Source organism: Marinagarivorans cellulosilyticus (assembly GCF_021655555.1).
Lineage (GTDB): Bacteria > Pseudomonadota > Gammaproteobacteria > Pseudomonadales > Cellvibrionaceae > Marinagarivorans > Marinagarivorans cellulosilyticus.
This window is the reverse complement of sequence record NZ_AP023086.1, coordinates 1,826,714-1,884,384: the sequence shown is the minus strand read 5'-3', so window position 1 is coordinate 1,884,384 and position 57,671 is coordinate 1,826,714. Positions and strand designations below refer to the sequence as shown.

General features: G+C 46.7%; 45 protein-coding genes, 2 tRNA genes and 2 rRNA genes (2 of these 49 running past the window's edge). 29 read left to right on the top strand and 20 right to left on the bottom strand.

Translation table 11 applies throughout. The features are described from left to right. A protein-coding gene (locus MARGE09_RS07485; protein WP_236986714.1) for a PEP/pyruvate-binding domain-containing protein crosses the window boundary here: on the bottom strand, window positions 1–2,117 show its 5' portion. Its footprint begins 892 nt before the window's first position; only the first 2,117 of its 3,009 coding nucleotides appear in the window; it begins with the start codon at window positions 2,115–2,117; the stop codon falls past the left edge of the window. A gap of 443 nt (window positions 2,118–2,560) precedes the next feature. On the opposite strand from MARGE09_RS07485, the gene MARGE09_RS07480 reads away from it, so the two are divergent. Further along, complete coding sequence (locus MARGE09_RS07480; protein ID WP_236986713.1) at window positions 2,561–2,893, top strand: glutaredoxin family protein; 333 nt, start codon at window positions 2,561–2,563, stop codon at window positions 2,891–2,893. Between the two features lie 243 nt (window positions 2,894–3,136). Here MARGE09_RS07480 and MARGE09_RS07475 read toward each other — a convergent pair whose 3' ends face one another. Together MARGE09_RS07475 and MARGE09_RS07470 are read right to left on the bottom strand one after the other, a co-directional pair. Further along, window positions 3,137–4,210 carry an AI-2E family transporter gene (locus tag MARGE09_RS07475; RefSeq protein ID WP_236986712.1) on the bottom strand — a complete coding sequence of 358 codons (1,074 nt, stop codon included), beginning with the start codon at window positions 4,208–4,210 and terminating at the stop codon, window positions 3,137–3,139. 49 nt (window positions 4,211–4,259) lie between these two features. Next, window positions 4,260–4,721, bottom strand: coding sequence for a hemerythrin domain-containing protein (locus MARGE09_RS07470; protein ID WP_236986711.1), 462 nt, complete (start codon window positions 4,719–4,721; stop codon window positions 4,260–4,262). A 241-nt stretch (window positions 4,722–4,962) separates the two neighbouring features. On the opposite strand from MARGE09_RS07470, the gene MARGE09_RS07465 reads away from it, so the two are divergent. Genes MARGE09_RS07465 through MARGE09_RS07455 form a run of 3 tightly spaced genes read left to right on the top strand, consistent with a single transcriptional unit; the run spans window position 4,963 to window position 8,245 of the window. Beyond that, window positions 4,963–6,531 carry a TonB family protein gene (locus tag MARGE09_RS07465; protein WP_236986710.1) on the top strand — a complete coding sequence of 523 codons (1,569 nt, stop codon included), beginning with the start codon at window positions 4,963–4,965 and terminating at the stop codon, window positions 6,529–6,531. Between the two features lie 22 nt (window positions 6,532–6,553). Further along, window positions 6,554–7,795, top strand: coding sequence for a porin (locus MARGE09_RS07460; protein ID WP_236986709.1), 1,242 nt, complete (start codon window positions 6,554–6,556; stop codon window positions 7,793–7,795). Between the two features lie 9 nt (window positions 7,796–7,804). Next, window positions 7,805–8,245, top strand: a complete 441-nt coding sequence (locus MARGE09_RS07455) for a hypothetical protein (RefSeq protein WP_236986708.1) — start codon at window positions 7,805–7,807, stop codon at window positions 8,243–8,245. A gap of 68 nt (window positions 8,246–8,313) precedes the next feature. On the opposite strand, the gene MARGE09_RS07450 is transcribed toward MARGE09_RS07455, so the two are convergent. The 3 genes from MARGE09_RS07450 to MARGE09_RS07440 form a co-directional block, all read right to left on the bottom strand. Beyond that, window positions 8,314–8,946, bottom strand: coding sequence for a hypothetical protein (locus MARGE09_RS07450; RefSeq protein WP_236986707.1), 633 nt, complete (start codon window positions 8,944–8,946; stop codon window positions 8,314–8,316). A 126-nt stretch (window positions 8,947–9,072) separates the two neighbouring features. Further along, complete coding sequence (locus MARGE09_RS07445; RefSeq protein ID WP_236986706.1) at window positions 9,073–10,617, bottom strand: mechanosensitive ion channel family protein; 1,545 nt, start codon at window positions 10,615–10,617, stop codon at window positions 9,073–9,075. A gap of 61 nt (window positions 10,618–10,678) precedes the next feature. After that, window positions 10,679–10,921, bottom strand: coding sequence for a DUF1328 domain-containing protein (locus MARGE09_RS07440; protein WP_476703465.1), 243 nt, complete (start codon window positions 10,919–10,921; stop codon window positions 10,679–10,681). 509 nt (window positions 10,922–11,430) lie between these two features. Between MARGE09_RS07440 and MARGE09_RS07435 the strand changes: the two genes are divergently transcribed. The 12 genes from MARGE09_RS07435 to MARGE09_RS07380 all read left to right on the top strand — a co-directional run bounded on the left by MARGE09_RS07435 (window position 11,431) and on the right by MARGE09_RS07380 (window position 20,827). Then, on the top strand, window positions 11,431–11,733 hold the full coding sequence (locus MARGE09_RS07435; RefSeq protein ID WP_236986705.1) for a hypothetical protein: 303 nt from the start codon (window positions 11,431–11,433) through the stop codon (window positions 11,731–11,733). 4 nt (window positions 11,734–11,737) lie between these two features. After that, complete coding sequence (locus tag MARGE09_RS07430; protein ID WP_236986704.1) at window positions 11,738–12,205, top strand: hypothetical protein; 468 nt, start codon at window positions 11,738–11,740, stop codon at window positions 12,203–12,205. Next, window positions 12,192–12,473: a hypothetical protein gene (locus tag MARGE09_RS07425; protein WP_236986703.1), complete on the top strand. Its 282-nt coding sequence runs from the start codon at window positions 12,192–12,194 to the stop codon at window positions 12,471–12,473. Before MARGE09_RS07430 ends, MARGE09_RS07425 begins: the two co-directional genes overlap by 14 nt. A gap of 105 nt (window positions 12,474–12,578) precedes the next feature. Next, window positions 12,579–13,700, top strand: a complete 1,122-nt coding sequence (locus MARGE09_RS07420) for an AI-2E family transporter (RefSeq protein WP_236986702.1) — start codon at window positions 12,579–12,581, stop codon at window positions 13,698–13,700. 158 nt (window positions 13,701–13,858) lie between these two features. Beyond that, entirely contained in the window at window positions 13,859–14,053 is a 195-nt protein-coding gene (locus tag MARGE09_RS07415) for a hypothetical protein (RefSeq protein WP_236986701.1), read from the top strand. A gap of 62 nt (window positions 14,054–14,115) precedes the next feature. Continuing rightward, the gene (locus MARGE09_RS07410; RefSeq protein ID WP_236986700.1) at window positions 14,116–14,616 is read left to right on the top strand and encodes an MgtC/SapB family protein; all 501 of its coding nucleotides are present in this window, start codon (window positions 14,116–14,118) and stop codon (window positions 14,614–14,616) included. Between the two features lie 108 nt (window positions 14,617–14,724). After that, window positions 14,725–16,080 carry a sigma-54-dependent transcriptional regulator gene (locus tag MARGE09_RS07405; RefSeq protein WP_255711900.1) on the top strand — a complete coding sequence of 452 codons (1,356 nt, stop codon included), beginning with the start codon at window positions 14,725–14,727 and terminating at the stop codon, window positions 16,078–16,080. Between the two features lie 57 nt (window positions 16,081–16,137). Beyond that, window positions 16,138–16,353 (top strand): histidine kinase, encoded by a 216-nt coding sequence (locus MARGE09_RS07400; RefSeq protein WP_236986699.1) that lies wholly within the window; start codon window positions 16,138–16,140, stop codon window positions 16,351–16,353. A 78-nt stretch (window positions 16,354–16,431) separates the two neighbouring features. Next, complete coding sequence (locus tag MARGE09_RS07395) at window positions 16,432–17,925, top strand: sensor histidine kinase (protein WP_236986698.1); 1,494 nt, start codon at window positions 16,432–16,434, stop codon at window positions 17,923–17,925. A 23-nt stretch (window positions 17,926–17,948) separates the two neighbouring features. Continuing rightward, window positions 17,949–18,407: a response regulator gene (locus MARGE09_RS07390; RefSeq protein WP_236986697.1), complete on the top strand. Its 459-nt coding sequence runs from the start codon at window positions 17,949–17,951 to the stop codon at window positions 18,405–18,407. Between the two features lie 12 nt (window positions 18,408–18,419). Continuing rightward, window positions 18,420–20,354 carry a response regulator gene (locus MARGE09_RS07385; protein ID WP_236986696.1) on the top strand — a complete coding sequence of 645 codons (1,935 nt, stop codon included), beginning with the start codon at window positions 18,420–18,422 and terminating at the stop codon, window positions 20,352–20,354. Between the two features lie 251 nt (window positions 20,355–20,605). After that, window positions 20,606–20,827: a hypothetical protein gene (locus MARGE09_RS07380; protein WP_236986695.1), complete on the top strand. Its 222-nt coding sequence runs from the start codon at window positions 20,606–20,608 to the stop codon at window positions 20,825–20,827. Window positions 20,828–20,879: 52 nt separating this feature from the next. Here the strand turns inward: MARGE09_RS07380 and MARGE09_RS07375 are convergent, their stop codons facing one another. Both MARGE09_RS07375 and ppc read right to left on the bottom strand, forming a co-directional pair. Then, entirely contained in the window at window positions 20,880–22,175 is a 1,296-nt protein-coding gene (locus MARGE09_RS07375; RefSeq protein ID WP_236986694.1) for a hypothetical protein, read from the bottom strand. Window positions 22,176–22,492: 317 nt separating this feature from the next. After that, window positions 22,493–25,129: a phosphoenolpyruvate carboxylase gene (gene ppc / locus MARGE09_RS07370; protein ID WP_236986693.1), complete on the bottom strand. Its 2,637-nt coding sequence runs from the start codon at window positions 25,127–25,129 to the stop codon at window positions 22,493–22,495. 175 nt (window positions 25,130–25,304) lie between these two features. On the opposite strand from ppc, the gene MARGE09_RS07365 reads away from it, so the two are divergent. From MARGE09_RS07365 to MARGE09_RS07345, 5 genes are all read left to right on the top strand, one after another. After that, complete coding sequence (locus tag MARGE09_RS07365) at window positions 25,305–26,531, top strand: GAF domain-containing sensor histidine kinase (RefSeq protein ID WP_236986692.1); 1,227 nt, start codon at window positions 25,305–25,307, stop codon at window positions 26,529–26,531. 387 nt (window positions 26,532–26,918) lie between these two features. After that, the gene (locus tag MARGE09_RS07360; RefSeq protein ID WP_236986691.1) at window positions 26,919–28,922 is read left to right on the top strand and encodes a hybrid sensor histidine kinase/response regulator; all 2,004 of its coding nucleotides are present in this window, start codon (window positions 26,919–26,921) and stop codon (window positions 28,920–28,922) included. Window positions 28,923–28,989: 67 nt separating this feature from the next. Further along, entirely contained in the window at window positions 28,990–29,592 is a 603-nt protein-coding gene (locus MARGE09_RS07355) for an alpha-ketoglutarate-dependent dioxygenase AlkB family protein (protein ID WP_236986690.1), read from the top strand. Window positions 29,593–29,786: 194 nt separating this feature from the next. After that, a complete protein-coding gene (locus MARGE09_RS07350; protein ID WP_236986689.1) occupies window positions 29,787–33,944 on the top strand; it encodes a two-component regulator propeller domain-containing protein in 4,158 nt (1,385 codons plus the stop codon). 187 nt (window positions 33,945–34,131) lie between these two features. Further along, a complete protein-coding gene (locus tag MARGE09_RS07345) occupies window positions 34,132–34,743 on the top strand; it encodes a porin family protein (protein WP_236986688.1) in 612 nt (203 codons plus the stop codon). Window positions 34,744–34,891: 148 nt separating this feature from the next. On the opposite strand, the gene xrtE is transcribed toward MARGE09_RS07345, so the two are convergent. Together xrtE and MARGE09_RS07335 are read right to left on the bottom strand one after the other, a co-directional pair. Then, a complete protein-coding gene (gene xrtE / locus MARGE09_RS07340) occupies window positions 34,892–36,532 on the bottom strand; it encodes an exosortase E/protease, VPEID-CTERM system (RefSeq protein ID WP_236986687.1) in 1,641 nt (546 codons plus the stop codon). 145 nt (window positions 36,533–36,677) lie between these two features. After that, window positions 36,678–37,118 (bottom strand): hypothetical protein, encoded by a 441-nt coding sequence (locus MARGE09_RS07335; RefSeq protein ID WP_236986686.1) that lies wholly within the window; start codon window positions 37,116–37,118, stop codon window positions 36,678–36,680. 259 nt (window positions 37,119–37,377) lie between these two features. Here MARGE09_RS07335 and hslV point away from each other — a divergent pair, with 259 nt between their 5' ends. From hslV to MARGE09_RS07300, 7 genes are all read left to right on the top strand, one after another. After that, entirely contained in the window at window positions 37,378–37,902 is a 525-nt protein-coding gene (hslV, locus tag MARGE09_RS07330; RefSeq protein ID WP_236986685.1) for an ATP-dependent protease subunit HslV, read from the top strand. 11 nt (window positions 37,903–37,913) lie between these two features. Next, on the top strand, window positions 37,914–39,242 hold the full coding sequence (gene hslU, locus MARGE09_RS07325) for an ATP-dependent protease ATPase subunit HslU (RefSeq protein WP_236986684.1): 1,329 nt from the start codon (window positions 37,914–37,916) through the stop codon (window positions 39,240–39,242). A gap of 153 nt (window positions 39,243–39,395) precedes the next feature. After that, entirely contained in the window at window positions 39,396–40,724 is a 1,329-nt protein-coding gene (locus MARGE09_RS07320) for a GGDEF domain-containing protein (protein ID WP_236986683.1), read from the top strand. Window positions 40,725–40,916: 192 nt separating this feature from the next. Then, complete coding sequence (locus tag MARGE09_RS07315; protein WP_236986682.1) at window positions 40,917–41,459, top strand: DUF4124 domain-containing protein; 543 nt, start codon at window positions 40,917–40,919, stop codon at window positions 41,457–41,459. Between the two features lie 217 nt (window positions 41,460–41,676). Further along, complete coding sequence (gene glnL, locus MARGE09_RS07310; protein ID WP_236986681.1) at window positions 41,677–42,765, top strand: nitrogen regulation protein NR(II); 1,089 nt, start codon at window positions 41,677–41,679, stop codon at window positions 42,763–42,765. Continuing rightward, window positions 42,752–44,188 (top strand): nitrogen regulation protein NR(I), encoded by a 1,437-nt coding sequence (glnG, locus tag MARGE09_RS07305; RefSeq protein ID WP_236986680.1) that lies wholly within the window; start codon window positions 42,752–42,754, stop codon window positions 44,186–44,188. Before glnL ends, glnG begins: the two co-directional genes overlap by 14 nt. A 311-nt stretch (window positions 44,189–44,499) precedes the next feature. Beyond that, window positions 44,500–44,844, top strand: a complete 345-nt coding sequence (locus MARGE09_RS07300) for a hypothetical protein (protein ID WP_236986679.1) — start codon at window positions 44,500–44,502, stop codon at window positions 44,842–44,844. 153 nt (window positions 44,845–44,997) lie between these two features. Here the strand turns inward: MARGE09_RS07300 and MARGE09_RS07295 are convergent, their stop codons facing one another. From MARGE09_RS07295 to MARGE09_RS07285, 3 genes are all read right to left on the bottom strand, one after another. Beyond that, on the bottom strand, window positions 44,998–46,302 hold the full coding sequence (locus tag MARGE09_RS07295) for a sensor histidine kinase (RefSeq protein WP_236986678.1): 1,305 nt from the start codon (window positions 46,300–46,302) through the stop codon (window positions 44,998–45,000). Between the two features lie 125 nt (window positions 46,303–46,427). Next, on the bottom strand, window positions 46,428–46,937 hold the full coding sequence (locus MARGE09_RS07290; RefSeq protein WP_236986677.1) for a hypothetical protein: 510 nt from the start codon (window positions 46,935–46,937) through the stop codon (window positions 46,428–46,430). A 47-nt stretch (window positions 46,938–46,984) separates the two neighbouring features. Next, window positions 46,985–48,409 carry a capsule assembly Wzi family protein gene (locus tag MARGE09_RS07285; protein ID WP_236986676.1) on the bottom strand — a complete coding sequence of 475 codons (1,425 nt, stop codon included), beginning with the start codon at window positions 48,407–48,409 and terminating at the stop codon, window positions 46,985–46,987. A 108-nt stretch (window positions 48,410–48,517) separates the two neighbouring features. On the opposite strand from MARGE09_RS07285, the gene MARGE09_RS07280 reads away from it, so the two are divergent. Continuing rightward, complete coding sequence (locus MARGE09_RS07280; RefSeq protein ID WP_236986675.1) at window positions 48,518–49,807, top strand: 3-deoxy-D-manno-octulosonic acid transferase; 1,290 nt, start codon at window positions 48,518–48,520, stop codon at window positions 49,805–49,807. A gap of 309 nt (window positions 49,808–50,116) precedes the next feature. Here the strand turns inward: MARGE09_RS07280 and MARGE09_RS07275 are convergent. The 7 genes from MARGE09_RS07275 to trmD all read right to left on the bottom strand — a co-directional run. Then, a 23S ribosomal RNA gene (locus tag MARGE09_RS07275) occupies window positions 50,117–52,993 on the bottom strand. 462 nt (window positions 52,994–53,455) lie between these two features. Then, window positions 53,456–53,531, bottom strand: a tRNA-Ala gene (locus MARGE09_RS07270). 88 nt (window positions 53,532–53,619) lie between these two features. Next, window positions 53,620–53,696: transfer RNA gene (locus tag MARGE09_RS07265), tRNA-Ile, on the bottom strand. Window positions 53,697–53,785: 89 nt separating this feature from the next. Beyond that, a 16S ribosomal RNA gene (locus tag MARGE09_RS07260) occupies window positions 53,786–55,319 on the bottom strand. The 16S and 23S rRNA genes sit together here with 2 tRNA genes alongside, the layout of an rRNA operon. 706 nt (window positions 55,320–56,025) lie before the next feature. Beyond that, entirely contained in the window at window positions 56,026–56,802 is a 777-nt protein-coding gene (locus MARGE09_RS07255) for a DsbC family protein (RefSeq protein WP_236986674.1), read from the bottom strand. Between the two features lie 223 nt (window positions 56,803–57,025). Next, window positions 57,026–57,385, bottom strand: a complete 360-nt coding sequence (gene rplS / locus MARGE09_RS07250) for a 50S ribosomal protein L19 (protein WP_236986673.1) — start codon at window positions 57,383–57,385, stop codon at window positions 57,026–57,028. Between the two features lie 50 nt (window positions 57,386–57,435). Then, window positions 57,436–57,671, bottom strand: partial view of a tRNA (guanosine(37)-N1)-methyltransferase TrmD gene (gene trmD / locus MARGE09_RS07245; RefSeq protein ID WP_236987334.1) — the 3' end only. It continues 520 nt past the right edge of the window; 236 of the gene's 756 nt are visible here — the last part of the coding sequence; its start codon lies beyond the right edge, outside the window; the stop codon is at window positions 57,436–57,438.

Sequence of the window (57,671 nt, the reverse complement as noted above, 5' to 3'; positions counted from 1 at the left end):
GCACCCTCAGCGCATCGAGTCGCCAAAGGCGCCAGATTAAATAGCTCTGCTAACTGGGCCGCTTTAGCGCCAATTGTGGGTAATGCATCGATACCGCTAACGCTTAAATCGATAAGGTGCTTGGTGACATCATCTAAGCGAGGTACTAACACTTCCGTATTGGGGTTGTGTTGCGCCCAAAATACTTCAGCTTCTTCAAGGGCTGCTGCTCTTATTGAATAACCACTCGCAGACACCTCAAAACGCACCAGTTTATTTAATAAGGCCATTATCTCAGGGGTTAAGCGAGCATTTGGCAAAGCCAAATTCGGTGTGCCACGCCCTTGGCTTAAAATATTAACGTGCGCTAAAGGCGTTTGAAATGCCTCGGTAATTAGGCCTCCAACAAAACCAATATCGTTAGGAACATCATTTGTAATCACAATGGTTTTTGGCCCTAAAAATGCCGAGTCCAACTCGCTGGTTTCTATAAACTCTAATGTTCCGTAGGCCACTCCTGAGGCCAGCGCCTGTAATGTTAAATTTTGAAAAGGGGCGTTGGGTCCAACAATAGGTAGCTCGCCCTCAATAAGTCTAGCCCGCGCGATTTGGCTTTCGTTTTGCGGCCGGTACACCCAGCGTGTGGGCTCTGGCATGGCTGCTGTTGCAGTATAAAAAACATCGATTATTTGTGGCGCAGTAATGGCATCGCCAAAAGTGAATTCTACCGCGCGTATATCCGCATTCGCATGGTGCGATAGAGTCCCCAAGTGGTAGGAGCGGGTTACGCTGTTGGCATAGTTTTGTTGTGAAAACTGTGCCCAGCCTCGATTAAATTCTTGCGCCTGTACACTATCGCACCGGTTAAGCTCTGGTAGGTTATTAATCACTTCACGCACAAACGTATAATGTAACGGCCAGCGCTCCGAGCTTAAATAATGCACCGTATTGCCATTATTAATATCGATAACAAATTTTACCGATGCAATATTGGCTTTCCCCATTCCCTTTTCGAGCGCATTAAAATCGTTCGGGGTATACAAACCCCGCGCGCGATTACCTAGCTCACGCGATGGCAATACCGTACATTGGTTATCGGCATTTTCGCTTGCGCCTTGGCAAAAATTAAAATTGTAAGGTGTCGTAGTTTTTCGCGCTAATACCGCTTGCTCGGGCCAATACATAAAAGGTACTGCATCCACTTTTGTCGCATTATTGGTACCTACGCGGTATAGCACTACGCCGCCTTCAAAAAAGGGCTGCAAGACCAATGCTTCAACATCACTAGCCGTTAACCCTACACTGGTTACTTCACCTGGGGCCAACATTTGGTTAGGTAGAATAATTGCCAAATCGCGATTCCATACCGGCAAGGGCGAGTTTGCATCCATAGCACCCAGCGTTAGTTGGTAATTATTAAGGTCAACGGGCTCGCTGCTAAAATTTTTTAACTCAATAAAACGGGCTGGGTTTAATGCCAACTCGTTAATCGCAAGGCCTGTAGGCACCATCGACGATGGCCAACCAGATACATCGTAATTGTCAAACTTAATCGTATCCTCTACCGTTGGCGCGGCAATGGCTTGGCAGCTAGCACCATTGCTTTTTTGCGGGCTGGTATATCGGCACTGGCTAAAATTGCCACTAATTGAAGGAAAGCGAGCATAAGCTTGGTTATCATCGAGTTTAGGCACAGCCACTTCATCAACAATAATATTTTCACTATTAAATAATTTCAGTGTTTCGCCACTACTGCTAATTTTGAACGGTAAATGCTTCTCGCCTTCTTCTGGCGCATCATCAGCCCAAAGTACAATCACTTCTTGCGGTTGCAATAAAATGCTTGGCAACCCTATAACTGGCGAGCCGCCATCAGCAATGGAAAAGTCACTAAGGTCCAACGGGCCATCACTCGCGTTGGCAATTTCAACCCAATCATCGAGTTCACCATTTTCGTCGATATAAACGCCTTCGTTATTCGATATAATTTCGTTAAAAACTAAGCTTGGCTCCAACTCTGGCTCAGGTTCTGGCTCGGCCATACAGGAGGCCAGCAGTACCGAGGCCATGGCGATAAACAACCGCGTGGAAAAAGCAGAAGCACTTAGTTTTAATGTATTTTGTTTTAGGCGAATCACCTGGTAACCTCTTTTATCATGTCAACAGTAGCGCACTTATTTTTAAAGATAAAACAGTGATAGTGAACGAACAAAGGGCTTTAAGGCAAATACAATAATGTAAGAGTTTGTGAAAGTGTGACAACGCATGCTTATACACTCGCTTTACAGGGCACAACACATCAATGGGCGCCGCCACAGCGCTATATCGCCCTTTGGCCCTGAAGTGCTACAATCCAATATCTTTACTATGCGCATAAAAAACCTATGGGCACCTCTAAAAATAGTAATTTTTGTGTGAGAGCAAGGAAGCACCGCCCGGAGAGCCGCAGTTTACGTGGTGTAAATGAGGACTCGAGGACGGAGCTGACGCTGCTATCGCGGAAAAAGTGCATTTTTAGAGATGCCCCTATTTCCATATTCTATTTTAGTAGGATGCAGCAGCAAAAAACGGAGGTTTACCGGTGTTTCGAAAGTTTTTATTGATTGTTGCCGCTGGCGCTATTTTTCAATACTGGGGCGACATTAAACAGTTTATTAACCCGCCACCCGACTTTTCTCAAGATCACGACGGTAAAGTTATTCTTTACGCTACGGCATGGTGCGGCTATTGCGCCAAGGCACGCAAGCTTTTAGACGATCACAATATTGATTACTACGAATACGATATCGAAAAATCCGTTGAGGGGCACGAGCAATATAAAGCCTTAGGTGGCCGCGGTGTTCCGGTTTTACTGATTAAAGGCCAAGTCATTAAGGGCTATAGCCGCGAGAAAATGTTAGCGCTGATTCAATAAATTTCAGCATATGCTCACATGGATCTTGCACTGCGTATTCTTTGTGATAACGCGGCAAAAAATCAAGGCAACTTTTTTGCAAAGCCGGCAATTGGGTTGTTAATGCTTGCTGTATTACAGGAAACCATTGCTCCCATGTGCTTGCCGGCGGAATACCCACCCCCGGCGCGGCAGCCTGCTCGGCTGTTTGTTGCTGCTAGCTTGTATACTTTTTGAGTACTACTTTTCGAGGACAGCCTTCAATTAAGAGGCATTTTGGGGTTTTCGATTATCGTCGTTCTGATATTCGCGAATGAATATGCCCCACACAGCAATAAACAATGCCGCAATTAAAGGCCCCACAACAAAGCCGTTAACGCCAAATAAAGCCAACCCGCCTAATGTTGAAAGCAAAACGATATAGTCGGGGATTTTTGTATCTCGGCCAACCAGCACAGGCCGTAACAGGTTGTCGACCAAGCCAATAACCAACACACCTACCAACACTAAAATGATGGCTTGTGGATAACTGCCCATAATGGCAAGGTAAATTGCCACAGGCACCCAAATAATAGCCGCGCCAACCGCAGGAATTAACGAGCAACAAGCCATTAGCACCCCGCAAACAAACGCGGCGGGTATCCCCAGTAACGCAAAAGTAATCCCGCCCAGCGTGCCTTGCACAATAGATACAACCATATTGCCTTTAACTGTCGCGCGCGTTACTTCGGCTATTTTTTTGAATAATAAATATTCACGGTCATCGCCTAAAGGCAGTGCTTTATAAAGCAAAGCCAATATATTTTCACCGTCGCGCAAGAGGAAGAATGTAACATACAGCATCACGCCCACATCAAGCGCTAAAGTAAATGTGTTTTGACCAATTGCCCACGAATTCTTGGCAACCACTTTACCCGCAGACATGGCGCTGTCCGATAGCTTTTTTTGTGCGCCATCGAGATCCATACCCATGCGATCTAGCCATTGCTGCAGTACCGGTACCGCCTCTTCTACTTTTGTAATGTAGCGTTCGAGATCAAGCTCGCCTTGCTCAAATTTTTGATACAGCGCCGTTAATTGATCCACCACCGAAGACACGGTAACAATAATTGGCACCACGACAATAAAAAAGCACAACATGAGCGTAAGAAAAGCATTTACATTAGGCTGCCGAGGCCAGCGCTTAAAAAACCATTGCTGTACGGGGAAAAAGACAATAGTTACAGCAACCGCCCAAAAGATAGGCGCAAAGAAGGGCTTTAAAAGCCATAAAAAAGCCACTGAAACAGCGGCCAATAAAACGAAGAAAAACTGCCTTTCTATGCGCTTTTGTATCATTTTAACCACCGCCCAAGTATTGCACTTTTACAGCATGTATAAGATGCCGTCACTTAACCGCTTTATAGCTTACCGAGTCTTGCGCCTCGTCACGCTCCTCGATATATGCTTGCGCCAATGTAATTTTTTCCTTTTCATTGAAAATTTTACCCGCCAGCTGAAAGAACTCGTGCTCTTCCTCATCTAAATGATGATGAATGCGGTGCGCTAAATGCTTAGCTTGAACCAACCAACTAGAGGATGTTGGATCGGTTTTATCTAGGGATTCAATCAGCTCGTCCATCTCATGATGCTCGGCAACGCCATGGCGCGCCTTCTCCTGTGTGAGGTCGTGATTCAATAAAAACGTATAGAACTGGCGCTCTTCCGCGATAGCGTGCGCATTCAGCTCGCTTTTAAGCGCGCAGAATAACTGCTCGCGGGCGTCACTACTGCCGTGGGTTTGGGTTAACGCATCTGCCAATTCGCGCTGCTTATCGTGATCTTGTCGTAACGCTTCAAAAATATTCATAAGCCGTACTTTACCTACTAGGTTAAATTCACTGACCTAGACCGTTTGCAAATAGTACGCCAGCCGCCGCCCCAAAAAACAGGCCCTGCCGAAACGCAGAAATACCAACACTATGGGCCTCTTAGAATAAACAGCCCATAGTTACGGCAACAAGACAATGAATACTTTGAGGTTGTTTCGTACGCCATTATTGCTATAGTTAGCCACCTTCCAAGCACCGCAAATTGAAAATACTCTAATCATGACTTTGACTGAATGGATAAACACTCGGCAGGCATCGGCGGCCTGTTACCTACTGTGTTTACTGACCCTTCTCACAAGCCCATACAGTATGGCGCTTGCAAGCAGTCAGCTTAATGGTATTGGCACATACAACCATATGGGTAAAAATTATTACCTTGTTGCCTATTACACCTCTCACAGCTGCGAATCGACACCTCAGTGTGAGCAAGCTACAACTCCCGCTCGGTTTACGCTCAAAATAACCACCCCGCGCTGGACGGCACATAGCTATAGCTTGGTATGGCAACGCGAGCTTGCCAGCAATAATGAAGACACTCTCGATAAAGCCAACATGAAGGCCCTGCTCGCCTTTACCCGCATTGCCGAAACACAACTAACACGCGGCGATACGATCGATTTAGCCTACGACGGCAGCGATACCACTATTGCGGTGAATAAAGTCTTTGCGGTTCGCGCGCCCAGCAAAACTTTATTTAACTACATAGGCCGGGTTTGGCTAGGCCCTGTGCCGCCATCGCGCGAATTTAAGCAAAATATGCTCGCAGGCCATCAAGGCTCACACGATCAAGCGGTGCTGGATAGTTTCAATGCCTTAAAGCCAACAGCTGCTCGAATGAGCCTGCTAGACACCTGGCATTCAAAAAAAGCCAAACCTGCCGCAGTACCTAAAAAAAATAAACCTGCACCTACAACAACAAAAAGCAGTGCCCCCATACCGCCGGTAACACCCGCGATAGCGACAAGCACAGCGCCAAAACAAAAAACATCCACGCGTGAAACTAATATCTCAAAAACGAGTACATCAAAAACTAACACCTCAGAAGCCAAAGCCCTTAAAACCATACCCCCTAAAATCAAAGCCCCTAATACTAAAGCCCCTGCACCCATTGCGCGCGAGCAACAATTGGCAGCATTGGAGTGGCATATTCACAATACGCTATACCAACAGGTGGAATACCCAGCTTGGGCAAAGCAATTAGATCAACAAGGAAGTGTGAGTGTCACCTTCACCCTGAACAGCCAACTGGCATTAATCAGCATTGATAGTATTGAGCCTGCACATGCAGGTTTACTGGGCGAAGCGGTTGCAAATGCCTTGCAGCGCAGCCAAGCTTTTAGTTTTCCGCCGGGCATTGATATAAGTATTGAAGAAATCACCACCACTTATCAGCACGACTTTTCACTTAGCCAGGCCACACCCGCGCCCACTAAGCCTAGCGGTATCAGCGATGCCACTTTCGAAAAACTTTTAACTGGCACGAACAACAGCACCCTAGCGCCGATAAATATCGATACCAACGCTTTGCGTGCACACATACGCCAATATGTGGACTACCCCTACTGGGCAAAAAGTTTACGCCTAAAAGGCACTGTAAAAGCATTGATCACTTTAAACGCACAAGGACAACTAGAAGACGTCACCATCATGGAAGGCTCCCGCCACGCGGGTTTTAATAAAGCGATTGAAGACGCCGTGAAAAAAGCAGCGCCCTATCCCGTTCCAACACAACATCCTGATAGCGATAGTTTAATCAGTTTCGATTATCAACACGTTTTTACCCCTTAACGTTTACATTCTAGGAGTTTTTATGCGCTACATGCCATTACTGCTCAGTGCAGCAATCGTCGCGCCAGCCGCCCACGCCGACATACAACTAAACGGTTTTTTAAGTGCTGTTGGCGGTACAGCAACAGACGAGCCTATTCGCAACTACGAAAAAGATTTTACTTTTACACAAGACAGCATTTTTGGCCTGCAAGCACGCGCAGACCTTAGCGACAAACTCAGTATTACCGGTCAGCTCGTTAGCCGCGGCAAAGACGATTTTGCCACCGAACTGGCTTGGGGCTATCTCGCTTACGAGGCCTCCAAAAACCTAACATTACGCATGGGCCGCTTTCGCACCCCTTTTTACTTTTATTCCGATTTCTTAGAAGTGGGTTACGCCTACCCTTGGGTTGCACCTGCACACGAAGTGTATGAAGGCCTTCAGTTTGACAATATTAATGGTATGGATGCGATCTACAATGTGACCTTATTCAATACCATTGAAGCGCAGTTTCAAACCTATTTTGGCTCTATGAACGATGAATATGCCTTAAACAAAAGCGGTCAAGTTTTAGACGCTCAAACACGCAATAACTTAGGGTTATCGGCAACTTTTGGCATTGGCGACTTTTCGCTTCGCGCCAGTGCGCATAGCGCAAAAACAACCGTACACGATTTTAACGATATCGTATTAGATAAAGAATCCCAAACAACCCTTGCTTCATTTAAGCTCCAGCTTGAGCAACTCGGTGCAGCCGCACCCACACTGGGAGTGCCGGCGTTATCACAAATGACGCAAGAACTGATTACCGAGCTTGACCTTAACGATACAGAAACGACTTTTACGCAGATTGGTTTAAAGTACGATGGCGAATACTTGTTTGGTGTTGCCGAAGCCACAAACTTAGATTTTAAAACCGGCCCAGCAGCAGACCAGCAACGCTACTTTGTTAGCACAGGCGTTAACATTGGCAGTACGGTATTGTTTGTAAGCTACTCTGAAGCAGATGATGAAGCGGTAGATTTATCAAAAGAATTAACTGCACTGAATCAAAATCCCGCTTTAGCGCCAACCCTTACCCCCGTTATCGATGCATTAGATGGCATTAGCCAAGCTTTAACCGTAACCAGCAAAACGACCAGCGTCGGCATTCGCTACGACTTCGAACCTGGCGCAGCACTTAAACTACAATTCGATAACATCGATACCCCCGATGCCACAGACCCGACCAAAACAAACAGCCAAGGCCTAGTTCGCTTTGGTGTTGACTTGGTATTTTAAGGAGCCACCATGAAAAATACTTTTCGTTCTGCTGCTATCCGGGGAGTTATCTCACTTGGTAGCTTATATGCAACAGTTTGTTCTGCTGATATCGCAGTGATCGCACACCCCAGCGTTAATAGTTCTCAACTCAACGCCAAAGAAGTGCGTAATATATTTTTAAACCGCTCGAACGTTTTAAAATTATCGCAAGACCCTGTTATTACCGTTTTTGATTTGAATTCTGATACCAGTAAATACTTTTTCAAAAATGTAATGCGAATGACGCCCAGCAAGTTTAGGGCGCATTGGTCTACGCAGATTTTTACCGGAAAAGGCGTACAACCAACGTACATAAATAATGCCGACGAGCTTATTTTGTCCGTGGCGAATACACCCAATGCGGTTGGTTTTGTCGATGATGCCGAAGCGCTGGCTGGCGTGAAAGTACTATTTACAATCGCAGAATAAAAACTAAAGTGTACCTCTAAAAATGCCGGCAATATTGCCGGCATTTTTTAGGCTTGAAAAACTCACTATTAAAAATGATAACGCGCGCCCAAAGCTAAGGAGTTTTGATCACCGCTAAAGCCCACATCACCGGTTAAAGCAAATGCGCGAGTAAAATGGTAGGCCCCACCCAAGCTGGCCGTTAAGTCACCATCACCCAGGGTAGAATGCTCCAGCTCCACATATCCTTCCAGCCTCTGGCGTAAATATCCCCGCAGGCCTGCCGCTGCAACAGGGCCAGAATCACCGCCACCACCATCGTAATCACTATCGGCAAAGCTTACAACGCCATACATATGCCAGTAGTCGCCCCAAGGGTGGCGATAGCCCATTCCCGCTTTAAGCGTAGAGGAGCCACAACCTTCATCGCCGCTCACATCGGTATAGTCGCCTGTCACATAAAAACCATCGGTCAAAGTAATCGATGCATCCAATACTAAACCATCTTGGTTACAGTCAAAATCATCTAAGTTTTGTGAAAGGTAGCGTAAACCCAAATAGTTATACGAAGGCCTATGAGTATTATCGGTATGCGGATTATTGGCGTTTTGCGCATAAACTAAGCTGCCCGAAAAACCGCCCGCAACCAACGCGGCGCCAGCAAATAATGATCTGATTTTATTCGTTGAATAGGTGTTTGGATTAAATACTGCATTTTTCATCGTGTACTCCAGTTTTTCACATTTACATTTTATTTTTTTACTTTCGCCAAATATTGGCATATTTAAAGCAGCGATTTTTCCTGAAAGCAAAGAGGCAGCGCGCTATCGCAAAAGGCACATTTCCCCCTAATGTTCACCGCCCTCTTCATGCTCTGCGTTGTCTCTATTTTTTGCTTTAGCATTGGCACTTGGCGTATCACTCGACGATACACGCTGCGCTTTAGGTGCATCTTCTTCAGCACAAACCAATGGGTTATCTTGCGATAAATTGGTGGCCTTAACCCGCAAGGGAGGAGCCTTACCGTCTTTATCTTCGCCAAAATAAATGGTTTGGTGCGGAAACGGTATTTCAATACCTTGCTGATCAAAGGCTATTTTCATGCGGCGGTTATATTCACGCCCTACTGTCCACTGCTGGATAGGCTGGGTTTTAACGCGCGCTTTAATCACCACGGCGCTATCGGCAAATTGATCGACGCCAAAGATTTCTAAGGGTTCTAATATGAGCTTGTTAAAATCATCATCTTTTCGAATATCTTCATCAATAGCTTTCAATACATTCATTACTTGATCAGCATCTTCACGGTAAGCAATGCCTATATCAAAAATGTAATAACTAAAGTCTTTGGTTAAATTCTCTACCACATCTATTTCACTAAATGGCACCGTATAGACAATACCAGACAGATCTCGAAGTTGAACCTTGCGTATTGTGATTTTTTCGACCAAGCCTGCCCGGCCAGAAAGGCGCACCACATCACCAACCTGAATAAGGTCTTCCAATATTATAATAAAGCCAGTTAGCAAATCTTTAATTAGGGTTTGCGCGCCAAAACCTACGGCAAAACCAACCACTCCAGCCCCCGCTAACAATGGCATAACGTTAATACCCACTTCTGATAATGCCATCAATATAAAAATCACTAAAAAAGTAATGTAGACAACATTTTTTGCAATTGGCAATAGCGTATCAACACGTGAAGTATGGTGGCCGCCCCAGCGCCTAAATGCGCGTTCAACAAGCGAGACTGCCAACTCCATAAAAACAGAACCTAAAAAGATAATAATAAATAGAGTGGCCAAAGTCCCCATCAACGATGTAACCGCAGGCTTAGCAAGCCAATCATCAACCGGAAGCTCCCACACCAGCGCAACCCCAACCAATGCAGAAAAAATTATAAAAGTAGCAACCAAGGCACGAATTAAATTAAAGTAGAAATGTGCTTTAGACGCAGGCAGCGCCGCTTTTCGCAACGCAGATTTAGCTTTACCTTCTAGCTTGCTCAACAGCAACTTTAATAGCCAAAAAAGAAGCACGCCGAGCGCAATCAATAGCACAGTGAATATTGTTTTTTGCACCGCCCCCTGATTTAACCCCGAGCCATCAATCCAACCATCTAAGGCGCCAGTCCAAGAATTGGCTAGCTCATCGACAGAAATAGTATCTGAAATATCTAATAAAGAGTCACTCTCGGTTGAACCCGAGCCTTCTGCTTCAGAATTTTCAGCCTCATCTTTAACTTCTGAAGTTTGGGGAATTGGCAGAATTTGCGCAACAGCGGTATCAGCCCAACCACAACAACTAATGATCAAGGCGAAAAAAACTACACATTTCGCCATTGATACTGCCGTTAAGCTACGCGATAACGCTCCGCTATTTAGAAAAAACATACCCTCCCCCTACCACCAGATAATAAAAAAAACAGAAAAACAATCGAGTAATAAGCTCAAATCATATTTTCGGCTTTCGCCCCAAAACCAATGTAATTAAAAAGATCACTAAAAATACAAAAAATAAAATTTTTGCAATACCTGTTGCAGCGCCAGCAATACCACCAAAACCCAGTACAGCAGCAACTAAAGCCACAATGAAAAATACAATTGAATAATAAAGCATTGTTTTCTCCCCAATAATAAAAGGCGTTGTTAATTGCGCCGTATTAATTAGCTGCATGCTAGCCTTAAGACAATGCATCACAGTTATTACCTACCTAGCGAAAGCTATGCCAAAAATAGTATTAGCGATAAATATGACAAAAACACTGTAAGAATAAGGTAAATAGAACATTGCTACGGACTATCTACATCTACCGGTAGAGAATAAAACTTCAAATTAGGTAGTTATTACAAAGCACAGGAATAACTTTGTAATAACTACACGCTTTTAGGTTTTTAGTCATATTTAAAAACAAACGCGCTAAGAAATTGGAGCACTCTACCCAAGTAACGGCTGCCATTTTTTTAAGAAAACAACTGATATATAAGGCTAAAACTAAAAATGGCATTAGCCTATCACTTAGCTTTAAGCAAACTGGCACGGCGATTGAATAACCTCTATTACCTAGCATCAAAAAGCTTCTGTGCAGGTTTCTTGCGGTATGTTGATTAGCCATCGAGCGCACAACAAAGAACACAACAAGAAGCGTATTAATCTAGGCGATGATTAACGAAACCACTAACAAACCTAATAGAGAGAGAAATATTATGGCTACTACAGCTTCTAAAACAAAAAGTAATACAGCAACCAGTGACGCAGATGTAACCGCTAACGACTCACTCAGCGATGCGTTTCAGCATATGCAGGGTGCAGCCAACAGTGTGAAAGCGGCCGCAAGCACATTAACTTCAAGCTCCTCGGTAGCCGCTCGTGAGGCCATTGCACAAGGTAAAGAAAAAGCTTATGCAGCATCTAATCAGGCAGATGGCTGGGTAAAAGAACGCCCTTATACAAGCATGGGTCTAGCCTTTGCCGCCGGTGTTGTATTGACTGGCCTATTAAAGAAGTAAAGTCATGATAAATACTGAACATACCGAGGAGCCTACCAGCGCCTCACAAAAAGCGCATGCGGGTGAGTCCAACGGCTCGCCCGATGCAGATTTTACCGGTTTGATTCAGGAGGAGTTAAATTCCATTACCCAAGCCGCGACAGAAGGCCTGCGATTTGCAAGAGCGGCCACCCAAATGGCAATGCAAGAAGCTGGGCATGCGCTAGCAGGCTTGCCCAGTCTAGTTATATTGTGGTTATCCATGTGGCAATTAGCATTAGCAACATGGATGACCATAGTAGGCCTAGCAGGTTGGCTAGCCTATAGCGCAACGCAATCTGTGGCCTTGGCAATAACCGCAAGTATTATTCTGCAAGTAATTGGTTTGGGGGTTTGCGCGGCGCGCATTGCCGCATTACAACAACGCTTTAACATGCAACGCACTAAGGCCTTGCTAACAACCGCTAAGGAGTCACTCAATGCGAAGCCCTAAACAATGCTTAAAAAGCTTTATAAATCACCATACGCAGGACAGCGAACTACACGCCAAGCTCGATGCGCTAGAAGGTGAAGCCCTTAATAGCCTGGCCATATTAAAAGCTTATCGCAAACCCAAAAATCACCCTTCGTTACGCTTAGGGCTTAGAGTCGGCGGCGCTTTTTTGGCCGGTGTTGTTAGTCAAAAAATTAGCGGGAAAACAGCCGCACACATAATGCTTATGGCACGGCGCATCAATGGCGTTTCGCTTTCGTCGGGCTAAAAGCAATACGTTATTAATTAGCGCCAAGCAAGGTCCCGCAGGTGGCTAACATCTCGCTAAGGGCAACCTCCCAAGTACGCTTAAAAAGCTCTCGAGGCAATACGCATGATCCCTAAAGGCCAGCTTGCACACTCTAGCGAGGAGCCACGCTTAGAGTCCCCTCAGTCTACTTCGCTAAAAGCACTGGTTTCGAAACAACTGCTATCAAATAGTTACCGCTCTGTTTGGCTATCCGGGCTACTTATTTTATTGGCCACCTTCTACACGCTTTATTTAACAAAAACACTATTGCTACCCATTTTAATTTCGGCGTTTTTAAGCGTATTACTTAGCCCGATTGTCTATCGCCTAGAAAAGTTAAGGGTACCCCGCTCAGTATCTAGCGCAGCCATGCTGGCCTTATTAATCAGCGCCATCTTCTTCGCGGGCAACTCGGTTATTCCTGCGGCCCAAGACTTCTCCGAGAATCTACCTAAGGCTCTAGGTAAAATCGACGAAACCGTAGCCGAAATGTCCAGCCAGCTTGATGCAAAGCAAGAAAGCTCAAAACCCAAAGACACAAACAAACCAACAGTAAGTACTCAGGCGGTAAGCTACATTACGTACGAATTTTTTATCTCTGCGCCAGTTGTAGCTGTTCAATTAATGTCCATTGTTTTTTTGGTTTACTTCACTTCGGTATTTGGCTCGCAACTGTTCCGAAAAACCATCCGCAGCATTCCAACCTATGCCACCCGCAAAATGGTCGTTAGCAGTATGCGCCGCGTTCAGCAGCACGTTACCCGCTACGTGCTAGTGATATCGACAATTAATTTAGGTTTAGGGTTAACACTGGGGTTAATTTTATGGCTAGCCGGTATTGAAAACTATTTACTGTGGGGGGTAACCACCTTTTTATTAAACTTTATCCCTTACCTAGGGCCGCTCATTACCGCGCTAGCACTATCTTTTGGTGTTTATATCGAGTTAGGTACACTTGACTCCGCCTTGCTGGCGCTGGGCTTGTTTGCGGTACTGAATCTACTGGAATCCCAAATTGTAACCCCGCTTGCGCTAAGCGCCCAACTGCGCTTAAACCCACTTTTACTTTTTATATGGGTCATGATTTGGGGCTGGATTTGGGGCGCTGCAGGCATGTTTATCTGCGTTCCCCTACTGGTTTGCCTCAAAATAATACTCAGCGCTAGCTTTCCATCCAACGCATGGATCAACATCATCAACAGCTAAGTAAAAATTACAAATATTGTAAAACCGAAAAAGAAAAATTGTAAAAACTACAAAACAATAGCCGGCACCCCACTTAAAATGTAGCCCCACTCTGTTGGCACGCTACATGCAATCCCATAGATATACGATATCCAATACAGGCATAGCAGGAAAACCCCATGAAAATCAACGCGGACGCACTCAAAACTGCTGGCATTTCAGGTCTTCTTCTTTTTGCTGGCCTCTCCATTCCAGCAATAGTCACAGGCGATAGCGCACTATTAGACACCGTAACCACTACTTTTAAACAGCAACTTCAAGAAACATCAACGGATACAACAAGTACCGCCAAAGACAACAATGCTAAATCGTAAACTTTACATAGCGCTATACAAAATTACATTTACTTACCCCTATATAAAGTAAGCTTAATGGCATGAACGAAAATTCCAACATAAATGAAGCGATAACGGAAGCTCCAGTTACAGGCCATTATCAACACTATTTCAATATTGATATTGATCAAGCCATGTTCCACGTTATGGCGCTGTTTATTGCCTACATTATTGCTTTACCCATTGGCATAGAGCGCTCTCGCATTCATTCTGGATTAGGGTTGCGCACGGTTTCTATTGTAGCCATGGCCTGCTGCGCCTTTGTGCTTATTGCCCTGAATACGTTTACCGAGCAAAGCGCTCAGGCCAAGTTTTTTTATGGAATACTCACCGGTATAGGCTTTATTGGAGGCGGCGCTTTATTTAAATCTGCAGATGGCGTTTATGGCACAGCATCAGCGGCCAGCGTTTGGGCATCTTCTGCAATTGGTGTATCTGTCGCATTAGCGATGGTAGAAATTGCTTTGGTATTAAGTGCTGCCACAACCCTAACGCTTGTCGCCTGCTCGCGCCCAAACAAAGATTCCGACCAACAGGCGTAAGGCAAAAAGTACTGCAGCAAAGTACACAATAAATAACAGCAAAGCTCCCGCCTAGTGAATGAATGCGTTACCATTGCGGGCTGACTCTACAAGTGAAAGGTAAATTCTGTGAAAATTCTTGTCGTTGATGACGATACCGAGTTCTGCGAAGCCGCCGCCATGATGCTAAACCTTTTGCAGCATGAGGTGCTAACAGCTCATAGCTTAAGTGATGCGCTTAATTGCTTGGAAGAAAACCTTTCCGGTAAAAACCCTATAGAGCATGTGCTTTTAGATTTTATGCTTCCCGATGGCAGCGGATTGCACCTTATTGATGTCGCACAAAAATTTTCTTCGGCCCCCTTTATTACATTGGTCACAGGCCATCCATCCGTAAAGCAAATGGTCTCATCCTTAGCCGGCCCCAACGTTAATTACATATTAAAGCCCGTCAACAAACAAAATTTAGAAGCCGCATTATTAGGCCAAAACACTAACGCCCAGCAATACGAAGATTTTGGCGTTACTCGCCACTTCGATTGTTTAGTGGGTGAATCTTTGGCGATGCAACAGCTGTACACCATGATAGAGCGTGTAAGCAAAACACACGCTAACGTTATGCTTATGGGCGAAAGCGGTACCGGTAAAGAGGTTGTCGCCAACGCCATTCACAACGCTAGCCAGCCCAAGGGTAAATTAATTGCTAGCAACTGTGGTGCTTTTTCACGCGACCTTATTGGCAGCGAGCTTTTTGGTCACGAAAAAGGCGCATTTACCGGCGCAATAAATCGTAAAGTAGGGGTATTTGAGCAAGCGCAGGATGGCACTTTATTTTTAGATGAAATCACAGAGATGCCCATTGATTACCAGCCCAACTTGCTTCGCGCACTCGAAACTCAGCAAATTGTACGCGTAGGTGGCGCCAAAGAAATCCCTGTAAACTGCCGTGTGATTTCTGCCACAAATCGCAGCGAACAAGAAATTGCAGAAAAACAAGTATTGCGCGAAGACATTTACTTCCGCTTAGCTGTATTCCCAATTCGCATTCCGCCACTTCGCGAGCGAAAAGAAGATATCCCCAGCCTTAGTCAATTATTTTTAGCGCAGCTTAACCATCAACATAGCACAGCCTACACACTGAGCGAAGCTCAAGTGGATCGTCTTATAGCCTACGATTGGCCAGGTAATGTGCGTGAACTAAAGCACGCCATTCACCGCGCCTACATTATGGCCGACCCAGGCAGCCAAGAAGTTTCTTTACCGCAAAGCTTTGCATCACCTTTTACAAAAAATAGTACCAACGGCAACAATCCACTCGTACCAGGCCAACGTATTGATGACGTTGAGCGCGAGTTAATTAAAGTAACGCTAGAACAACTTGGGGGCGACAAACCTCAAGCTGCAAAAATGCTGGGCATCAGTTTAAAAACTCTTTACAACCGCTTAAACAAATACGGAGACTGTGAGAACGATCCTACAGCATAAGCACAACATCCCTTACCGGTGGTTGGCTCATGACGTAGGCGTGGCTCCAAAATCGCTATGAAAGATCAAGAAACAATGAGCACCCTTGTCCATAACGCCCGCAACCCTCTTAACCGTATATCCATGCAAGCCGAGCTCGCTAAAATGATGGTTACACAAGGGTTACCCACCGAAAAAATTATCGTGGCGCTTGATAAAGTTCTGCAAGGCTGCCAAGACTGCAGCGCACAACTCGAGGAAATATCTAACCATGTTAAACAGCCGCCAGAATAACAGCTAAATATCCACCAGCCCTTCTATGGCAGCTAAATAAGTGCTTTCACACAACATTAAAGCAAATCGCAAGGTTTTATGACTTCCTCCAGCAATAATGCACACTCTTCTTCTCGTACGCTAAGCCTTTGGTTAACGATCTGTATTGGCATTGTAGTAATTACGGCTGTGAATACTTATTTTGCTTTTCGCTCTATCTCAGAGTTATCGGCCAAACAACAAAGTGTCACTAATACAACGAATATCATCGCGACAATTAAAGACCTGCATAATGCTGTTTTACTTGCCGAGTCAGGCCAGCGAGGCTATTTATTAACTGAAAACAAAGACTACCTAAGCCATTACCACCTGGCGATTGAAGGCCTACAATCGCGCATTGATTTAGTTTTTGAAATACGAACAGAGTTGCCAGAACAAAAAGAGCGCATCCTCCAACTAATCAAACTGATCAAGCAAAAAAAGAGCGAATTGATCAAAACAGTTAACCTTGCCAAAACCGATGAAGAAATAAAAGCCGTAAGGCAAGTATTTACCGGCTTAGGCCGTAGGCTCTATCTACAAATTTACGCATTATTCAGTGATATTGAAGCGACGGAGTTAGAACTGCAAGCGCGTCTTTATGCTGAAATGATTACTTATCAACAACAAACCCGCGACAAGCTCGTGGTATCTAGCGGCATTAGTATTGCCCTGGTCATTATGTTGCTTTTTATTTTTCAGCGCAGTCGCAAGCATGATGCGGCCCACCGAATAGAATTAGAAAACCAGAACCGCTTATTGGAAGACAAGGTCGCCGAACGGACCCGCGAATTAACACTATATTCTGACGAATTATCTCGCAGCAACCGTGAGCTGGAAGATTTTGCCTTTGTCGCATCACACGACCTACAAGAACCCCTGCGAAAAATTCAAGCTTTCGCCAATCGTATTCAAAGCATCTACCAAGATAGGCTGGACGAAAAAGGCGTCGATTACTTACAGCGTCTGAACAATGCTGCCAGCCGAATGTCACTTCTAATAACCGACTTACTAGAATTTTCCCGCATAAAAACACGCGGTAAAGATTTTGTAAGCGTCAATCTAAAAACGATTATCGACGGCATTCTCGACGACATGGAGATTTCGATTGCCGAAAGCAATGCCACGTTTGACATTGGCGAGCTTCCCACATTACAAGCAGACGAAAACCAAATTCATCGTCTATTTTTGAATATTATTTCCAATGCGGTAAAATTTAGGCAGCCAGATAAAGCCCCGCACATTGCAATTAGCTGGTGTATTGAAAAACACTCTGCTTTGGCATCGAGCGCAGACATCGATTGGCACACCATTCGTATTAGCGACAACGGCATTGGTTTTTCGCAAGAATATGCAGATAAAATATTCCTCCCCTTTCAGCGCTTACACGGGCGCTCGGAATATGAAGGCACAGGTATTGGGCTTGCTATTTGTCGACGTATTGCAGAGCGCCATGGTGGTAATATTAGCGCTCGATCCGAGCTAGGCATTGGTACCGAATTTATTATTACCATTCCCGTAGAATCCATCAACTTTGATAGACCTATCAATTAACCTTAAATCACAGGCCATAATGTATGCCCTTAACCAACGTACGCTCAATTACCATTTTAATGGCCGACGATGATGAAGACGACCGAATGATGACGCAGGACGCGCTTGCAGAAAGCCGCGTCTTAAATAATTTTCAATATGTCTCCGACGGTGTCGAACTTCTTAGCTATTTGCGCCGCGAAGGCGCATATGCCGATGCCGAAAAATACCCGCCCCCTAGCCTAATTTTGCTGGATTTAAATATGCCACGTAAAGATGGCCGGGAAGCCTTGCTGGAAATTAAAAATGACCCCGAATTGCGCCGCATTCCGGTCGTCATTTTAACGACCTCAAAAGATCAGGAAGATAAAATTCGCGGCTACGACCTAGGTGCAGCCTCGTTTATATCAAAACCTGTGACCTTTGATGGCCTTGTCGACTTAATGAAAGCCCTCGGAAAATATTGGGTAGAGTTTGTCGAGTTCCCCGCACAAGAAAAATAGTAAAGCGATAGTATGACCATGAATGATATCCGTGCTACCCAACTGTTATTAGTCGAAGACGATGATGATGATTTCATTTTGGCAAAGGATTACCTAAGTGACATTCCTTTTCTTGACATTACAATTGAGCGCAGCACGAATGTTGAGGCAGCGTTACAGGCATTATCAGAGCGCGACTTTGACCTCTGCTTGGTCGATTATCGCTTAGGCGCCATGACGGGTATCGACCTGTTAAAACGCGCAAAAGAGCATGGTTTTTCTGGCCCCATTATTATGCTTACATCACAATCTGACGATGAGTTAGATCAGATTGCCCTGGGCGCTGGCGCCGCTGATTATTTAGTTAAAAGCGAGCTCACTTCGGCGCGCTTTGCCCGTTCTATTCGCTATGCACTGGCCCGCCGCGATGTAGAAGCCGAGCGTGTTGAGCGCATTAAAGCCGAACAGGAGGTGCGCGCAAAAGACCGCTTTCTCGCACACCTTAGTCACGAACTGCGCACACCTCTAACCGCAATTCTTGGCTACACCGAACTACTACTGCACACCAAAAGCGAACACTCTAACGAGCTCAATGTAATTCACCGCAACGGTAAGCACTTATTAAATTTATTAAATGACGTGTTAGATTTATCCAAAATTGCTGCGAATAAATTAGAACTCGCCATAATGGATGTTGAACTTAACCCGCTGCTGGCAGACATCTACACTTTAATGCAAATGTCTGCACTTGATAAAGGCTTACAGCTAAACATTCACGCGCCAGAACCTTTACCTAAAACCATTCAAACAGACCCTACGCGCTTGCGCCAAGTGTTAATAAATTTAATCAGTAACTCTATTAAATTTACCGATGATGGGCGTATCGATATCACGATATCCGATGCCACGCAGGATGATCAAAAATACCTTATTTTCATAGTGCAAGACTCCGGAATTGGAATTAGCGAGCAACAAATCAAAGAAGTGTTTAAGCCTTTCGTACAAGTTGCCGATGTCATTACCCGCAGTATCGGTGGCTCTGGCCTTGGGTTGGCAATCAGCAACGAATTAGTACGCAGGATGGGCGGCAATATTCGCGTTACCAGCCAGCTTAATCAGGGCAGTTGTTTTTCAGTGCGCATTCCGCTTAACAGCGATACCCCGCGCGTGCCACTAGACCTTACAGCACAAGCGGACCAACGCCCTTCTCGCACAAATCCTCAGCAACTGACCGGGCATGTATTGGTAACAGACGACCTACGCGATATCCGCACGCTTATTGGCCACATGGTGACCCGGCTAGGGCCAGAAGTTAGCTTTGCAAGCAACGGACAAGAAGCCATACAAAAAGTACTTAATACAGACAATCACTACGATGTGATTTTTATGGATATTCATATGCCATTATTGGATGGCGTAAGTGCAGTAAAAAAATTGCGCGCACAAGGCATTCTCACGCCGGTCATCGCCCTAACAGCAGCCAATATGAAAGGCAGCAGAGAACACTTTTTAGAGCAAGGCTTTAGCGGTGTTTTGAGTAAACCTGTAGATGCACAGCTGTTAACCAAAAAGTTAAGTCGTTACCTGCCCTACCAAACCATTCAGGCAGATTCCAATGCGCCAGCGCAGCAGCGCGTACTTATTGTTGAAGACGATAACGATGCAGCCCTTGCTATTGCTGGCTTACTCGAAGTATTGGGGCTAGAAGCGCAAATAGCATCCACCACGGGTGATGCCATTGCCGCGCTACAGCAATCAGACTTATGGACACATATATTCCTAGATTTACATTTAGGGTCAGAAGATGGCTTAGCCGTAGCCAGTTATGCTCAGCAGCACTGCCCACACGCTAAAACAGTGGTAATGAGCGGCGCTGATATCAGCGATGCACAAAAAAACGAATACGACATCCATGCCACACTCAAAAAGCCCATTCAATTAACCGAAATTACTAGCGTGCTAAAATAATGCAATGTCGACAAAGACTTTGTACCCCTTACAAACGCAACAAATAATACTTTTTTGTTTATATCTGCAACAGTGCCAAGCCAAATAACAATAAAAAATAAAATCCTTACAAAACAGAAGCTTAAGGGACGAAAAAAAGCACTCCCCATAACTGGCACAGTCTATGAATAGTATTTAGTGTTAGCGCGAAAATTGTTTTTTACAAAACGCGAACAAAAAATGCTATTAATTTATTTATTGGGGTATTCATTATGAAATTTTTATCTGTGTTAATTTTAAGCTTAGGTATGGCTACTGCACTAACCGCTTGCGACGATGGCGGTGCAGAAAACGTGGGCGAAGAAATTGACCGCGGCATTGATGATATTGGCGATACGCTTGATGATGCAGGCGATAGCATTGGTGACAAACTTGACGACGCCGGTAATAGCCTTGAAGATGCTTGCGAAGATGCAACAGGCAACAACTGCTAAGCGCGACTAAGATATAAAAAAAGCCCTCAACGGGCTTTTTTTATATCTGAAACTAAGCCCGCTTTTTCTTACGCGACTTTGCCTCTGTTTTTTGTAGCACCAATACATGCTCAAAAAAGTTAGGCGCCATACCGGGCTTCATAATGTAGCTGCTTTCGTAGCTAGCATCGCCCAAAATTTTAAGTAGCCGAATAGCCGTTAAAGGTGGGTGGGTATTGCAGTAATCTTCCACATCGGGCAAGTGTAGCGTTTGAGTATTTTTAATATAGTACTTATCGGGTGTTGTTGGCTGCGTGTAACCCGCATAAATTACCACATGAATTTTGGTATTAGAATGTATATGCGGCAATAGGCGTTCTTTAAGCGCTAACAGCTGGGCCTGCGTACAATACCCCAGCAAACCCCATGCAAAAATCACATCGAATTTTTCATCCGGCTGGCAATTAAATAACTTTTCTTTAAATAAAATCTCGTCCGCCGAAATATCGCGCTTTAAGTCTTGGTATATTTCAGCAAAAACAATGTCGTTGGAAAAGTTGCGGTAAAACTCTTCATTGCTATCGATATGAGCGCCTAAATCTAAAATGCGTGGTGACTCTATGTTCGTTAAATAATCGCACATAGACTCAAGCGCATAAGAGCGATGCTCTGTTCCAGGTAACGACTGCGCACTCACCGAGGGCAGCTCCATTTTGGCACTGTGGCGCAGCACATTTTTTTTAGAGGGTAAAAAACGAAATATATCTTCACCCACACCTTTTGGCATACCGGTTTGCAAATTAAAGCTAGTATCCAGATGATAAAAGGGTAAATTGCAGACTAAATCGGGGAGTGAGTGATATTCATAACCGCGTAACACTTGGCCGCCGCTTAAAAATTTCACTTCATTTTCATTAACAATTTGAAATTGAACCGGCGTTAACGGCAATTTGGCAGTGTAACGCACACTGTGCAATAAGCTTTGATCGTGGCAGTATTGCCCCAGCTTACCCATTAACCAACTAATGGTGTCTAAGTCTAGGAAGTTAAATAAATCCCACGCAAGCACGACATCAAATTTCTCGTGGCTGCGAAAACCACCCAAATAATCTTCTAAATGCTTGCGAATAACAGCCGGGTCGTTGCCATCGGGCGATGCAGACATTTGATCGGCAACAAATAGACTGACATTCTCAAAACGCACCGTGCAGCTTTTGCGCATAAAGAAATTAAAACTGGCCGCCGATGCGGCCCCCAAGTCTAGTACGCGGCGGCTTTTGTTATGCGTTAGCGCCTGAGAGATAAAACTAATACCCGGGAACCGGTATACAACCTCTTGTGCTTCAGGGGCATTCAATGTGGTGGACATGGGATTTCTCTTGCCTTAGGTCTAACGTTAAGCAGGGCGATTTTATTCGCCCTGCTTAAATTGGCTATAAAAAACATCGTGATTGTTTTTGCGCGATTGGCTAAAGCTCACAACATTTGCGAACTTTAGGGCGCCTCTAAAAATAGTAATTTTTGCGTGAGAGCAAGGAAGCGCCGCCCAGAGAGCCGCAGTTTACGTGGTGTAAATGAGGACTCGAGGACGGAGCTAATGTCCATGGATGGACTGAATACAGTTTTTGCAGGAGCAAAAAACTGTAAGCCGCTATCGCGCAAAAAGTGCATTTTTAGAGATGCCCTTTAGCCTGTATTGCGCATGCCCGCCGAGATACCCGTCATGGTCACCTTTAGCGCACGCTCTAAATCGGCGCTAATACTACCTGCTTTACGCTCCCTTTTTAATAGCTCGACTTGTAAAAAGTTCAATGGATCGACGTACGGTTTACGTACACTTAACGTACTTTGCAGTACTGGGTCGTGATCCAGCAAATTATCTTGGCCTTTTAATTTCAAAATAATTTCGCCCAATTCGGCTAAGTCGCCTCGCAGGCGCTGCCCTAGTGGGCGCACGGCTGGGTCAACCAGTTGACTTTCGTAGTGTGCAGACACTTGTAAATCGGCTTTTCCAAGCACCATCTCGAGAAGGTCCATAAAGCTTTCAAAGAACGGCCAGTTCACCAGCATATCTTGCAGGGTTTCTGGGTATTCTTCTTGAGCGTGCTTCAGTGCTTGCCCTGTGCCCAACCACGCGGGTAAATTCAAGCGCACTTGCATCCACGCAAAAACCCAAGGAATAGCTCGTAGGCTCTCGACACCACCGGTTGCTTTGCGCTTAGCAGGGCGGCTACCCAAGGCCAGCTTACTTAATTCCTGCTCGGGCGTTAGGCTTCTAAAATAAGGGACAAAATCAGGATGCCCGCGCACAACCGCGCGATAAGCTTCAAGGCTAACTTTCGACATTACCTCTATAAGCTCTCGCCACTCAGGCTTAGGTGCCGCATCTGGCGCTAAGGTAGCGAGTAAATTTGCCGTGACATAGGTCGATAAGCTTTTAAACGCAACGCGCTTGCGACCAAACTTGTAGCGAATCATTTCGCCTTGCTCGGTCACGCGAATAACGCCTTTAACAGAGCCTGGTGGCTGTGATGCCATGGCTTTTTCAACCGGGCCGCCACCGCGGCCCACTGTGCCACCGCGACCGTGAAATAACACAAGCTGCACACCGTATTTATCGGCAATTTTCACCAGCTGCTCTTGCGCTTTGTACTGCGCCCATGTGGCGGCAAGCTTACCGGCATCTTTTGCTGAGTCTGAATACCCAATCATCACCGTTTGATGGCCAGCACTATAGGTTTGATACCAGTGCATTTGCCACAAACGATTCATGACGCTCGGCGCGCGATCTAAATCGTCCAAGGTTTCAAACAACGGAACAACCGGCATATTCCACGTCATACCGCATTCTTTTAGCAATAGTGACACCGCTAATACATCGGATGGCTGCTGCGCCATGGATATGACATATTGCGATAGTGTTTCTTCTGGCTCTTGCGCAATCACACGGCAGGTGGCCAACACTTCTTGTGAGTCGTCACTGCAACGCCAGTTGCGTGGAAATAACGGCCGCTTGCTTTCAAGCTGCTCTAACAAAAATGCTTGGCGTGCATCTTCGTCCCACTCGATATAGCTACCTTTACCGCGATACTCAGGCATATCTAAGTATTGCGTGAGCTCATCCAACACCTTGACATGGCGCTCGCCATCTTGGCGAATATCCAACGGCACCAAGTTAATGCCAAAACAATTAAAGCGGCGGATGCAATCGGTGAGCGGGCCATTTGCTATTTCTTCTAGGCCTTGCTCACACAAAGAACGGTGGCATAACTCAAGGGTAGACAACACCTGCGCGCGCTCGGTTAATAGTGTGTTGCTAGCGGCATACACATCGTTACCGCGCAATTTGTCGTTGGCCCAACTGACCGTGTTTTCAAGCAGGCTTGCCACCGGCGCAAGAATATCGCGGTATGGCGTTTTAGAGCCTTCGGGTAATTGTGCAATCAGCTCAGCACTGGCGGCACTCATACTTAGGTCGCCAGCAAGGCTTTTAATGTCTTTTAAGTACAAGCTGGCAGCCATCCAACGGCCTAACAACAAGACTTTTTCTGTCACATCGTGGGTAACATTGGGGTTGCCATCGCGGTCCCCTCCCATCCACGAATAAAAGGCAAAAGGCGCGGCATTAAGCGCCAAGCCTTTGCCCAAGCGCTTGCGCGATAGACCATCGAGGTGGCGAATAAAATCGGGGACGGCCTGCCACAAGCTGCTTTCGATCACAGCAAAGCCCCAGCGGGCCTCGTCTACCGCTGTTGGGCGCTCGTTTCGAATTTCGTCGGTTGTCCAAATCTCTTCAATCAAGCGACTAAGATTGCTTTGCTCTTGCGATATTTCGTGCGGGAGCAAGTCTGCTCGGCGAAGGCTGCTAAGGCTATCGGCAATTTTGTCGTATTTGTGGATTAAGGTGCGGCGCGTTACCTCGGTGGGGTGCGCGGTCAGTACTAACTCAATTTTTAAACTATTTACGACTTTGGCAAGCTCATCTTTACCTAAGGTGGCTACTTGCTTAACCAACAACTGATCCAAATGATCGTCTGTGCCGGCTTCAACGCTGGCGCTAAACTCTTGCTCTGCAATATTCGCCAAATTCAGAAACTGGTTGAACGAGCGCGTGATGGGTAGCACCTCGTGGTCTTCTACACTGCTTAGCAGCGTGAGCAACCCTTGCGCATCGGCAGATTCCCCTACAACGTGTTTGCCTTGGGTGCGAATATCCTCAACTTTCTTGAAGATCTTAGGACCTTCGTGCTTGAGCAAAGTGTCGCCGAGTAGCTCGCCGAGTAAGCGAACATTATCTCTCAAAGAATGGGGAAGCTGGGCCATACAATTACCTCATCAATGTATTTGTAGGCCGCATTCTAGCATTGCTTAATGTAGCGCTGACAATAACATTCAAACGCATGTCTATGTGCAAAGTGCCGCGGGATCATCTATCGTTAGCTAAGTAGATGGTAGAAAAACGCTCTATTTTTATCGCCAACGCAATTCAGGCTTACCCATGATTAGTGCGCACTTACACCCACAAGAAGCGCAGCGCCTTAAGGCCCTGCAGCACTACGAAGTGCTAGACACTGAAGCCGAAGAAGCCTTCGACGACTTAACCCTTTTAGCGAGCCGAATTTGCGATACCCCCATATCGCTGGTGAGCCTTATTGACGTTGAGCGACAGTGGTTTAAATCGCGCCACGGCTTAGATGCCACACAAACCGAACGTAGCATTGCCTTCTGTTCCCACGCCATATTGCAAGATGGCGTCTTTGAAATTCCCGATGCCAGCCAAGACGAGCGCTTTGCCGATAACCCTCTTGTTACCGGTGCCCCCGACATTCGTTTTTATGCCGGCGCACCACTGGTTACCCCAGACGGCTGCCCTATTGGCACCCTTTGTGTTATCGATCAAATACCACACCACCTAACAGCAGAACAACGCTCAGCCTTGCGTACATTATCAAAACAAGTGGTGAGCCAGCTTGAATTGCGCATTCGCAACCGGCACCTAGAGCGCATGCACAAAGAGCAAGAGCGCATTTTCTCGCTAGTCGCACACGATTTACGCACCCCCTTCAATTCCATATTGGGGCTAAGTAAAACTTTAGCCAACCGCACCGAAAATTTATCACCACAACGTATCGCGCAATCGGCGCACAACATCTTGTCGTCTTCACTCAGCGCGTACCATTTACTCGAAGAGCTTCTGCAGTGGTCACAAGCACAAATAAATAGCCCAAATAATAAGGCCGATATACTCGATGTTTCGCCGTTAATTCACGAAAACATTGCTTCCGCAAACGACATTTTTCAACTAAAAGAGTTAAAGCTTCATTTAGACATCCCCCCTAGCGCCCAAGTACTCGCCAGCGCCCCCATGGTAAAAGCCATTGTTCGAAACCTACTTTCTAACGCAGCTAAATATTGCCCCACCGGCGGTAATATTTGGATTTCGGCCACAGCCGTACCCAATGCTCACCACCAGACGATTATTTCTGTCGCAAATAATGGCGACGAGATTGCTCCTGAATTACGAAAAAACTTATTTAAACAGGCTGTAGCCAGCCGCCCCAACGCGCAAGGCGAACAAGGTGCAGGCATTGGATTAATGCTATGCAGCCAATATATTTTTGAACACGGCGGTGATATTTGGATAGACGAGGCGTTTAATGACGGGACCAAGATTTGCTTTAGCTTACCGGCCTCCAAGTTACACTGCTCTAATCCTTTAACCTAGAAACCGCAGTTGAGAGTCAAAAAGATGCGTATTCCGTTGGTGTGCATGGCGTGTAGTAAAAATGTGTGGTCACCTTATTGGTGATGAATCATTTTTATCACGCGTCAGGTGCACCAAGGGGATGCGTAGACTTTGATGGTTCAACTGCGATTTTTAGGTTTAATGTAACCCAGTTAACACGGCGCACAGGCTTAAACTCGCTGTAATCTCAGCCGATGCTTTCTACCCTAGCAACAAATTCTTCAAAAAATAACGTATGCGCTATATTGCGGCACATTTAGCTGTATTATGCGCCATCATTTCTCTAAAGCATGGGCACAATACGCAGCGCAAACCAATCGCCTAGCTGAAGAAGTTGCTTTCGCTTATTAATTGCTGGAAAAACTTATGCCGCCAGAAGGTCGCACCTCCCCCGCACTGAATTTTCTTTCTGGCGGTGGTGAGATGGGTGCATTAATTAGAGCCTACGATTGGGATACAACATCGCTAGGCAACCCAGAGCATTGGCCGCAGCCCCTAAAAACTAGTTTGCGCATATTGCTATCTACCGGCCACCCCATGTTTATTTGGTGGGGGCCCGATTTAATACAGTTTTATAACGATGCTTATCGTCGGTCTATTGGACCGGAACGCCACCCCAGCGCCTTAGGCCAAAAAGGGCAAGAATGCTGGCAAGAGATTTGGCCCATTATTAAACCTCAAATAGACCTTGTTTTAGATGGGCAAGGCCATACCTGGAACGAAAACCAACTAGTACCCATAACCCGACACGGTAAACGCGAAGATGTGTACTGGACTTATAGCTACGGCCCAATTGACGACCCGCAGGCCAAAAATGGCGTAGGCGGCTTATTAGTCGTGTGCTCAGAAACCACCGAACAAGTACTCGCCGAGCAACGCATGAAGGCGGCCGAGTCTCGCTGGCGCACCTTGTTTGATCAAGCCCCTGGCTTTATGTGCGTATTACAAGGCCCAGAGCACCGCTTTGAATACGCCAACAAAAACTATTTTGAAATTATTGGCCAACGCGATATTTTAGGTAAGCGGGTTATCGATGTTGTGCCCGAGGTAAGTAACCAAGGCTTTATACAGCTGCTGGACCAAGTGTACCTTACCGGCAAAACATATAAGGGGGTTGAAACACCGTTAAGCATTGCCGGTGCCGAACCCATTTATATCGACTTTGTTTATCAGCCCATAATCGATGAGCACGATAAAGTCACTGGGATTTTGGTCGATGGCTATAACGTGACCAAGCGCGTAAAGTTCAGCCAATCGCTGCGCGAGCAAGACCGAAGAAAAGATGAATTTTTAGCGATGCTCGCACACGAATTACGCAACCCTTTAGCGCCCATTCGCAATGCCAGTGAGCTACTCACACAAGCCACCCAAAGCAATAAAAAGCTGCAAAAAATAGGGCATGTTTTGGCTCGCCAGGTCACTCAATTAACTCGTCTAATGGATGACCTCCTCGATATTTCGCGCATTTCAAGAAATCGTATATCGTTAACCGTCGAACCTCTTAACGTATTTAATGCCATCGAAATGGCATTAGAGTCTTTATCCAATTCCATTAAATTAAAAAGACACACCGTTAACTTTGACGCGACACCCAGTACGGTATTTATCAACGGCGACCTCACCCGCATCGTACAATGCTTTTCTAACGTCATTGGCAACGCAGTGAAATACACTCCACCAGGTGGCGAAATAGATATTAAGCTTGCCACGGAGCAAGGTTCTGCCGTTATTACGGTGTCTGATAATGGCTGCGGCATTAGTCAAGACATGCTTAACAACGTGTTCGAATTGTTTGTACAGGCCAAGCAAACGCTAGATCGCTCGCAAGGCGGCTTAGGCATTGGGCTTAATATTGTACAGCGCTTAGTAAAAATGCACGGTGGTTCAATTAGCGTTGCCAGCGAAGGTACAGGCTTAGGCTCTCGCTTTACAATTTGCCTTCCGCAAACCGTCGCCCCGAACGTTGCCGCCGACAATAACTCGGCCCCTGCTAAAATCGCACGCAGCATTCTTGTCGTGGACGACAACAAAGATGCAGCCGATACGCTGGCAGAGCTGTTAACCTTTCAAGCACACAATGTTGCCGTCGCGTACACCGCCCAACAAGCATTAGAGGCCGTCGATAGCTTTGAGCCAGAATTCATATTGCTGGATATTGGCTTGCCCGATATGAATGGCTATGAGGTGGCGCAGTGTATTTTGAACAAATATAGCGACAAGGTGCTAGTTGCGCTCACAGGTTACGGGCAACCTAGTGATGTCTCTCGCGCCAAGGACGCTGGCTTTAACTTCCATTTCACTAAACCTGTTATGTTAAGCGACCTAGAGAATGTTTTTAACTTTGCAGAGTCTAGCCTTGAGCCGGTATGAGTGCAGGTTAGTCATCTAAATAACGGTTCAAGCCAGAATAGCTTTTAGCGCACTAATTCGAGGGGACATGTCTTTATTTGCACCAAAGGGTGAATGGCTAAGCGAACCAGGATTGCGCCTATTTTGGCAGCCACACTTTCTCACTCAAACTTTAGCCGACCAATACCTGCAAACGCTGCAACAACTGGCATGGCAGCAAGGGGAAATTACACTTTACGGCAAAACTTACCAAGAGCCACGCCTGAGTATTTACTGTGGCGACGAGGGCGCGCACTACAGCTACTCACAGAAAAACATGCAACCCCGCCCTTGGCACCCACTGTTATTATCGTTAAAAGACCTACTAAGCCAGCAATTTAACGCGCCATTCAACGCCGTACTGTGTAACTACTACCGCAACGGCCAAGACGGTATGGGCTGGCACAGCGATGACGAACCCGAACTTGGCCCAAGCCCGACCATCGCATCATTAAGCTTTGGGGCAACTCGGCGCTTTGTTCTAAGAAGCAAACACGACCACACACAAAAGCGTAGCTTTCATTTAAACCACGGCAGCTTGCTGCTTATGGCTGGCGACACCCAGCAGCACTGGCAACACGCTGTACCCAAAACCCAAACGGCAATCACTAGCCGCATCAACTTAACATTTCGCACCATTAATCCCCGCTAAAAGCGAGTGCTGCCCACCCTACAGCAGCTTTCAAAAAAATATAAACACCGCAGACTTACTCCAATACGTTATGACAAGTGATTAATTAACCGCTGCAGTGGCAGTCGTTAAGCACCTAGCTACACTTAACTTATTAGGGAACAGCTGCGTGCTTAGCGTGTGCCCCCTCTACCATAAATTCGCAAGGTACCGCCATGCCAACACATGCTACTCGCATTTTAAGCCGTTTTTGCGCACTGAGTCTTGCGCTACTCATTCCCCTAGCCTTAACGGCCCAAGCCGAGCCACTGCCTGAGCGCATTAGCTTTCAGCACCCTCTTGAAAATAAAGATATTGTTCTTGGCGAAGCGGCATCTATATTTCAAGATAGCCAAGGCTTTATGTGGTTTGGCGGCGCCAATGCCATTATTCGCTACGATGGCTACGAATTTAAGTCTATTCCGCTGACGGTTAACACCGCGCAAGGTGAGGAATTTAGGCCAGTTAAAATGGCGGTGGATATCTTTGAGGATAGCGAAAACATTTTATGGGTTTCTACACGCACAGGCCTATTGCGCTACGACCCACGTACCGAGCGCTTAACCCAAATTGCAGATAACCCCAATGCGCAAGTTACGATAACCACAACAGATTTATTACAATCTTTAGAGCTACCCAGTGGTGAGCTTCTTGTGGCCTCTAAATCGGGCCTATTGGTTATAGACCGCACCCAACTGACTTACAGCGTAATATTACCTGACGAAAACAACGACCAAAGCCTACACAGTAAAATCGTACAGACCGTTCACCTCGACCCAAGAGGTAACCTTTGGGTTGGCACCGAAGCGGGCTTAGAAAAACTCGATTGGGACAAAAAACACTTTGAACTGATTAAACCCTACCCTGAACAACCTAACCTACTGCCGGCTAATTCGGTTACCGATATTATTTCTGATGGCAACGGCCAGCTATGGCTGGCGACTTTTAACGGGCTGGTTCACTACGACCCTAAAACTCAAAAAACAAAGCGCTACATCAACCAGCCCGACGACCCATTCAGCTTAGGCGGTAACGATATTTGGACCCTTTGGCTTGATTCGACCGGCGCGCTATGGATTGCCTCTGATGGCGGCGGTGTTAGCGTTTTTGAAAAAAGTAAAAAATATCCACAAGGCCGTTTTATTAACCACAAGCATGAAGCCGGTCGTGCAAGCTCCATTAATTCAAACCAAGTGCGCACAGTTTTTGAGGATAAAACCGGCGATATTTGGGTCGGCAACTACCCCGACGGCATTAACTTTTTTGATCGCTCCAGTGCGGCTATCACCACTTACACCCACGATCCATCCAACAGTAATAGTTTGTCTCACAACTCAACACTTTCTATGCAAGAAGACCAGCACGGAAACCTGTGGCTGGGTACAGATGGTGGCGGCTTAAATTATTTTGACCGCGAAAAAAATAGTTTTTTTGCTTATAAGAATATCCCAAACGACGATACCAGCATTAGCAGCAACGCAGTATTAACAACGTTTCTCGATAGCCAAGGCCATGTGTGGGTAGGCACTTGGGGCGGCGGCGTATCTAAGCTTGACCCGGCCACAGGAAAATTCCATCGCTATCCATTCGACGAATTACGTAAAGCCTCAGACAGTATTAGCAAATCACAACGACTTAATAATGCCCATGTATGGTCAATCAAAGAAGATAGCCTCAAAAATATTTGGCTAGCAACCCACTCTGGCGGCCTAAGTAAATACGATAGAGCAACCGACCAATACACCCATTACGTTCATAACGACAGCGACCCCAATTCAATTATTGGCGGTAATACCTGGGACACCTTCGAGGATTCCAAAGGTAACTTTTGGGTAGCCACTAGCGCCGGCCTCGACCTTATGGACCGAGAAAGCGAAGTATTCACACACTTTTTAGCCGATGCCACTGACCCTTCTAGCCTCAGTAACCCATCAGTATTATCCATTTTCGAAGATAGCCAAGGCCGTATGTGGTTTGGTACTGATGCCGGTTTAAACTTATTGAATGCAGACCGATCATCCTTCACTGTTTACAAGAAAAGCGATGGTTTTAATGACGATACCATTCGCCAAATTTTAGAAGATCAAGAAGGCCGTTTGTGGCTAAGTACAAACAACGGCATATCGCTATTCGACCCAGAAACTAAAAAGATAAAGAACTACAACCGCGATAGCGGAAAGCTAATGGGTGGCTTTCATACCGATTCTGGCCTAATCACCCATAAAGGCGAAATCATTTTTGGCGGTATTGAAGGGGTTCGTTTTTTTAATCCTGAAAAGCTAAAAGAAAACAAAATACCTCCGCCCATCGTATTCACAGATTTTAAAATATTTGCCGACTCTATAAGTATTGGTGGCGAAGACGGTCTTTTGGATGAATCAATCAATACCACGCAAACGATCGTTTTAGATTACAAGAAATCGATGTTTGTTTTTGGCTTTTCGGCACTTAACTTTAGAGACCCTGGAAAAAACCGCTATGCCTATAAGCTTGATGGCTTTGATGATGACTGGCTACAAGTGGGCGACCAGCGTTCGGCAAAATACACCAACCTTAACTCTGGAACATATACATTTCACGTTAAAGGCAGCAACAATGATGGCGTATGGAATGAAGACGGCACTAGCATCACTATCATCCAGTTACCGCCACCGTGGAAAACTTGGTGGGCTTACACCCTTTATGCGCTGGCACTACTGGCCATCATTTTATGGTTTATTGCACACCAGCGCCAAAAGCGAAAAGTTATTGAAGAACAAAACCGCTTACTCGAAGCCAAGGTTGCAGAGCGCACAGGCGAGCTGAAACAAAAGAACGATGACATTCAAGCCATGCTAGAAAACATGCCCCAAGGGCTGTTTACGGTGCAAGAAAATGAATTAATTCATCCGGAATATGCGCACTACTTAGAAGAAATATTCGAAACCAATGACATTGCCAATCGAAAAGTAAGTGACCTACTTTTTACCGGCGCAAACTTAGGTAGTGATAGCCTAGATTCGGCCAACAATGCAATTTTCGCGATAGTCGGCGAAGATGAAATGAATTACGAGTTCAACAAGTATTTATTAATTGACGAATACGATATTGAAATAAACGGTAAAGTAAAGCACCTCGCTCTAGACTGGAACCCTATATTGAGTGACGGCATTGTAAATAAATTGATGATATCCGTCCGCGATGTCACGCGCTTAAAACAAATGGAAAGCGAAGCTCAAGGGCAAAAAAGAGAACTCGATATTATTAGCCAGCTACTCAATATCTCTTCCGAAAAAGTGCTTGGCTTTGAGGAGTCCTCTTCACGCTATATTCATGCAAACTACGAAGCCATTGAAGCCGCTGAAATACGTAACGACGACACAATTGCCCTGCTATTTCGCAATATGCATACCATCAAAGGTAATTGTCGAACCTATGGTTTTAGCCATTTAAGCGATGTAGTCCACGAGGTGGAGTCCACCTACAGTTCGCTAAAATCTTCACCTGATGCACCATGGGACCCCGATAAATTACTGGATGACTTGGAGCGAGTGAAAAAAGCCGTGGCAGAATATTCCGACATTTATCGCCGTGTGCTCGGCCGCGGGGATAACGATGGCGGCGACCGGCATGAAGGTTTTTGGATGAACAATGCCATTATGGATAAAATTCAAGAACTGGCAGATACAGAGCAAATCGACACATTAAAACAATTTGTCGGCCGCATACAATCAAGCCCCATTGAAGACGTTTTAGTCGACGTCGTGGCATCGCTATCTTCCATTGCTGGGCAGCTAAATAAGCACACCCCCAGCGTTAAATTCGACGCCCAGAATATCCGCATTAAAAATACTAGCTTTGAATTATTAACTGACGTTTTTGCTCACGTATTGCGCAACTGTGTAGACCACGGCCTTGAAACCCCAGAAGAGCGCGTGCGAAACGGCAAAGACGAGCGCGGCAGTATTCTTATTAATGCGATGGTTATTCAGGATAATCTGAATATTTTTGTCAATGATGATGGCAAGGGAATTAATTTATGCCGACTATTTGAAAAAGGAGTAGAACTAGGCCGGTGGAGTAAAGATAGCTCCCCAAGTAATCAAGAAGTTGCAGAACTGGTTTTTTGTTCTGGTGTATCAACCAAAGATGCCGTAACAGATATTTCTGGCCGCGGTGTGGGAATGGATGCCGTCAAAGAATTCCTGAAAGCGCAAGGCGGGAATGTTCAGCTGGTATTGCAAAACACCAGCGAATCGGAACGTGGCTTTGTTCCTTTCGAGCTTTTAGTCACGCTCCCCAAAGGGTTGTTTATTGTTATAAATGACGAAGAATCCTTACAAAACCCGCAATAATAGCCTCAAAATTAGCCTAATACTAACAAGGTACAAACCATTGACGCACGCGTTTTATTAGCACTGCGTCAATGGAGATCATTCCAAAACCTCCCCTCTAAACAGTCTTCGCTCGCTTGTCGATTTATCAAGAGTGGCGCCGTATAATGCCGGCTTTCACTTACTCTACAGAAAGGAAAGCGGATAGATGAAACTTAAAAATCTCGCGTGTTCAGCAGTATTTTTTTCAATCCTATTGATCGGTCACGCACAAGCGCAAAATATTGCCGATACAGGCTGGTATGTTGGTGGAAAACTAAGCCAAGTGGACCTCGAGCTCCAATATAGAAGCATGGATCCACTAGAGTTCGACGGCCCTATGCTAGAAGCGCGCGGAGGCTTTCGCTTTAGCCCTTATTTTGCACTGGAAAGTACGCTAGGCCTAACCCCAAGCGGATCAACAAATAGCGACTACATCGATGACTCAGCATTGCTGAAATTTTCTACCGCCGCCAAGCTGATTGCGCCGGTCAGTGATAAAGTGCAGCTATATGCCAATGCCGGCTTAGCACTGCTTAGCTTCGCATATGAAACGCGCGATAATTACAGCTACAACGATGACACCGAGAGCTATGTGGGCAACTGTTTTTTACTGGGGCTTGGTGTTGAATTTGAGGTAGCTCCACACCTGATATTACATGTTGCCTACGACTCCATCACAGGCGAACTTGAACATTCAGATGATGACTATTACAACAGCAATGTTGATTTAGATGCGACTTTCTCTCAGATTGGCGTTGGTCTGCATTATCAATTTTAATGCGCGACTAAAATAAGCTAAGCACAGCCTTCGCAAAAAAACCTTGCCGAAGGCTGTGGCTATAAAACCCTTCCCTCTAGTATTACAGACCAAAAACCTGCACATACGGCGAGTATTTCAAAATACCCTCAAAGCGATTGATTGCCTGCTACAAAAGCCCCCAACGACCTGCAGCTACCGCAAAAATAAATAACGCCGCGTTTGTCACGCTATGCGCTACGATCGAAGGCCAAATAGAATCGCTACGCCAACGCACCAGACCATAAAACAACCCAGCCACTGTGCCTGCTAACCACGCCCCGTGTAATGCGCCAAAAGCCAAGCTGGATATAGCCATGCCCGTTAATACAAATGGTATAGGCCCAGTTACGTAGCTTTCTGAACGGCTAAATTTACACAATAAATAGCCGCGAAAAGCAAGTTCCTCAGCAATAGGCACTGTAACGACAGAACCCACAAAGCGGCAAGCAAGCCACGCCAGAGCCAAAGCCGGCGATAAGCCATCCAACCCATCTTGAACTCGTTTGTCACCGACAGAAGTATCACCGAGCATCACACCCCACAACACGGCAACAACTAAACCCGCCAATACGGGCAACCACGATAGCGTTAATTTGGGTAAGGCTAATGCGCGCCACACCCAGCACAGCGCCACCAATACTGCGCATAGCCTAATTGGGTACAAATAATCGAAACCGGCCGACAATGATGAGGTGACTAACGTCGCCGCCAACAAAACAACAACAGGGATTAAGGTCGCTACGGCCTGCTCGCTATTGGTATTGTTTGGCGGGATAGCCGCCTGCGATGCCGGTACTGGCACATCACTTTGATTAAAGAATGTGATTTTTCCCGCCAGCCAAAGCAAGCCTACAGACGTAGCAATAAACGATAACCAACCCGCCTGTGAATGAAAGCCGCCAACGGCCACGTCGGGGGAGACATAAGCGCCTAACAAAACCAATAGGGAAATGCGCAAACTGTTAAGCAACCAAATACACAACGCGCCCAGCGGGAACAATAGAAGCGCCTGAGGAAAGCGAAACTCTTGGCGATGCACCCACAAATAGACCGAGGTAAACGCCAAGACCAGCCCAATACCTTCATAGCCCGAGCAAGCATTAGCAACATGCACAAAGAAGTCACCCGCCCCCATAATTTTGTCGGCAGGGTCGATATAAATATCAGCAGCGCCCAGCAACTGAAGCCAAAAAGCCGCGAGCGAAAACGTGGCATCGGCCATAGGCCCCCATAAGTTAGCGCTCAGCGTCGCCAACCACCACACAACAGCAGCAATTAACAGCGCCGCTACCAGCATTACGCCTTCACGCCAAACAAAACGCTTTACCTCTTGCGCACTTACAAGCATTAGCAGCCACGAAACGAATGTCGCGCATGCGGCCAACAACCAAGCGATAAGCGGCACCAACCCTAAGCTTTGCGCTTGCGCTGTTGTGCCGCCAAAAATAAGCCAAGAAAGGTAAAATAAAAAGCCATAACAAACCGCGTGTACACCACCAATGGTCATACAGCGCCGCCAACAAAACTGCGCACTAGCGCGCTGAAAATACGCCTGCCAGCGGCTCTGCAATAGCAAGCCCGCAATCACCGCACTCAACACTAACCACTTAGCAACTTGACCTAAGTAACCAAAAGCTGCCAAAAGGCCTTGTGCACGGCCGTTCATAACCAATTGATAAGCATCTACCGTTTGGCTAATCAGTAAAATTTCTGCCAATAAAACAGCAGCAAACAACAGAGCAAGCCCGTGTTCGCGATCAAAGCTCATGGTAGCCATCACATCTCGATATTTAATTAAACAGGCGAATAACGAAGCATTACCTTACTCCGCCATCCTTAACGCAAAAAAGCCTCTGAGTTCCCCCAGAGGCCTTTCAATAATAATGTAGTAGCCTACGGCTACCATAGCGAAATTACTTTTGTTTTGACTTTCTGCGCTCGCGACGAATAGCGGCTATACCACCTAACAAACCTAACGCCAATGCAGCGCCAGCCGCATCAATCTCTGGTACAGAGTGAGCATGCTTTTTCTTAGCGTGTTTTTTCTCTTTTTGGGCTTGCTTAGCAACGCGCTTGGCTTCACGTTTGGCCTGCTCTTTAGCGGCTTTCTTCGCTTCAGCTTTTGCTTTTTTAGCTAACTCTTCTTCACGCTTAGCTTTCTTCTTAGCCAGCGCTTTTGCCTTCTTTTCGGCCTTTACATTCTTTTTAGCAGCGGCCTGTTTGGCTGCTTTTTTAGCGGCTTCCTCGTGTTTTGGCGCAGCACTATTTTTGCCACTACCATCGCCAGCCACAACATTGGCACTTAACATAACGAGTGGCAAAGCGGCTATTAACGCCAACAAAACTCTTTTCATAACAACTCCGTACGTTCCTGTTCTATTCACAAAAGTTTACAGCCGAAATTAGCTCGGCGTATTCACCGTTCAAAGCATAGATCATGCCCAAAAACACAAAAATCTTAAATAACAATAACTTACGCATACCCCCTGATAGCACTAGCCACAACGCACACAACACGTCTTAGGCAGTGTAAAACAAGCTGACACTTCAATTGAACTCCAACTATTCACCCCCATAGTATATTTTTGCACACTCCAATATTAAGGATTACCAATGACAACAATCGTGTCTGTTCGCCGAGGCAACAGTGTGGTGATAGGCGGTGACGGCCAGGTGTCGCTTGGCAACACGGTCATGAAAGGCAACGCGCGCAAAGTACGCCACCTGTACAAAAACCAAGTCATCGCTGGTTTTGCTGGCGGCACTGCTGACGCATTCACCCTTTTCGAACGGTTTGAAGGCAAGCTAGAGGCGCATAACGGTCAGCTTGTGCGCGCCGCTGTTGAGCTTGCCAAAGAGTGGCGCACCGACCGCGCACTGCGCAAGCTAGAAGCCCTTTTAGCCGTGGCAAATCACGAAGCTTCGCTGATTATCACCGGCAATGGCGATGTGATTCAGCCAGAAAACGATCTTATCGCAATAGGCAGTGGCGGCTCTTTTGCGCAAGCCTCTGCGCGAGCATTACTCGAAAACACCGAGCTGAGTGCACGTGAGATTGTTGCCAAAAGCCTAACGATTGCTGGCGACATCTGCGTTTACACCAACCAAAATCAAACTATTGAAGAACTGGAATTTTAGGGACTCGAATTATGCCCACCACAACTCACTCGATGACGCCTCGCGAAATCGTTCACGAGCTTGATAAACATATTGTTGGTCAGCAAAATGCTAAACGCGCAGTCGCCATTGCTTTGCGTAATCGCTGGCGCCGAATGCAAGTTAGTGAAGACTTACGCCCCGAGATCACCCCCAAGAATATCTTAATGATAGGGCCTACCGGCGTTGGCAAAACTGAAATTGCACGCCGTTTAGCTAAACTTGCTAACGCGCCTTTTATTAAAGTTGAGGCAACGAAGTTCACCGAAGTTGGCTATGTTGGCCGCGATGTTGAATCGATTATTCGCGATCTTATCGAAAGCGCAATCAAAATGCTGCGCGAACAAGAAACGCTAAAAGTCGAACAGCGTGCGAAAGATGCCGCCGAAGAGCGCATTTTAGATGCCTTGTTACCGCCGGCCCGCGGCGATGATGAAAACAAAACAGAAAGCTCGACTCGGCAGGTGTTCCGCAAAAAGCTGCGCCAAGGCGAGCTAGACGATAAAGAGATCGAGATTGACCTAGCCGCAACACCCGTTGGCGTTGAAATTATGGCGCCGCCGGGCATGGAAGACATGACAAGCCAACTGCAAAACATGTTTTCATCCATGAACAAAGATAAAACCAAAAAGCAAAAGCTAACAGTGAAGCAAGCTTTTAAGCAGCTCACCGATGAAGAAGCCGCCAAGCTTGTTAACCAAGATGATTTAAAAGCCCGCGCCATCGAAGCTGCCGAGCAGAACGGCATTGTATTTATCGACGAAATTGACAAAGTCGCCAAACGCGAAGGCAATAGTGGCGCCGATGTTTCGCGCGAAGGGGTTCAGCGCGACTTACTACCATTGATTGAGGGCTGCACGGTAAGTACTAAGCACGGCATGATTAAAACGGACCACATGCTATTTATTACATCCGGTGCATTTCACCTTAGCAAACCCTCAGATCTTATCCCTGAGCTACAAGGGCGCTTGCCCATTCGCGTAGAGCTAGAAGCCTTAACACCCGATGACTTCCAGCGCATACTCACAGAGCCTAATGCCTCACTCACAGAACAACATATCGCATTACTGAATGCAGAAGGCGTATCGCTGAGCTTTACCCCCGACGGTATTCGTCGCATTGCCGAGACCGCCTATCAAGTCAATGAAACAACGGAAAATATCGGAGCGCGCCGCTTACACACTGTGCTGGAGCGCTTGCTCGAGAAAGCGTCTTTTGATGCAGGGGAAGAACATAAAGGCATTACAGTTGATGCGGCCTTTGTTGACGGGGAACTCAGCGAACTAGCAAAAGATGAAGACCTGAGCCGGTTTATTCTATAAGTCGTTAACCGCCTCGTTATAACGCCAATACCTACAGCCTCCTTTAGTGCAAACCACTACTTGAGGCTGCCCTTCTAGCACGCTATTCAAGCGCTCTGGCTACCAGCCATCTACACTTAAAGCTGTTCTCACTACATTAGAATAATCCGCCAGATGATCACACATAAACATCTTGCCTATATTCGCCTAGCTATTGGCTTTGCCAGCCTTATATTGATAGCTGTGAGCATATGGGCGCCCGAGCGAAGAATACCGCTGGCATCAGATGAGCGATCGGCACCAGGCACTTACGACGACCGAGATAAAGTGGGCGGCAACAGTAGCGTGCACTGGCTAACAGACCAACCAAAAGGCTTTTTGTGTGAGATACGCGACGGCGCGCCGTTTAAAGCCTGCGGTATTACTTTAACTTTCACCACCAAACCTTTTAGATACTCACGCGATGACCCCAGCGCATTCAACAAACAAATAGAGGCACTGAGATATGAGGACTTTCGCCACATTAAAGGGTTTGAAGTAGACATATCCTACAAGGGAGATTCAAATAGCTTACGGCTGTACATGCGCAATGCCAAAGAACGCAATATTAAAGGTGTTAATCAAGAGCCCGAAAAATTCATGTCAGTTTCCATTCAGCGAAATGAAACTAATAAGCCTATTTTTATTAACCTGCACGAATTCCATGTTCCAAACTGGTGGATGGAAGCCCACGCGAAAAGCAGGCTCGAAGCACAGCCTGAATTCAACAACGTCTTTCAATTCGGTATTGATGTGCCTTACAACATTCCAAACGGCACCCACATCCTCACCGTGAACAAAATTACTATTGTAAAAAGCTGGCTCCCCACGGCGACTATATACATCGCGATTACAGCCATGTGGATCAGCGTATTTTTATTGGAAGCGTTGTTTAGAGTACACAAGCTGTACCGCGATAACCGGCGCTACCATCAATCGCTCAAGATTTTAGAATCCAGGTATCACGAGCTGCAAAATGATGCCAACCAAGATGCACTGACAAAGGTGTATAACCGCCGTGGCTTAGATCACGTAATAGAGATTATTTTTAATACTCAAAAAGGCCAAAACTTGTGCATTGCCGTTTTGGATATTGACCACTTCAAGCAAGTCAACGACACCTTTGGTCATGGCCCAGGCGACGCAATTCTAAAACAAGTTGCACAGCGCATTACCCAAAACCTTAGTGACGATATTATTGTTGGCCGCTGGGGCGGCGAAGAATTTTTGTTGCTCAGCCCCAACAGCAGCTTAGAGCAGCTCACATTTCTGGCACACAAGATACGAAGCTTAATCGCAGAAACACCTTTCGATATCCCCGAAAAAACCATCAATATTACAATCAGCATTGGCTGCACAGCAGTGCGCAATAACGAAACTTTCTCACAAGCGTTTGGCCGCGCCGACCAAGCGTTATACTCAGCCAAAGAGCGCGGTCGAAATACCGTTTGCACCACCCGCTAAACAATACCCGCCAAACAATTCAGCCGCGATACAGCCTTAACAAACTAATCTACCTTGGCATTCAATTAGATGCTCTGCGTAGCACAAACACGCCCCTTACAAAGAAACTCTAATTACACCCAGTAGCACCGCTGACAGAAGTCGGTCATAATCGGTTGAAGGATTCTCAATTTCAATAAAGAGGCACGTCTCATGCATCCATTTCTCACACCAACACGTCTGGCAGGGTTACTCGCAGTCGTTGGCATTGCTGTCACTTCCTATGTTATTGCAGATAACGTCTACAAATCTGTAGACGAAAACGGCAAGGTAACCTACTCCGATGCGCCAACAGGCAAGAAGGTAGATCCCGTTGACCTTCCCCAAATAAACACAGCACCAGCTGTTAAAGCGAAAGCTTACACACCACCAGCCCCCAAACAGCAAGCGACACAATATCGCGTAGGTATAGTATCGCCGGCTAATGGCTCGGAGATTTTGGCAGGACAAAGGGACCTTAGCGTTATGGCTGAAGTCCAGCCCGCACTCGGTAATGGCTATAGCGCACAGCTTTATATGAATAACAGCCCTTACGGTGGCGCACAACCGAGCACTAGCTTTGTTATTACCGAAATTATCCGCGGCGAGCATCAATTAAGCGTAGCGATCTTGAACCCGTCAGGTAAAGTTGTTGCGCGCTCAGGCGCCATTACAGTCTACGTTAGAAGGGCTGCACTTAGAAAATCCCCCCGCTAAAACGCACCAAAAAGTAACATATCAGCTTCAAGTTGGTGCCGACCTCTGCGATAATGCATCGCAGAGGCGCACACAGGTCTTGCCTGCCAAACCAACCTTTCCCTCTAGCGCAACAAAAAGAGCAGCGTTTAGCATTATCGCTCAGCCCCTGAGCAATCAGCGGGCAGTTTGTTAAATTCAACAAACTGGTTTGATCCTTGCTAGCTTGCTAGCATCAATGAGATCGTATTCCATGGTTGAGCAAATTCATTACAAACATATTTTAGATCGACTCGTCACAGCTGTGATCCTCGTCGACACGCACCTTAAACTGTCCTATTTAAATAGTGCCGCAGAGGTATTACTGTGCGTGAGCGGTGATCAAGTGCTTGGCCGCAAGATCAGCGATTGCTTTGAAGAGCTAGATGGCGATCAAAACCAGCTTGCCAGCGCTATCGCCAACAACAACCCGTATACCAAACGCCACGCAAAATGGCGGCTGCACAACAACAACGAAATCACCGTCGATTACTCTGTTGATCCAAGCGCCGATGGCAATAGTTTGGTCATAGAGGTACAGCCCCTGGACCGTCTGATCCGCATTAGTAAAGACGAAGCGATGCTCTCTGCACAAGAAACTTCTCGCAACTTAATTCGCAGCATGGCTCACGAAATTAAGAACCCTCTTGGGGGTATTCGCGGGGCAGCGCAACTATTGGGGCGAGAGTTTGGCGAGTCCGACTTATCGGAATATACGCGCATTATTATCGACGAGACTGACCGCTTACGAGACTTAGTCGACCGCATGCTAGGACCTCGCATTCCAGCCGAGCGCAAACCCGTTAATGTCCACGATGTCCTTGAACACGTCGCTTCAGTGATTGATGTAGAAGCCGGCCACACCGTTCACATTCAACGCGATTATGATCCAAGCATCCCAAACCTTATTGGCGATAGAGGGCAGCTAATACAGTCGTTGCTCAATATTAGCCGCAATGCGCTTCAAGCCTTGATGGAGAGCAATACGCCATCGCCTCAAATAAAGTTAACTACACGTATTCAACGCCGCTTTACCATTGGCCGCCATCACCACCCGCTGGTTGCCAGAGTCGAAATATGTGATAACGGCCCAGGCATACCGCCAGCGCTTATTAGCAACATATTTTTCCCGATGATTACAGGACGAGCAGAAGGTACAGGGCTCGGGCTTGCCATCACACAAAACTTAATTAGTCAGCACGGGGGCTTGGTTGAATGCCAAAGCGAACCGGGCAAGACGGAATTCACGCTATACCTACCCTTGGATGAACACTATGCAGAAGCCTAACTACGTTTGGATTATTGACGACGACAAATCGATCCGTTGGGTGCTGGAGAAGGCTCTACAGCAAGCAGGTATTACCACGGAAAGTTTCGAAAGCGCAGACCGCGCACTTAGCCGCCTAAAAATAGAACAACCCGATGCGATTATCAGCGATGTGCGTATGCCCGGCACTGACGGCCTTACGCTGTTATCGTTATTGCAGAAGGATTTCCCGAACCTTCCGGTGGTTATTATTACCGCGCACTCCGACCTCGACAGTGCGGTTGCAGCTTACCAAGGCGGCGCGTTTGAGTATCTACCCAAGCCCTTTGATATTGACGAAGCCGTTGCGGTAACTCAACGCGCGCTCGCTCATACGCAAGAGCAACAGCAAGCAACACCCACGCAAAATCCGCCAGAAGTAACCAAAGACATCATTGGCGAAGCGCCCGCCATGCAAGAAGTATTTAGGGCCATTGGGCGATTATCACAGTCGAACATTACCGTATTGATCAATGGCGAATCGGGTACCGGTAAAGAGCTCGTTGCTCACGCGCTACATACCCACAGCCCACGCAAAGAAGGACAGTTTATTGCGTTAAACATGGCCGCTATCCCGCGCGATTTAATAGAATCGGAACTATTTGGTCACGAAAAAGGTGCTTTTACGGGCGCTGGCGGTTTACGACAAGGCCGCTTCCAGCAAGCAGATGGCGGCACTTTGTTCTTGGATGAGATCGGTGATATGCCAGCCGAAACTCAAACTCGGCTTTTACGGGTACTGGCAGACGGCGAATTTTATCGTGTTGGCGGCCATACCCCCATCAAGGTTGACGTGCGTATTATTGCCGCGACCCACCAAGATTTAGAACAGTTAGTAGAAGAAAACCGCTTCCGTGAAGACTTGTTTCACCGCCTTAACGTTATTCGGATCCATCTGCCCAAACTGGCAGAGCGACGAGAAGATATTCCTCGTCTGGCACAACACTTTTTAAATTCTGCCGCCAAAGAGCTAGGCGTAGAACCCAAGTTGCTAACCAAAGAAGCCGAGCAGTACCTTGCCAACCTGCGCTGGCCGGGCAACGTAAGGCAGCTTGAGAACACCTGTCGCTGGATTACGGTAATGGCTTCTGGGCGCGAGGTGCACGTGCAAGACCTGCCGCCAGAATTGATGGAGCGTAAAGATGCCCAAGCTCCCGCCGGCGACTGGGATAAAGCTTTGCGCCAATGGGCCGATCAATGCCTCGCACGCGGCGAGCACGATATTCTTAGTGAGGCCGTCCCAACCTTCGAGCGAGCGTTAATAGAAACAGCACTTAAACACACCGCAGGCCGCAAACGTGACGCGGCAAACCTGCTCGGTTGGGGCCGCAATACGCTAACGCGCAAACTAAAAGAATTGGGAATGTCTGAGCCTGATAACGAAGACAGTGAAGCTTCTGCCTAAGTAACACGCCTAGAGCGCGCTTTTTGCGTGATCTAGGCAACTTAAAAGTTCTCACCGCCCACTTATTGCTCTACCCGTTAGTAAGCGACGCAGTAGTCCCTTGACGTTTCAACAAGGACGCGCCGGCCATTTTCATAATACGAGCGATAGCACGTCTGTGCTCTTAGGTTCCGGTAGCTGCGCGTATCTCTGCCGTCATAGTAATAATCGTTATGTCCATTACTCACATCGGACAACACTGCTCCCAAAATCACGCCGCCTAATAAAAATGCAGCCTCATGACTGCCGTGGTGCCTAACGTGGCGCTTAGCATGATGGTTGTGATACCGGCTGTGGTGATAGCGCTTAGCGTGGTGCTTATGGTGATGCTTTCGATGCTTGTCGTGATGCCTTGGGGGAGAGTAGAAATGATGGTCATGTCTTTTATGCGCATCATGTCGACGGTTTTGCTCATGGTGGCGGTGCTTAGCATGGTGTCGGTGTTTGTCGCGCTGCTCGGCGTGTCTTCGGTTATCTCTGTGCCCTTCGCGTTCATGCTGTCGCGCTCGATCTTCTCGATGATTATCGCGTCGCTGCTCTCGGTGCTGATTATTGTCGCGATGTCGGTCTTTATGACCATGATCGCCAGCCCAGCTCACACTACCGACACTGACTAAAGCCGCTGTAATAAGAGCCCGCAAGCTATAACTTTTTATCGTTGTAGTGAATGGTATATCAAATACTTTCATGGCAATCTCCCGTCTAAGTTGCACGGGTATAGATTAAGCCGCTATGGATGAATCAAAGATTAATCACTGAATATCGGCTCACTAAAGTGTGATAGCTATTCGATTGCCAATAATACTTGAACTAGTAGACGGCTCAGACGAGACAGTTCCACCATGACGAGCAACAATCAAAGCGGCGATTTTTAATGCAAAAGCCGACGAGGGGATATCTTTATCGTTTGACAAAACATACTCGTAATGTGTTTCAAACAATGAATCATGAGCATCACGAGCCATTGTCTTCGCGCAATCGGTAAATTCAATACAGTAACGACCATTTCGTTTCTTCAGATGTATAGCGATAAGCCCGGGCGGCGATTGACGAATACAAAACAGCAGCACACTACTCAGAGCCAGTGTTAGGCGTGCCACATCCACATCGATATCTTGCTCGCTGTAGCCGTCTTCTAATGTGTAGAGCAGTTGTATTTGGTAGCGACTGGCTAAAGCCTCATTTGAGACAACGACAGATTGAACTAAATCACTAAGGCGCGCTTTGTGTAAATCAAGAGGTGTCGCCTGGATCGCATCGAGTAGCAATAATTCGCTTACCAAGTAATGAAGACTCTTACCGTTGCGATTAACAGCTTCTAAGCCTTTTGTTAGGGTTTCGTCTTGTGAGTACTTCTTGAGCAGTCGTTCAGAAAACCCAATAATACTGTTCAACGGTGTTCGAAACTCGTGGCTTAAATTACGAAGGAACTGATCTTTCTCTTGGACAGTTTTGAGCGCCACCTGCTCGGCAAGCTCACGCTGAACCACCTCAGCTTGAACCATCTCAATCTTTTGATGCACTTGGTCTTCAAAGCCAGTTAGTGTTCGCCGATAGGCTAACACTAACGCAGCCATCGCGATCACCTGAGAGAAACTATGCAAAGTTGCCAACCAATACTGTTGCTTAACAGGTGTTAAGTTAGGCAGCTCTACACCGAGCAGTTCTAGACCAAAAATACTTAAAACTGAGAGCGCCGCTATCGCAGACCAGCTGACGCACAAACGATACGAACCAATAAGCCCAGCGATGCAAATAATAAAAGAAAACCACAACAGCGTGACATGCCCCATACCGCCACCATTAGTGCAAACCGCATTAATAACAGCGAACCAGCAAGAACCTAAAACAACCCACGGTGTAAAAGGACGGTAACGATCAGGGTGACACAGGTAGATACTGGCGAGAAAGCCTATTTGAGCCAAGCTAAGAATACCCACCCGCAGCCAAACCTGCCCAGCTAGAGCCAGCATTAAAAAAGGGACGTTAATTATCGCCACCACAATCGAAATCATTCTGGCCGTCGCTGCAGCACGTGTAAAACTCGCTTGTGATATTTCGCGATCTACAGGCATAAACTTTCAAACTTAGCGATATAAGTCGCTATTTAGAGAACGGGAACTACACTTGTTATTGAATTCTAGATCCTAAAGCCCAGCTTTTCCTGCTTTTGAGCATTTACGCGCCCACTATTGCCAACCTATTGGCCAAAGCGGTAATTCAGCTGCAGCCCCAATGCCGGGCCATCAATAATTTGGTCACCACCAGGGCCACCATCGTGCGCCAAGTCTTGGAAGTATTTATACTCAAGCCCTAGGGCATAGCGTTGCTTATCACCAAAGTGGATGCGCGCGTTAGCACCTAAATAATAACCTGCAGCATGTTTAATCCAGTCGTACTGAGCCGCTCCCATAAAAAGCTCTGTTGCTAACCTTGGATTCCACTGAAATAAGTAATTTACTGGCCGCAAACCAACGATTCTTCCACTTCCAATGTCATGGTCGCGACCAAGCGGCGTCATCACCTCAAGTACCGCGCCCCAAGCCGACGCCTCATTTACCTTGCGATATGCCGATATAGATGCGCCAACATACGCTGCATCATCGACATCATCAGGCGCTGCTTTCCTGAAAATATCGAGCTGGCGCTCGCCGGTACTCAGAGATACCTCATAAAAAGACTCAGCCCAACCTTTACTTGTAGACAACATACACATCAAGCTAACGACTACAGAAGCCAACCAGGCTCTCAAATTTATTATCGCCATTGAACAGAAACTCTTAATTGAACAAATGAATTTTTTTGGCTGTCCTCACCAAAATACGCGCCAAGCCCTAGCGAGCTTTGTTTCAACACCGGCATAAAGTAGTCAATATCAATATTCCACGCTTGCGAATAAATATCGCTATCATGATTTACCCCGCGAAGTTTAAAGTCCAACGTGTGATTCCACGGCATCCACAACTGAGCAGCCACAAAATGACTACTGCCAGGCACAGCCGTGCCTACATTATGCTGCTCTTGCATTGCCCAGTGTCCCAACACAAACCCCTCATTAGAATAACCGTCTTGGTAAACATTGTTCACATACCAGCCGTTATCCCAATCGGCATATTCATAAGCAAATGAGACATTATCAGAGAAAAAACGAGGAAAGAATAAGCCCGCCGTTAACGCAGGGTTGCCCAACTGATACTCTTTATTGTTAGAGGTATCTTCACCCGCTAACTCCACACTGAAAGCAAACGGTACAGTTCCATCAAAAATCATTTTGCTGGATAATGCAGCCACCTGGTTACCCGATTCCTCATCAACAGAAGCATCATTATCAGCGCCGCGAGGATCATAAAATGCTCTCGCTAATGTGCTTCCATCCAGCTCTCTTTCGCCGCCACCAAACTGAAACATCCGTGTAGCACCTAACGTCCACCAAGACACCGGTTGAAAACTAATATGCGTACTCGCTAACAAGGGGGCTTTTGTATCACTGTAAGCTCCGTTATAAGCTGTGAGCTGATTCGACAGTTGCGCAACAAAAAACTCATAGTTAAACCCCACACCAAAAAAAGTTAACGGCAAATTATTACTGAGCGAAACTGACGGCAGTGTTTGGGCCTGTGTACTGAGCAGTTGCGAAGAGCCTATAAAAGGAGACAGCCAGTATTCCTTGTAGCCTAAATCCAGTTGCGCCCAGCTGGCTCCGACAGACAACAAGCTACCTGTAGGTTGTAAATTCTCATCCGATAGATGCCCGCCCACATTAAGCAGTAACCAGTCACTAATACCAGTATGCGCCCGCAACGTTATAGCGACACTTTCTTCAAGCGTTGTGCCTCTCTCGTTAACCCTAGCGACCTCAGCGGTATTATTATCAGCACGGTAACGTGCTTGAATACTGGCATGGGTTACGTTACTGCGCTGTTTATACGCATCAATATAACGTGCAAGGCGCGCATGCAACGCAGGCTGAGTCACAGCAATTTTATCTAAGCCATGTTCAATCAACGAAACACTATAAGGCTTTGTTAAATCAGTTAGGCTTGCATAAACCATTAAGCGTTCAATATCACGCTCTATTACTGGATCGACATTGACAGGAATATAATTCGAGACCCCAGCCGATAAAGCTTTAGGCGCAAGAGACAACAGTAATAAATGAATAGCAACGTGATAGTATTTCATAGTCAAGCAGAATAAACCCATAACGAGGGCTACTGGTTAGCCCAACAAGATACAGCGCCCACTATAACAAGGGCGCCAGTGATACCGAAAATTTTTAAGGGGCAATTTGTGCAGCGTCTAGTTTTAGCGCTTTACCAACTCGCAGGCATAGTACTGCTTCCGCTGATTATTATGGCGCTACTTGTTCGATCTCGAAAACAGCCAGAATATAGAGCTCGCCTGCTTGAGCGCCTTGGCTTTTGCTCAAAAGCTAAACACAAAGGCGGCATTATCATCCATGGCGCGAGCCTAGGCGAAATCACTAGTCTCAAGCCTTTTATCACCGGCGTAGTTAAAACATTTCCAAACGCACCCATTACCATTACAAGCTTTACACCTGCAGGCTCAAAACAGGTTAAACATTTATTTGGTAATAAGGTAAACCACAGCTACCTGCCTTTCGATGTCGCTATTTGCAATTGGATATTTTTAAAGCGCCTACAGCCTAGCGCTATTGTATTTATGGAAACGGAGCTATGGCCTAGCCTCGCATTTCAGGCAAAAAAATCCTGCGCAAAGCTAATGCTCATTAACGCGCGCCTTTCCGACAAATCCACCATGCAATACCAAAAAATATCACGATTAATTGAGCTTACTCTTAATCAATTCGACGCAATACAAGCGCAAAGCCCCAATAACGCAGAACGCTTTATATCACTAGGTGCGGATTCCGAAAAGGTATCAAGCGCAGGCAACCTAAAGTTCGATATTGCAATGCCCGTAGAGTTAAACCACAAAACTAATCAGTTAAAAGCGATTGTGAGCAATCGGCCTGTTTGGACCATTGGCAGCTCGCACACCGATGAGGAAGACTTACTACTCGGCGTTTTTTTAGAGCTAAAAAAACAAATCCCAGCTTTACTCCTAGTTTTAGCGCCTAGACACCCTGAACGCTATATCCCCCTAGAGCAAAAACTAAAAGGGTTTAATTTAAGTTACTGCAGAAGAAGCGATAAGGCCCCGTTATCAGAGAGTGTCGATGTTTGGTTAATTGATACCATCGGAGAGTTGTTACTATTTTATGCCGTTGCCAATGTTTGCACTGTAGCGGGAAGTTTTGATGATACAGGAGGGCATAACACACTAGAGCCCGCGCTATTCGGCAAGGCTATTACCGTCGGCCCACATACTCAGGGCACACCGGAATTAAATAGCGCGCTGTTGGAGGCCAATGCTCTATTACAGCATCAATCGCTAAACACAGAGGAAATAAGTTGTGACTTGCTAACTCTATTTAACTCAATACAAAAACAAGAAGAGTTTGGTCATAATGCTAGCTGTTTTTTGGCGAATAACCGTGGCGCTACGCAGCATGCAATAACAACATTAGATAAGCTACTCTCTGAAAATACAAAATAGCCGCTTAAAAGCCAATGCCCGCAAGACGGCAAAGAATACTCGCTGCACACTGCCTTTGGTACGCTAAAACCCTTATAGCTCTCCTGTCATGAAGCCAATCCCTTTAGCCTTACTTGCTCGCCTAGATTCAGCTCAGCATTAAAAATGCTTCCACATCCCTAGAGGCCAGATCAAACACAGCCATACTTAAAGGCGAGCGCTTTGATGTAACAAAGCTAAATCCACCCGACCTGTTGCAATGATAAATAAAGCGCATAAAAAAACCCCTTAATCGTAAGATTAAGGGGTTTTTCGGAATAAAACCTGACAATGGTCAAGCCTCACGGGCAATTAGTACTGGTTAGCTCAACGCCTTACAACGCTTCCACACCCAGCCTATCAACGTCGTAGTCTTCAACGGCCCTTCAGGGGGTTAAACCCCAGGGAAATCTAATCTTGAAGGAGGCTTCCCGCTTAGATGCTTTCAGCGGTTATCCCGTCCGAACGTAGCTACCGGGCAATGCGTCTGGCGACACAACCCGAACACCAGGGGTTCGTCCACTCCGGTCCTCTCGTACTAGGAGCAGCTCTTCTCAAATTTCCAACGCCCACGGCAGATAGGGACCGAACTGTCTCACGACGTTCTAAACCCAGCTCGCGTACCACTTTAAATGGCGAACAGCCATACCCTTGGGACCGGCTTCAGCCCCAGGATGTGATGAGCCGACATCGAGGTGCCAAACTCCCCCGTCGATATGAACTCTTGGGAGGAATCAGCCTGTTATCCCCGGAGTACCTTTTATCCGTTGAGCGATGGCCCTTCCATACAGAACCACCGGATCACTATGACCTACTTTCGTACCTGCTCGACATGTACGTCTCGCAGTCAAGCTGGCTTGTGCCATTACACTAACCTCATGATGTCCGACCATGATTAGCCAACCTTCGTGCTCCTCCGTTACTCTTTGGGAGGAGACCGCCCCAGTCAAACTACCCACCATGCACTGTCCCCAACCCCGATAAGGGGCCTAGGTTAGAACCTCAAACATACCAGGCTGGTATTTCAAGTGTGGCTCCACCGCAACTAGCGTCACGGTTTCAAAGCCTCCCAGCTATCCTACACAAGTAGGCTCAAAGTTCAGTGCAAAGCTATAGTAAAGGTTCACGGGGTCTTTCCGTCTAGCCGCGGGTATACGGCATCTTAACCGCAATTTCAATTTCACTGAGTCTTGGGTGGAGACAGCGTGGCCATCGTTACGCCATTCGTGCAGGTCGGAACTTACCCGACAAGGAATTTCGCTACCTTAGGACCGTTATAGTTACGGCCGCCGTTTACCGGGGCTTCGATCAAGAGCTTCGCACAAGTGCTAACCCCATCAATTAACCTTCCGGCACCGGGCAGGCGTCACACCGTATACGTCCACTTACGTGTTTGCACAGTGCTATGTTTTTAATAAACAGTCGCAGCCACCTGGTCACTTCGACCAGCCTCAGCTTAGGGAGCAAGTCCCATCACCAAAGCCGGCGTACCTTCTCCCGAAGTTACGGTACCATTTTGCCTAGTTCCTTCACCCAAGTTCTCTCAAGCGCCTTGGTATTCTCTACCTGATCACCTGTGTCGGTTTGGAGTACGGTCTTTATTGCCTGAAGCTTAGAAGATTTTCTTGGAAGCAGGGCATCAATCACTTCGGTTTGCAAAGCAAACCTTCGTCATCAGCTCTCAGCCTTAGGGGACCGGATTTGCCTAATCCCCCAGCCTACAACCTTAAACGTGGACAACCAACGCCACGCTGACCTAGCCTTCTCCGTCTCTCCATCGCAGCAATAAATGGTACGGGAATATTAGCCCGTTTTCCATCGACTACGCATTTCTGCCTCGCCTTAGGGGCCGACTAACCCTGTCCCGATTAACGTTGGACAGGAAACCTTGATCTTCCGGCGTGGGAGTTTTTCACTCCCATTATCGTTACTCATGTCAGCATTCGCACTTCTGATACGTCCACCGAGCCTCTCAGCTCGACTTCAACCGCTTACAGAACGCTCCCCTACCATGCACTAAGTGCATCCGCAGCTTCGGTTACCAGTTTTAGCCCCGATAAATCTTCCGCGCAGGCCGACTCGACTAGTGAGCTATTACGCTTTCTTTAAAGGATGGCTGCTTCTAAGCCAACCTCCTAGCTGTCTAAGCCTTCCCACATCGTTTCCCACTTAACTGGTATTTGGGACCTTAGCTGGCGGTCTGGGTTGTTGCCCTCTTGACAACGGACGTTAGCACCCGCTGTCTGTCTGCCGTAATTGTACTCCTCGGTATTCGGAGTTTGCATGGGGTTGGTAAGTCGGGATGACCCCCTAGCCCAAACAGTGCTCTACCCCCGAGGGTAAGATACGACGCGCTACCTAAATAGCTTTCGGGGAGAACCAGCTATCTCCCGGCTTGATTAGCCTTTCACTCCGATCCACAAGTCATCCCCTCATTTTTCAACATAAGTGGGTTCGGTCCTCCAGTTGATGTTACTCAACCTTCAACCTGCCCATGGATAGATCGCCGGGTTTCGGGTCTAATGCATGCGACTCGACGCCCTATTAAGACTCGATTTCTCTACGGCTCCCCTAATCGGTTAACCTAGCCACATACATTAAGTCGCTGACCCATTATACAAAAGGTACGCAGTCACTCCGAAGAGCTCCTACTGCTTGTACGCACACGGTTTCAGGTTCTATTTCACTCCCCTCACAGGGGTTCTTTTCGCCTTTCCCTCACGGTACTGGTTCACTATCGGTCAGTTAGGAGTATTTAGCCTTGGAGGATGGTCCCCCCATCTTCAGTCAAGATAACACGTGTCCCGACCTACTTAATATGTCAACGCTGTAGCTTCGTGTACGGGGCTATCACCCTGTATCGCTTAACTTTCCAGATAATTCCACTACTACAACATTGATCGGCTGTTCCCCTTTCGCTCGCCGCTACTCAGGGAATCTCGTTTGATTTCTTTTCCTCCGGGTACTTAGATGTTTCAGTTCCCCGGGTTCGCCTCTTGCACCTATGTATTCAGTCCAAGATACCTGATAAATCAGGTGGGTCTCCCCATTCAGAAATGCTAGGATCAAAGTTTGCTTGCCAACTCCCCTAGCCTTATCGCAGGCTCCTACGTCTTTCATCGCCTCTAACTGCCTAGGCATCCGCCGTGTGCGCTTAGTCACTTGACCATATAACACAATTGACTGTGTTAACTGGATAACTCAAGAAACTGTTTCGACTTTAATCTTTAGATCACAGGTTATTCACAGCTTTGCCTAAGCAAATCCACAAATAACACACAAACTAAAGAGATAGTTCAGTTCTCGTCTTCATGTTTATTCATTACCGAAGTAATCAACAAACAACGAAGATAAGAATTAATGCAACGATATTTACACCGGATAGACATGCTTGAGATAAACTCATCGCTTTCATCATTCTTTCGAACAACAAAAACGCATTTCTATCGTTGTATATTACATTTTACAACTTCGCAATCCGTCTTGTTAAAGAGCTTAAAGCCGTGAAGACTTTAATCAATTATGTCTGATATAAAACCAGAAAACTAAATCCTGATAACATCTAAAATTTGAATTAGACGACCAAGCATTAGGTTTCTGATGTTATTTACAAGATTTAACAGTGAAAAATGGTGGAGCTATGCGGGATCGAACCGCAGACCTCTTGGATGCAAACCAAGCGCTCTCCCAGCTGAGCTATAGCCCCATTTAGCGATTTCTTGCTAATCGAGGCGGAGGTTTGCGACACATAGCCTGCTATGTGAGTAAATCTCCAACGAAGAGTAGCGAGAAATTGGTAGGCCTGGGCAGACTTGAACTGCCGACCTCACCCTTATCAGGGGTGCGCTCTAACCAGCTGAGCTACAGGCCTATATTTTCTAGGCCCGGTCTCGTGGACCTTTCACTGCCAATTCAGATCAAGCAATGCGTGTGAGCACTTATGTAATCGAAGTTATCGTTTAAGGAGGTGATCCAGCCCCAGGTTCCCCTAGGGCTACCTTGTTACGACTTCACCCCAGTCATGAATCACACCGTGGAGACCGTCCTCTCGAAAGTTAGACTAGCCTCTTCTGGTGCAACCCACTCCCATGGTGTGACGGGCGGTGTGTACAAGGCCCGGGAACGTATTCACCGTAACATTCTGATTTACGATTACTAGCGATTCCGACTTCATGGAGTCGAGTTGCAGACTCCAATCCGGACTACGAACAGTTTTATGGGATTAGCGACACCTCGCGGCTTAGCGACCCTTTGTACTGCCCATTGTAGCACGTGTGTAGCCCTACTCGTAAGGGCCATGATGACTTGACGTCGTCCCCACCTTCCTCCGGTTTGTCACCGGCAGTCTCCTTAGAGTTCCCACCATTATGTGCTGGCAACTAAGGACAAGGGTTGCGCTCGTTACGGGACTTAACCCAACATCTCACGACACGAGCTGACGACAGCCATGCAGCACCTGTCACTGATTTCCCGAAGGCACTAAGGTATCTCTACCGAATTATCAGGATGTCAAGAGTAGGTAAGGTTCTTCGCGTTGCTTCGAATTAAACCACATGCTCCACCGCTTGTGCGGGCCCCCGTCAATTCATTTGAGTTTTAATCTTGCGACCGTACTCCCCAGGCGGTCTACTTAATGCGTTAGCTGCGCCACTAAAACCTCAAGGGTTCCAACGGCTAGTAGACATCGTTTACGGCGTGGACTACCAGGGTATCTAATCCTGTTTGCTACCCACGCTTTCGCACCTCAGTGTCAGTATCAGCCCAGAGTGTCGCCTTCGCCACTGATGTTCCTTCAGATCTCTACGCATTTCACCGCTACACCTGAAATTCCACACTCCTCTGCTGTACTCTAGCTGCCCAGTTCCAAATGCAGTTCCCAGGTTAAGCCCGGGGATTTCACATCTGGCTTGAACAGCCACCTACGCGCGCTTTACGCCCAGTAATTCCGATTAACGCTTGCACCCTCCGTATTACCGCGGCTGCTGGCACGGAGTTAGCCGGTGCTTATTCTGCAGTTAACGTCAATCTTGTTGAGTATTAATCAACAAGCCTTCCTCACTGCTTAAAGTGCTTTACAACCCTAGGGCCTTCTTCACACACGCGGCATGGCTGCATCAGGCTTTCGCCCATTGTGCAATATTCCCCACTGCTGCCTCCCGTAGGAGTCTGGGCCGTGTCTCAGTCCCAGTGTGGCTGATCATCCTCTCAAACCAGCTACGGATCGTCGCCTTGGTGGGCCATTACCCCACCAACTAGCTAATCCGACTTGGGCTCATCCAATAGCAAGAGGTCCGAAGATCCCCCCCTTTCCCCCGTAGGGCGTATGCGGTATTAGCAGTCGTTTCCAACTGTTGTCCCCCACTACTAGGTAGATTCCCAAGCATTACTCACCCGTCCGCCGCTCTAATCAGTCCGAAGACCTTTCGCGCTCGACTTGCATGTGTTAGGCCTGCCGCCAGCGTTCAATCTGAGCCATGATCAAACTCTTCAGTTTAAATATAGCAATCTCGTTTATCGCCTAAGCAATAGATGAGATCAAATCTTTTTGAACGCAAATAACTTTTAACATCAAAAAAATAATTCTTAACGTTAATACTGCTGCATTACTGCTGCTGTGGTCACTTGCGTTAATTTTTTACTTACAATTACACAAGCGCCCACACGCTTTGCTTGATCTGTCTTGTTAAAAAGCGATAAGAGCGTTAAGCTTCTTATCCTTTACCCTTTCCGGCTGCGCCGTATCGGGGTTGCGCATTCTACGCTTTTCAGTGTTGCTTGCAAGCTTTTTTTCGATTTATTTTTCAGTGTTTTTTCGGCGACCTACCTAAAGATAAACAGCCAAACAAACAACCCGAATGAATAACGAATCATCTTGCCCTCAGCCTGACTGAGCGAGGCGCGCATTATACGCAGCGCCAAACGCTTTGCAAGCGAGTGATCAAATAACCTTAAAGATAAAAACACTTTAAAAACAACAACTTGACCTACTCAACGGACGCCCTAGAAACCCTTCTCGATGACGTTTACCCCGTGAGGAGGCGCGCATTATAGGCACTTAAATCATCCGCGCAAGCTCTTTTTTTATTAATGCTTTGATTTTTTTATTTACAGCGCCGAAACCAATAGCTAGCCACAACAAAAAAGGCCTCGCGACAGCAATGCCGCGAGGCCTTTTTTGTAACCACAATGTAGCCAGAAAACTACTTCAAACCTAAGCGCCCAGCCAACGCTTCTGGCTCAAGAAAGCCCGAGATCAGCTCACCATCTTCAAGCACCAATGCAGGGGTGCCAGACAAACCAATTTCACGACCCAGGTTATATTGCGCATCAATTGGATTTCCTGCACATACATTCTCTGGAATCTCTTCACGATTTTTCAGCTTTGTCATCGCCGCCTGCTTATCATCAGCACACCAAGCTGAGGCAACCTTTTTGTATGAGCCACTACCAATACCTGCGCGAGGATACCCTAGGTAAGCCACCTCAATACCAAGCTCATTCATCTTTGCCATATTGTGATGAAGCTTTTGACAGTAATAACAGTCGACATCAGTGAAAACATACATTCGCGCTTTTCTCTCGCCTTTAGCAGGAAAGATAATCATGTCCTTATCAGCAACAGATGCAACCGCCTTGGCGCGATCGCCATTGCGAGCTTCTTCCGATACATTCGTTATCTTATTGGGCTGAACGCGAAACAAATCACCCACTATAAAGTTTGCGCCATCAGCCGTACTATAAATATTGCTAGATGGCCCAACACTCACCTTATAGATCCCCGGCATCTCAGTTTTCTCAATGCCGTTTATAACAATCCCAGGCTTTGCCGCTTGCCAAGCAGCACCAATGGTCGCCTTTACCTTCTCTAGAGCCTCGTCGGCAACTACGCCCACGGAATACGTCACCGAGAGAGCCGCTATTGACACACAAGAAATCAGGCGCGATTTAATTTTTATCATATTCATTTTTTTACTCATACTAATTTCGAGAACCCTAGCGACAAAACGACAACAAAGGGGAAGGATAATTCTACTCAGGCGACAAGCGCTTTACCCTGCCAGCAAAAACCTGATACCTAGCTGACAGCGAGTCTAGCGCATTGTTCCTAAGTTTTTCCAGCACATAGCTCACACACCGCAAAACCATAAGTAACACACATAAAAAAAGCGGCCAAAGCCGCTTTTTTTATGTGTAATAAACTTACTTGCCCAACTTCTCTTTAATTCGAGCAGCCTTACCAGTCAATTCACGCAAGTAATACAACTTAGCCTGACGAACATCGCCGCGACGCTTAACGCTGATTTCGGCAATCTGTGCGCTGTGCGTTTGGAATGTACGCTCTACACCAATGCCGTGAGACATTTTGCGCACTGTAAACGCAGAATTCAAACCGCGGTTACGCTTACCAATAACAACACCTTCGTAGGCCTGAAGACGTGAACGCTCACCTTCAACAACACGAACCTGAACAACAACAGTATCGCCTGGGGCGAAATCAGGTACGTCTTTCTTGAGCTGCTCGTTTTCCAGCTCCTGGATAATTTTGTTCTTAGAACTCATGGCATGCTCCCGCTTATATATGTAGCTTCTCAGCTAGTAAAATCATTTATCTAATCTATTTTAAGGCCCTTGCGGTACTCGTCGAGCAGCGCTTCTTGTGCCTCATCCAATTCCATATCACGCAACAGGTCAGGCCTGCGCGCTTGCGTTCGCCTCAAAGACTGTTTAAGCCTCCAGCTAGCTATACGCTGATGATCTCCAGACAACAACTCCCTTGGAACACCCCGGCCGTCATGTACTTCCGGACGAGTGTAATGAGGGCAGTCTAAAAGACCATACTCAAATG

Excerpts from the sequence above, each read along its gene's own strand:
- MARGE09_RS07475 (WP_236986712.1), bottom strand. The coding sequence starts at position 4,210 with ATGATACAAAAGCGCATAGAAAGGCAGTTTTTCTTCGTTTTATTGGCC.
- MARGE09_RS07470 (WP_236986711.1), bottom strand. The coding sequence starts at position 4,721 with ATGAATATTTTTGAAGCGTTACGACAAGATCACGATAAGCAGCGCGAA.
- MARGE09_RS07465 (WP_236986710.1), top strand. The coding sequence starts at position 4,963 with ATGACTTTGACTGAATGGATAAACACTCGGCAGGCATCGGCGGCCTGT.
- MARGE09_RS07460 (WP_236986709.1), top strand. The coding sequence starts at position 6,554 with ATGCGCTACATGCCATTACTGCTCAGTGCAGCAATCGTCGCGCCAGCC.
- MARGE09_RS07455 (WP_236986708.1), top strand. The coding sequence starts at position 7,805 with ATGAAAAATACTTTTCGTTCTGCTGCTATCCGGGGAGTTATCTCACTT.
- MARGE09_RS07450 (WP_236986707.1), bottom strand. The coding sequence starts at position 8,946 with ATGAAAAATGCAGTATTTAATCCAAACACCTATTCAACGAATAAAATC.
- MARGE09_RS07445 (WP_236986706.1), bottom strand. The coding sequence starts at position 10,617 with ATGTTTTTTCTAAATAGCGGAGCGTTATCGCGTAGCTTAACGGCAGTA.
- MARGE09_RS07440 (WP_476703465.1), bottom strand. The coding sequence starts at position 10,921 with ATGCATTGTCTTAAGGCTAGCATGCAGCTAATTAATACGGCGCAATTA.
- MARGE09_RS07435 (WP_236986705.1), top strand. The coding sequence starts at position 11,431 with ATGGCTACTACAGCTTCTAAAACAAAAAGTAATACAGCAACCAGTGAC.
- MARGE09_RS07430 (WP_236986704.1), top strand. The coding sequence starts at position 11,738 with ATGATAAATACTGAACATACCGAGGAGCCTACCAGCGCCTCACAAAAA.
- MARGE09_RS07425 (WP_236986703.1), top strand. The coding sequence starts at position 12,192 with ATGCGAAGCCCTAAACAATGCTTAAAAAGCTTTATAAATCACCATACG.
- MARGE09_RS07420 (WP_236986702.1), top strand. The coding sequence starts at position 12,579 with ATGATCCCTAAAGGCCAGCTTGCACACTCTAGCGAGGAGCCACGCTTA.
- MARGE09_RS07415 (WP_236986701.1), top strand. The coding sequence starts at position 13,859 with ATGAAAATCAACGCGGACGCACTCAAAACTGCTGGCATTTCAGGTCTT.
- MARGE09_RS07410 (WP_236986700.1), top strand. The coding sequence starts at position 14,116 with ATGAACGAAAATTCCAACATAAATGAAGCGATAACGGAAGCTCCAGTT.
- MARGE09_RS07400 (WP_236986699.1), top strand. The coding sequence starts at position 16,138 with ATGAAAGATCAAGAAACAATGAGCACCCTTGTCCATAACGCCCGCAAC.
- MARGE09_RS07395 (WP_236986698.1), top strand. The coding sequence starts at position 16,432 with ATGACTTCCTCCAGCAATAATGCACACTCTTCTTCTCGTACGCTAAGC.
- MARGE09_RS07390 (WP_236986697.1), top strand. The coding sequence starts at position 17,949 with ATGCCCTTAACCAACGTACGCTCAATTACCATTTTAATGGCCGACGAT.
- MARGE09_RS07385 (WP_236986696.1), top strand. The coding sequence starts at position 18,420 with ATGACCATGAATGATATCCGTGCTACCCAACTGTTATTAGTCGAAGAC.
- MARGE09_RS07380 (WP_236986695.1), top strand. The coding sequence starts at position 20,606 with ATGAAATTTTTATCTGTGTTAATTTTAAGCTTAGGTATGGCTACTGCA.
- MARGE09_RS07375 (WP_236986694.1), bottom strand. The coding sequence starts at position 22,175 with ATGTCCACCACATTGAATGCCCCTGAAGCACAAGAGGTTGTATACCGG.
- ppc (WP_236986693.1), bottom strand. The coding sequence starts at position 25,129 with ATGGCCCAGCTTCCCCATTCTTTGAGAGATAATGTTCGCTTACTCGGC.
- MARGE09_RS07365 (WP_236986692.1), top strand. The coding sequence starts at position 25,305 with ATGATTAGTGCGCACTTACACCCACAAGAAGCGCAGCGCCTTAAGGCC.
- MARGE09_RS07360 (WP_236986691.1), top strand. The coding sequence starts at position 26,919 with ATGCCGCCAGAAGGTCGCACCTCCCCCGCACTGAATTTTCTTTCTGGC.
- MARGE09_RS07355 (WP_236986690.1), top strand. The coding sequence starts at position 28,990 with ATGTCTTTATTTGCACCAAAGGGTGAATGGCTAAGCGAACCAGGATTG.
- MARGE09_RS07350 (WP_236986689.1), top strand. The coding sequence starts at position 29,787 with ATGCCAACACATGCTACTCGCATTTTAAGCCGTTTTTGCGCACTGAGT.
- MARGE09_RS07345 (WP_236986688.1), top strand. The coding sequence starts at position 34,132 with ATGAAACTTAAAAATCTCGCGTGTTCAGCAGTATTTTTTTCAATCCTA.
- xrtE (WP_236986687.1), bottom strand. The coding sequence starts at position 36,532 with ATGAGCTTTGATCGCGAACACGGGCTTGCTCTGTTGTTTGCTGCTGTT.
- MARGE09_RS07335 (WP_236986686.1), bottom strand. The coding sequence starts at position 37,118 with ATGAAAAGAGTTTTGTTGGCGTTAATAGCCGCTTTGCCACTCGTTATG.
- hslV (WP_236986685.1), top strand. The coding sequence starts at position 37,378 with ATGACAACAATCGTGTCTGTTCGCCGAGGCAACAGTGTGGTGATAGGC.
- hslU (WP_236986684.1), top strand. The coding sequence starts at position 37,914 with ATGCCCACCACAACTCACTCGATGACGCCTCGCGAAATCGTTCACGAG.
- MARGE09_RS07320 (WP_236986683.1), top strand. The coding sequence starts at position 39,396 with ATGATCACACATAAACATCTTGCCTATATTCGCCTAGCTATTGGCTTT.
- MARGE09_RS07315 (WP_236986682.1), top strand. The coding sequence starts at position 40,917 with ATGCATCCATTTCTCACACCAACACGTCTGGCAGGGTTACTCGCAGTC.
- glnL (WP_236986681.1), top strand. The coding sequence starts at position 41,677 with ATGAGATCGTATTCCATGGTTGAGCAAATTCATTACAAACATATTTTA.
- glnG (WP_236986680.1), top strand. The coding sequence starts at position 42,752 with ATGCAGAAGCCTAACTACGTTTGGATTATTGACGACGACAAATCGATC.
- MARGE09_RS07300 (WP_236986679.1), top strand. The coding sequence starts at position 44,500 with ATGATGGTTGTGATACCGGCTGTGGTGATAGCGCTTAGCGTGGTGCTT.
- MARGE09_RS07295 (WP_236986678.1), bottom strand. The coding sequence starts at position 46,302 with ATGCCTGTAGATCGCGAAATATCACAAGCGAGTTTTACACGTGCTGCA.
- MARGE09_RS07290 (WP_236986677.1), bottom strand. The coding sequence starts at position 46,937 with ATGTTGTCTACAAGTAAAGGTTGGGCTGAGTCTTTTTATGAGGTATCT.
- MARGE09_RS07285 (WP_236986676.1), bottom strand. The coding sequence starts at position 48,409 with ATGAAATACTATCACGTTGCTATTCATTTATTACTGTTGTCTCTTGCG.
- MARGE09_RS07255 (WP_236986674.1), bottom strand. The coding sequence starts at position 56,802 with ATGAGTAAAAAAATGAATATGATAAAAATTAAATCGCGCCTGATTTCT.
- rplS (WP_236986673.1), bottom strand. The coding sequence starts at position 57,385 with ATGAGTTCTAAGAACAAAATTATCCAGGAGCTGGAAAACGAGCAGCTC.